Annotated in this window: 39 protein-coding genes and 1 pseudogene (2 of these 40 cut by a window edge); 9 read left to right on the plus strand and 31 right to left on the minus strand. The window is 38.1% G+C overall.

Translation table 11 applies throughout. The annotated features are described in order from the left end of the window. Positions 1 to 700: the end of a sulfatase gene (locus DXA05_RS08655; RefSeq protein ID WP_072067613.1), read on the plus strand. It extends 782 nt beyond the left edge of the window; the window shows 700 of its 1,482 coding nt (coding positions 783-1,482); its start codon lies off the left edge, out of view; the stop codon is at positions 698 to 700. Between the two features lie 66 nt (positions 701 to 766). On the opposite strand, the gene DXA05_RS08660 is transcribed toward DXA05_RS08655, so the two are convergent. The 13 genes and pseudogenes from DXA05_RS08660 to DXA05_RS28330 form a co-directional block, all read right to left on the minus strand. Further along, entirely contained in the window at positions 767 to 3,481 is a 2,715-nt protein-coding gene (locus DXA05_RS08660) for a hypothetical protein (RefSeq protein ID WP_128859051.1), read from the minus strand. A 130-nt stretch (positions 3,482 to 3,611) separates the two neighbouring features. After that, complete coding sequence (locus DXA05_RS08665) at positions 3,612 to 5,480, minus strand: hypothetical protein (RefSeq protein WP_128859052.1); 1,869 nt, start codon at positions 5,478 to 5,480, stop codon at positions 3,612 to 3,614. 60 nt (positions 5,481 to 5,540) lie between these two features. Then, complete coding sequence (locus DXA05_RS08670) at positions 5,541 to 6,503, minus strand: PQQ-binding-like beta-propeller repeat protein (RefSeq protein ID WP_128859053.1); 963 nt, start codon at positions 6,501 to 6,503, stop codon at positions 5,541 to 5,543. Continuing rightward, positions 6,464 to 7,825, minus strand: coding sequence for a hypothetical protein (locus DXA05_RS08675; RefSeq protein ID WP_128859054.1), 1,362 nt, complete (start codon positions 7,823 to 7,825; stop codon positions 6,464 to 6,466). Before DXA05_RS08675 ends, DXA05_RS08670 begins: the two co-directional genes overlap by 40 nt. A 19-nt stretch (positions 7,826 to 7,844) precedes the next feature. Next, positions 7,845 to 8,750 carry a hypothetical protein gene (locus tag DXA05_RS08680; RefSeq protein ID WP_072067762.1) on the minus strand — a complete coding sequence of 302 codons (906 nt, stop codon included), beginning with the start codon at positions 8,748 to 8,750 and terminating at the stop codon, positions 7,845 to 7,847. A gap of 121 nt (positions 8,751 to 8,871) precedes the next feature. Next, on the minus strand, positions 8,872 to 9,312 hold the full coding sequence (locus DXA05_RS08685) for a GLUG motif-containing protein (protein ID WP_128859055.1): 441 nt from the start codon (positions 9,310 to 9,312) through the stop codon (positions 8,872 to 8,874). Next, on the minus strand, positions 9,288 to 10,877 hold the full coding sequence (locus tag DXA05_RS08690; RefSeq protein WP_128859056.1) for a fimbrillin family protein: 1,590 nt from the start codon (positions 10,875 to 10,877) through the stop codon (positions 9,288 to 9,290). Before DXA05_RS08690 ends, DXA05_RS08685 begins: the two co-directional genes overlap by 25 nt. A gap of 26 nt (positions 10,878 to 10,903) precedes the next feature. Then, positions 10,904 to 11,794 (minus strand): fimbrillin family protein, encoded by an 891-nt coding sequence (locus tag DXA05_RS08695; RefSeq protein ID WP_072067764.1) that lies wholly within the window; start codon positions 11,792 to 11,794, stop codon positions 10,904 to 10,906. 13 nt (positions 11,795 to 11,807) lie between these two features. Beyond that, complete coding sequence (locus DXA05_RS08700) at positions 11,808 to 13,880, minus strand: fimbrillin family protein (RefSeq protein ID WP_072067765.1); 2,073 nt, start codon at positions 13,878 to 13,880, stop codon at positions 11,808 to 11,810. 25 nt (positions 13,881 to 13,905) lie between these two features. Beyond that, positions 13,906 to 14,850, minus strand: a complete 945-nt coding sequence (locus tag DXA05_RS08705; RefSeq protein ID WP_080974085.1) for a fimbrillin family protein — start codon at positions 14,848 to 14,850, stop codon at positions 13,906 to 13,908. Positions 14,851 to 14,865: 15 nt separating this feature from the next. Then, positions 14,866 to 15,732, minus strand: a complete 867-nt coding sequence (locus DXA05_RS08710) for a hypothetical protein (RefSeq protein ID WP_128859057.1) — start codon at positions 15,730 to 15,732, stop codon at positions 14,866 to 14,868. A 105-nt stretch (positions 15,733 to 15,837) separates the two neighbouring features. Further along, entirely contained in the window at positions 15,838 to 16,956 is a 1,119-nt protein-coding gene (locus DXA05_RS08715; protein ID WP_347812593.1) for a sulfatase-like hydrolase/transferase, read from the minus strand. A 98-nt stretch (positions 16,957 to 17,054) separates the two neighbouring features. Continuing rightward, positions 17,055 to 17,282, minus strand: a pseudogene (locus tag DXA05_RS28330) (sulfatase-like hydrolase/transferase); the annotation flags it as partial. Between the two features lie 236 nt (positions 17,283 to 17,518). Here DXA05_RS28330 and DXA05_RS08720 point away from each other — a divergent pair. The 8 genes from DXA05_RS08720 to DXA05_RS08750 all read left to right on the plus strand — a co-directional run bounded on the left by DXA05_RS08720 (position 17,519) and on the right by DXA05_RS08750 (position 30,884). Beyond that, complete coding sequence (locus DXA05_RS08720) at positions 17,519 to 19,015, plus strand: arylsulfatase (protein WP_165861495.1); 1,497 nt, start codon at positions 17,519 to 17,521, stop codon at positions 19,013 to 19,015. Positions 19,016 to 19,147: 132 nt separating this feature from the next. Further along, positions 19,148 to 19,990 (plus strand): hypothetical protein, encoded by an 843-nt coding sequence (locus tag DXA05_RS27300; protein WP_284515480.1) that lies wholly within the window; start codon positions 19,148 to 19,150, stop codon positions 19,988 to 19,990. Continuing rightward, complete coding sequence (locus tag DXA05_RS27305) at positions 19,909 to 22,305, plus strand: sulfatase-like hydrolase/transferase (protein WP_284515481.1); 2,397 nt, start codon at positions 19,909 to 19,911, stop codon at positions 22,303 to 22,305. Before DXA05_RS27300 ends, DXA05_RS27305 begins: the two co-directional genes overlap by 82 nt. Before the next feature lie 118 nt (positions 22,306 to 22,423). Further along, entirely contained in the window at positions 22,424 to 25,390 is a 2,967-nt protein-coding gene (locus tag DXA05_RS08735) for a glycoside hydrolase family 2 TIM barrel-domain containing protein (RefSeq protein WP_128859058.1), read from the plus strand. 95 nt (positions 25,391 to 25,485) lie between these two features. Continuing rightward, on the plus strand, positions 25,486 to 26,619 hold the full coding sequence (locus DXA05_RS08740; protein ID WP_128859059.1) for a sulfatase-like hydrolase/transferase: 1,134 nt from the start codon (positions 25,486 to 25,488) through the stop codon (positions 26,617 to 26,619). 164 nt (positions 26,620 to 26,783) lie between these two features. Next, positions 26,784 to 26,933, plus strand: coding sequence for a hypothetical protein (locus DXA05_RS28335; RefSeq protein ID WP_165861496.1), 150 nt, complete (start codon positions 26,784 to 26,786; stop codon positions 26,931 to 26,933). Between the two features lie 6 nt (positions 26,934 to 26,939). Further along, on the plus strand, positions 26,940 to 28,412 hold the full coding sequence (locus DXA05_RS08745) for a sulfatase (RefSeq protein WP_072066936.1): 1,473 nt from the start codon (positions 26,940 to 26,942) through the stop codon (positions 28,410 to 28,412). 21 nt (positions 28,413 to 28,433) lie between these two features. Further along, positions 28,434 to 30,884 carry a glycoside hydrolase family 2 TIM barrel-domain containing protein gene (locus DXA05_RS08750; RefSeq protein WP_128859060.1) on the plus strand — a complete coding sequence of 817 codons (2,451 nt, stop codon included), beginning with the start codon at positions 28,434 to 28,436 and terminating at the stop codon, positions 30,882 to 30,884. Between the two features lie 77 nt (positions 30,885 to 30,961). On the opposite strand, the gene DXA05_RS08755 is transcribed toward DXA05_RS08750, so the two are convergent. From DXA05_RS08755 to DXA05_RS08840, 18 genes are all read right to left on the minus strand, one after another. Next, positions 30,962 to 32,182, minus strand: coding sequence for a sialate O-acetylesterase (locus DXA05_RS08755; RefSeq protein ID WP_128859061.1), 1,221 nt, complete (start codon positions 32,180 to 32,182; stop codon positions 30,962 to 30,964). Between the two features lie 187 nt (positions 32,183 to 32,369). Beyond that, complete coding sequence (locus tag DXA05_RS08760; protein ID WP_128859062.1) at positions 32,370 to 34,166, minus strand: glycoside hydrolase family 2 TIM barrel-domain containing protein; 1,797 nt, start codon at positions 34,164 to 34,166, stop codon at positions 32,370 to 32,372. Positions 34,167 to 34,380: 214 nt separating this feature from the next. Then, positions 34,381 to 35,550, minus strand: coding sequence for a family 43 glycosylhydrolase (locus tag DXA05_RS08765; protein WP_165861499.1), 1,170 nt, complete (start codon positions 35,548 to 35,550; stop codon positions 34,381 to 34,383). 37 nt (positions 35,551 to 35,587) lie between these two features. After that, the gene (locus DXA05_RS08770) at positions 35,588 to 37,228 is read right to left on the minus strand and encodes a sulfatase-like hydrolase/transferase (RefSeq protein WP_072066931.1); all 1,641 of its coding nucleotides are present in this window, start codon (positions 37,226 to 37,228) and stop codon (positions 35,588 to 35,590) included. 56 nt (positions 37,229 to 37,284) lie between these two features. Continuing rightward, positions 37,285 to 39,075: a family 43 glycosylhydrolase gene (locus tag DXA05_RS08775; protein ID WP_225449559.1), complete on the minus strand. Its 1,791-nt coding sequence runs from the start codon at positions 39,073 to 39,075 to the stop codon at positions 37,285 to 37,287. Positions 39,076 to 39,087: 12 nt separating this feature from the next. After that, the gene (locus tag DXA05_RS08780; RefSeq protein WP_128859063.1) at positions 39,088 to 39,852 is read right to left on the minus strand and encodes a hypothetical protein; all 765 of its coding nucleotides are present in this window, start codon (positions 39,850 to 39,852) and stop codon (positions 39,088 to 39,090) included. After that, the gene (locus DXA05_RS08785; RefSeq protein ID WP_128859064.1) at positions 39,834 to 40,487 is read right to left on the minus strand and encodes a putative Ig domain-containing protein; all 654 of its coding nucleotides are present in this window, start codon (positions 40,485 to 40,487) and stop codon (positions 39,834 to 39,836) included. Before DXA05_RS08785 ends, DXA05_RS08780 begins: the two co-directional genes overlap by 19 nt. Positions 40,488 to 40,686: 199 nt before the next feature. Next, the gene (locus DXA05_RS08790; RefSeq protein ID WP_165861500.1) at positions 40,687 to 40,965 is read right to left on the minus strand and encodes a hypothetical protein; all 279 of its coding nucleotides are present in this window, start codon (positions 40,963 to 40,965) and stop codon (positions 40,687 to 40,689) included. Further along, on the minus strand, positions 40,950 to 43,415 hold the full coding sequence (locus DXA05_RS08795) for a sugar-binding domain-containing protein (protein ID WP_128859066.1): 2,466 nt from the start codon (positions 43,413 to 43,415) through the stop codon (positions 40,950 to 40,952). The genes DXA05_RS08790 and DXA05_RS08795 overlap by 16 nt, the downstream gene beginning before the upstream one ends. Continuing rightward, the gene (locus tag DXA05_RS08800; protein WP_072066928.1) at positions 43,348 to 44,481 is read right to left on the minus strand and encodes a glycoside hydrolase family 88 protein; all 1,134 of its coding nucleotides are present in this window, start codon (positions 44,479 to 44,481) and stop codon (positions 43,348 to 43,350) included. The genes DXA05_RS08795 and DXA05_RS08800 overlap by 68 nt, the downstream gene beginning before the upstream one ends. Positions 44,482 to 44,514: 33 nt before the next feature. Next, positions 44,515 to 45,720 carry a DUF2264 domain-containing protein gene (locus tag DXA05_RS08805; RefSeq protein ID WP_072066927.1) on the minus strand — a complete coding sequence of 402 codons (1,206 nt, stop codon included), beginning with the start codon at positions 45,718 to 45,720 and terminating at the stop codon, positions 44,515 to 44,517. Positions 45,721 to 45,722: 2 nt separating this feature from the next. Then, positions 45,723 to 47,510 carry a heparinase II/III family protein gene (locus DXA05_RS08810; RefSeq protein ID WP_128859067.1) on the minus strand — a complete coding sequence of 596 codons (1,788 nt, stop codon included), beginning with the start codon at positions 47,508 to 47,510 and terminating at the stop codon, positions 45,723 to 45,725. 1 nt (position 47,511) lies between these two features. Continuing rightward, positions 47,512 to 48,939: a sulfatase gene (locus DXA05_RS08815; RefSeq protein WP_072066925.1), complete on the minus strand. Its 1,428-nt coding sequence runs from the start codon at positions 48,937 to 48,939 to the stop codon at positions 47,512 to 47,514. A 735-nt stretch (positions 48,940 to 49,674) separates the two neighbouring features. Next, the gene (locus DXA05_RS08820; protein WP_128859068.1) at positions 49,675 to 51,123 is read right to left on the minus strand and encodes a RagB/SusD family nutrient uptake outer membrane protein; all 1,449 of its coding nucleotides are present in this window, start codon (positions 51,121 to 51,123) and stop codon (positions 49,675 to 49,677) included. Positions 51,124 to 51,356: 233 nt separating this feature from the next. Beyond that, a complete protein-coding gene (locus DXA05_RS08825) occupies positions 51,357 to 54,725 on the minus strand; it encodes a TonB-dependent receptor (RefSeq protein ID WP_128859069.1) in 3,369 nt (1,122 codons plus the stop codon). Between the two features lie 46 nt (positions 54,726 to 54,771). Continuing rightward, positions 54,772 to 55,752, minus strand: coding sequence for a FecR family protein (locus tag DXA05_RS08830; protein WP_072066923.1), 981 nt, complete (start codon positions 55,750 to 55,752; stop codon positions 54,772 to 54,774). Between the two features lie 73 nt (positions 55,753 to 55,825). After that, a complete protein-coding gene (locus DXA05_RS08835; RefSeq protein WP_044917864.1) occupies positions 55,826 to 56,446 on the minus strand; it encodes an RNA polymerase sigma-70 factor in 621 nt (206 codons plus the stop codon). A gap of 305 nt (positions 56,447 to 56,751) precedes the next feature. Continuing rightward, positions 56,752 to 57,671 carry the 3' portion of a RagB/SusD family nutrient uptake outer membrane protein gene (locus DXA05_RS08840; protein ID WP_080973944.1) on the minus strand. Its footprint extends 862 nt past the window's final position, so the window shows 920 of its 1,782 coding nt (coding positions 863-1,782); its start codon lies beyond the right edge, outside the window; its stop codon occupies positions 56,752 to 56,754.

Genomic DNA, 57,671 nt, shown 5'->3' on the forward strand with positions numbered 1-57,671 from the left:
TCCACGTATCAAAGGTCAGATATACGAAGAAGGGTTCCATGTACCGTTTATAGTGTACTGGAAAGGTAAGGTTATGGCCGGGCGCACTGTGGATGACTTCATAGGATTCCACGACATAGCTCCTACCTTGCTCGAAGCAGCCCAAGTAGACGGTGACTTCGGTATGTCAGGAAAAAGTTTTCTGAATCTTATAACATCAAAAAAGAACGGACGTATAGACAAAAAGCGTGACCATATGATTCTGATTAAGGAGAGACACGACGTTGGACGTGCAAATGAAGATGGTATTAATTTAGGATATCCCGTGAGAGCTATTAGAACGGATGAATATCTGTATGTGGTGAACTATAAACCAGAAAGATGGCCGGTTGGCAATCCGGAATATGACTACAAAAACTGTGACAACTCGCCTACAAAATCTTATCTTACAGGGCTTAAACCAGGAGACAAAGATTATCACTACTATGAAATGTCTTTCGCGAAACGTCCTGGAGAAGAGTTTTATCTTATCAAGGAAGATCCACACTGTATGAAAAACCAGGCGTGGAATCCTGAATACAGAAAAATAATGGACAAGCTGAGAAAGCAAATGGAAAAAGAACTGAAAAAAAACGGGGATCCAAGAATGAATGGCAATGGGGATATTTTCGACAAATATCAGTATATGGGCAAAGCTATGGACTATAATAAGAAAAATTAAGATACTTGTTTAAAATAAATTGACCTGGTGATCAAGATTGGGATACCACCAGGTCAATTATTATCGTTAATACTCAAAATCTATAAATCTCATAGAACCGGCAGGAACATCTATAGTTACATTGTTTTGGTCGATTTTTATCTTTTCTCCGGTGAGGACATCTATAGCCTTACGAGGTTTAGTATTCTGAAGCGTTACTTTTGCTTTTACCTTTGAAGGCGAAACATAACCCGGATCTATCAGCAAAAGCCTTGAGTGGGTGGCGTCTATTTTATACAAACTCCACGAAGCACCTTCTACAGTAATTGGAAGTTTTTTAGCACATTCTTTAACTGTAGCCAACATAATATCTCCGAACTCTCTTGCAGGGATTTTCTTTCCATTCACTATTCCATGATGCAAGTCGCTTACTACATATTTTTCATCTGATTTCTTTATTTTATCCTCATAATCATACGAAGTAATGGGAACTATACCGTAAGGCATTGGTGGAATGAAATTCAACCATCTATAATCTACTCCTAACGATAATTTAGAATAGTCGTAGTCAGTTACAGATGTTCCACACCAGTGTACTCCGGCTTTTCCTACAACCGCATCATCGTCAGAAGTTCTGTAAAGAGTAAGATTGTGTCCCGAATTGTTGACTCTCTCAAGATATTCCACATCTATATCTTTTACCAGATGCCATGAATTGACAGACAGTATTTCATCGCGGTTTAACATTGGAATAAGACCGGATTTTATAAGTGCAAAAAAGATGTTATACCCAGGCCATTCGAGATACTGAATTGGGAACAGCACACCATGACTACAGCCATAAGCCGCCATGAGCGCCGCATTACGCAAATATGGTGATACAGATGTCTGTCCTCCAGGAGACAATGGACGCCAAGAGGTGGGATTGTCATCTACAAGACGCATGGAGTAGTCGCCTACATATCCGCTAAGATACATACCGACTCTTCCTGTAAAGTTCAAATCCTGAAGACGGTTGTTGGTATCTTCGGCAGATGGAACGATTATATCACTATATTTGCCTGAAAAGAATACTCTACTCCATAGTTCTTCGTGAGCATCACCTGCCCAGAACATATTTTTATATCTGAAATAAACTTTTGTAGGCGAGTTATTCTTGCGTATGGCAGTTGCAATCCTCGGAATATATTCATCTACAAAATATTTTATTCTCGGGTCACTGGTGCCGTTCATCTCGGCGTAGATAAATCCATAACAGGTTTTAGGCGCAACCTCAAGTATCTTTTCAAGTGTGTTTATCCTTACATAGAAAGGGTCATTGCCATGTCCTACCCACATTTGGAAAGGTTCCCCTTTCTCTTCTTGACGGCGTGCCCATTCCACTATTTCGTCAGGAGTCATATTGTATTTCATCCTTTTATCCTTTTTCAAGGCATCTTTTCCTATAGCAGCTACAAGGTCGTCCCTTGATGTAGACTCACTGAAAGTTACTCCCGTAGATACCATGAGAAGATTTCCACCATTAAGTTTTTCAAGTTCTTCATCCAAAACGAAACCTTTGAGCCATACATCTTTTCTGCCTGCTTTATTACCGTCAAGTCCAAGCGAAATAAAAGGTTTTTCCTTCTTTTTCTGATAGGCTGGAAGTTTGAAATTAAGAGCCTGATGATATAGTTTGTTAAGATTATCCCTTACTTCGGCATAAAGGCCGTCATACTCATGACTTGCAGACATCCATCCCGATTTTCCGAGATTAAAAACATAAAGGGTATTGTCACCACTCACTTGACCGGCACCAAGCAACATTTTACTGTCTGGCATAAATACCAAATTATTGAAAATAACACCTTTATTTCTCTCTCCGTATTTTTCCAACAGTTTTCCTTTGAAGTCGATAAGATATCTGATACCTCCATACTGAAAAACTATTTCGTTCGTTAGTGGAGACAATACAGTTCCTTTGGTATGAGCATATCTCTGCTTGTCTTTACTACCTGAGAATTTTAGTAGTTTTCTGAAATCGGCATTAAAAGCCACAACCTCTGCTGTTTCAGACGCACCGAACAGTATAACATCATCTTTTCCATCGTTGTCAATATCCGCCACGGTATTGTCGGTTATCATCGTACTGTTCTTCACAAATTTGGATATCGAAGAACTGCGGTACTCTTTTTTTGTTACAGAATCTATAAACCCCATATATTCAGACCTGAATTTGTCATGACTGTATGTAAGAACGAACAAATCTTTCTTACCATTCTGAACAAAGTATCCTGCATCAAGAATACGGACTGTTCCTTTAATAGGGATAAAAGACAAGAGATTTCCGTTTGAATCCAACTCATATATTTTGAAATTATTACCTCCTGCAAAAATTCTCGTTTCATCGTCTTCGCCTACTACGGCTATTTCCGAAAGACGGGATATCTCAGGGGTGGTAAACTTCCATAAAAGTTTACCGTCAGACTTCCATGCATATACAGAACCATTTCCACTTACACCTAACAAATCATCCTGTTTATCTCCGTCTAAGTCATGTGCTATGATTTCAAACATTACAGCAGGATTGTCCGACATATTTCGCCACAAAGTCTTGCCGGCAAGATTGTTCAATGAAACTGTTCCGTTTTCTTCTGATATATATACCATTTCTTCTCCGCTAACTACGGCACGCACGCAGTTACGTATTGCTCCTGTCTGTGGCACTATATTTTTGGGAGCACCACTTAATGGAATTACCACAGACACAGACAACACCAGACATAATGCTATTTGTTTTGACTTATTGTTTAACCAAACCATAAATAAAGATTTTAAAGATTATAATGCCGTTTACTAAACGTTCACCAAGTGTTCATCGGCTGTTTGCTATGAGACAAACTTTGTAGCGCAAAGTTTGAAAATATATGAATTGAATTAGCTACACTAAAGTTTACATAAATGGCTTTTGCAGCTCGATATCTATAAATCTGAACATTCCGCACGGAACAGTCACATCAAATGAATTATCTGTAATGTTATACGAAATCCCATCAAGTATGTCACAGACTTTCTTCACCGAGAGATTGTTCAACATCACTTTAACCTTTCTGTCCATCGGTGCCAGGTAGCCTCCGTCAACCAAGGTCAGTCGTAAATGCGTAGGTGAAACCTGAGCTACTACCCAACCGGTCTTCTCTCCTTTTACCAATACCGGAAGTTTCTTCGCACCTTCTTCTATATCTTTTTTTATTTGTTTATAAAATTCGTCAGCCTTGTAACGCTGTTTGCCGTCCGCTGAAAGATAATCCACTCCGTCTGTTATATACTCCTTCAATATGGATTTGTAGAAAGGATGCAAATTGTCGGCCAGATTGCCTCTAACTGAATTATTCTCTCTCAAAGCATTATTCTGAACCGGAGTTATGAGTACCATACCATTAGGATATGGTGGAATTATATTCTGTCGTCTGTCAATTACGCCTGAAGCATAAGTTGAAAAATCCCAAGGAGTAAGAGTACCACCAAGCCATGAAGCATTCATATGGCTGAATACCTTAGGTTGCGTTTCTTCTCTGTTTTTGTCAAAATATATCCACCATTTATGGTCTTCCCCTTCTTGCAGATAGATTTCTTGAGGTTTATACATGCTTAAATGAACTGGAGAGAAACTTAGTATTTCATTTCTTTTAGGGACATACAAAGCTTCTTTTGCAAGCAATTCGTATGCAAGGCTCGCATGATATTCCAGTTCTTCTGTATCTGATTCAGCCGAATTATGAATATAATTTGCACCACACGCAAGACTGTAGACCGTCTTCCTCAGTACATGATTAGAAAGCTTTTGTGACGAGAATTGTCGCGAACGGTCGAAACTTGGATCATCGCGCGAACAGCGTACCCCCCATCCGTCAACACTTCCGGCTGTCCATAGCCCCATACGTCCGGCTATACTCAAATCCTGCGTCTTGTCAGTTGTTTCTTCCAGGATAGGAATGACTTCGGCTGCATATTTACCTGAAACGACCGGCTCCCAATCTTTAGTATAAACCTGTCCTTGCCAGAATACATTCTTTGCACGGAAAGCCACGTTAGACTTTATGGTACCCATAAATTCCACCAGCGGATAAACCTGATTTTTCATTACGAACCCAAAATCCTTATCTGTATGGTTCATTTCCGGATATATGTATATGGTCTTTTTCCCATCATGCTCATATCCATACGATGCAATTTCCTTAAGCACGTCAAGAGAATAATACAACGGATCATTCCCATGGCCTGCCCACGTTGAAATACCTTTCACTCCATCATACGACGGAGTGAAATAATCAACTATTTCCTTTGCTGAACGGTCATACTTGTTTCTTCTGTCCCTTGAATTAAGATATCTGTTTCCTTCATAAAGTGGTAATCTCCACGAAGGTTCCTGATTATGTCCCCTATTCCATGGCGAGCCTAAAAGGACGAGGGATTTAGAATCATCAAGTTCTTGGAATATAGGATCTTTTGTACCTTCAAATCCGGTCACACAAACAGGTTCTCGCAGCCAATCAGGTTTCTTAAAGTTCTTCAAATTCTTTCTTATCAATTTAGTGTAGTCCATAATCCGTTGTATATTTCCCTGAGGCATCAATTCCTCATAGTCATATTTCCATGAAGATTTTCCGGTATTGATAATATGGATGCAACTACCACCGTCCTGACAACTTGCAAGAATGATATTGCCTTTATCATCCTGCCACATATCATTGTATGCAAAAGTTGTGAGGAGTTTATCCTTTACTTGTTTCGAGTACCCTTCAGAAGAGAAAAAAACCATTGCATTAGACGACAATACCCCATAATCGTATCCCGAATTTTCATATAATATAAAGTTGGTTCACCCTATAAGATACTTTCCCAACATTTTTTTGTTGAATAGGATATGAAACAGTTTTGCTTCAGTATAAGAATTTGAGAATTCAATTCTTCCAAACTCATTACCATTTAATACAGATGAACCAAATATCACTTCATAAGTACCATCACCGTCCGGATCTACCACACGGACATCGCCAATAGTCCCCCTCTGTTTCAATGGTTTTACGACATGAGATAGAACTTTATTTTTCAGAGGTTCAATTACATAAAACTCTCCAGAAGACTGCATATGATTATTCGACCCATGCATTAACAATAAATCATTCCCTTTATCCAAAGGAATCGGCCTAAGAAAATTTGCTATATGCTGAAAGTTGTATTTCTTGTCTATCTTAAAGACTTTTGCTTTTGAATAATTCTTGCTTGGCAGTTTTTGAACAAGTTTTCCAGTCAAAGCGTCAAGATAATAACAGTCTGTAGAGAAATCACCACATACGACATATGGTTTATTGTTGCTTTTAACCACACAAACAGAATACATAGGAGTGCGGTGCACACCATCATATGGGGTAAATGTCCATCTTATATTACCTTTTAAATCAAGACAAACTATACTACCGTTTGCATTAGCCGCAAAAACCTCCTGTTTACCATCTGCATCAATATCATCACACCATAAATCATGGTTCATAGTTCCGTTTCCAACGTCAGTCCTCCATAAGATATTACCGCTATAATCGGAAGCAAGAACAACTCCGTTATAATCCGAACCGATAATTATATTATCATTCCCTTGTTTGGCCACACGGACTTTCATCACAGTATTGACCTTTGTGTCTATCGAACTAATATTGCCAGCCAATACAGACAAAGGCATAGCGCTCACAAACAGCGTCATAAATAAAAACTTCTTTCTCATTATCTCTTCCACATTAAATTGTTTTATTTTTGGAATGCAGGAATACCCTCTGCTATCTTCCATGTATCTTTTGGATTTCTTTTAATATCTTCTTTATAAAGAATTTTATTCTCATGATAAGGAAAGCCCTCTGACTTTAATTCAGATATCGAAACATCATAATAATCACCTGTAGAATCTAAAACCGGCGCAAACGACGGTCCCTCTACCTGCGAATAAGCTTCATCCTTCTGAATTCTCAAAATATACTGATACATATCAGGTTCGTAAATCCACACATCTTTTGCTTCTATCTGTGCCTCTTTTCCATATTTACAAGCCACATTATGCACCTTACTATCCGAACTGTATGTACCTATTTCTGCATAAGGATTATTTTGCGAATCTTTATCTATAAAGCCGCTCCTGATATCTACAGCTGATGCCGAACTCAAAGCTGTAACATTCTCTACAAGGACCTTACCGTTGTGCGATGTATGAGGGGAAAACAGGACAGCAGCTCTTCCATACTCATTATGTATATTATATCCGTAAATGTCATATACACCAACATTATTACCCGCATGCGACTCAAGACGAAGAGTAACACCTCCCTTGGCTTTCAAGTCGCGAAACAAGATATTTCGTGCGGCATGGAGCTGGCACAACCCATATCCCTGACTGGCATTTTCAATTGTACAATTATTTATCAAACCGTTTGTGGGACGCGAGATGTGCCATGAATGTACATCCTCTGCGTCGGCTCCTACGAAAATAATTCCACAATATTTTGTATAGTGGTCAAGAATATGTGCATCAGCAATCTTAAAATTCTTCACCATCCTGCATAATGCAAATCGCACAGGCATTGTTGGCGGAAAATCATCACCAGGATCAGGAGTAAAATGAGAGTAATCTACTGTATATTGTTCACCGTTAAGTCCGCTGATGCTGCAGTCGTGTATAAATGAGTTTTCAGAATCATTCTTCGAGGTAAAATACAACATGATAACATTTTTCGTTTTCTCTCCCCAATATGGTTTGAGTACAGCATCCTTATGTACCAGAATATGTACCCCCGATTTCATATAAACTTCGGCAAAGCAGTACGTCCCGGCAGGAATGAGCAGATTGCCGCCCCCCTGTCCGGCCATATCGTCGATAGCCTTCTGCAGCAGAGCCGACTGGTCCTTATTCTCGTCGCTCACCATGCAGTAGCTGTCCGTCACACTGCGTAGCAGAGCCGCATTGTCTATCTCCGTACCAATGATGTCCGGTATTCCCAAAACCGATTGCAGAGATTCCTGCTTCGTTCCGTCCGCATCTTCTTCCCACGAAGGGGAGTATCTGTTGCATGCAGACATCCCCATCATAAGTAATGTTGCTAATATAAGATGTGATTTCATGTATAGATATCAATAAGGATTAATAATTTAGAGTGAATTTGCTTTCCACATTCCTTTTAATCACTACCGTACCGAGCGAAGCCGAGTATATCTCCTCGCTTACGTCCGTTCCGTCCGAAACAGTCAGTTCGGAAGCCGAAACAGTCATCTCCACTACAGCATTCTCTATCGTCTGAGGATGAAGATAAAAAGATTTGCTTTCAATATTCAAATCCACCTCCACAGCTTCATCGCTCAGAACAAATTCGTTCACTGAAGGCTTCCATGACTGAATAACCTTTGCGGACGACAATGACAGAGCGGTGATACTATTCTCCTCCGGCAATCCCGGACACTCTACTGAAAATTTACCTAAGAGATGCTCCATGCTGATGGTAATCACACCTTCGGCACTAATCGTTATTATTCCGCTGTTATCAGCCGGCGTGCCTGTTTCATCCCCCACGTTTCCATCCTGCTGTACGTCCACTTCAGATGTGGAAGCATAGATGATATCCTTATTAAAAGCATTGTCCGGAGAAACAGAAGACTCTCTCGAAAGAGGAACTGAAGACAAGCATTGCTCCTTTGTCACAACCATATCCTCGATATCGAATGCCACAGCCTTTATATTGGCCACATCATCCGTCAGTAAAACAGTCTGTTCCGTAGTTGTTATATTTCCACTTACGTCACACTGATATGCCTTCCATTCGCTACCATCACCTTTGCTTAACACTACATAATAGTCTGTTCCCACCGGCTGGTCTATATATAAATAGAAGTCAGACAGTTCCGAAGCGTCCGCGCGACTTTCAATATTATTTATATCAAATGATGCAACTATGGCGCAGTCCGCATTGTCCTGCTTTACAGTTTCCTTCTGACACGATACAAAAGCCACCGAAAGCACAGCAGCTGAATATATAATCGATTTTGTTTTCATACTCTCTGAATTTATGTTTATTATTCTATCTCTGACACTTCCTTCTTACTTATTATATATGGGAAGACTGGATTGTCTTCTGATTTCACATACTCATAACCAGACTCTGCAATTGCTGCATTCATGGCGGTAATCTTTTCGTCTGTAACTCCGTTATGGCAGATACTTCCTCTCCCAACTGCAATTCACTTTCAGTTATAGGTGACGTATTGGCTTTAGTGGAATGCAAAGCTATGCAGCCTATATCTCCAGTCCCATCAGGATTATAATAATAGGAAAAACTGTTTTCTGATACATACTTGTCTCCGGTCTTATTCTCTATAATATACCTTCCTATCAAAGTTCCGACACTATTATTTTTATCAGAAGACAGTTGCTCGATACCGGCAGAATAGCATCCGATCATTTTACCTCTTGCCACACCGGAAATTCCACCGGCATAAGTCGAGGCAGATATCTTGCCTGATGCATAACAACCTATTATCTCAGAATCAGATTTATATGCTTGTCCCGATATTCCACCGGCATTTGTTCCATTTACTTCGATCGAAGAGCACTGCAAGCAATCAACTTTCCGTTTTCCAAAGACCCCACTATTCCACCGCTGTGTTTAGCACTTGTAATCTTACAATTTTCTACATGACAGTTTTCAAGAGTAAGTAAGCCGCTGTTGATAGAAAGGCTGCCGATAAGACCACCGCTGGACCCAGTACTCCCATTGTGACACATGACAGTACAGTTTCTTGCAATACAGTTGCTGATACGTCCGTTCCCATAATAGCCGGCCAAAGTTCCGGCATGAAATACCTTACCATTGTTATCAGGTGAAGAATATATTATGGCGTTTTCTATTATCAGATTAGAAACTAAGGCTCTCTCATTCTGCACTCCGAAAAACAATCCACCATGATATTCTCCGTTTCCACTTACCTTAAAATTCTTTACAGTATGGTTTCCACCATCAAATGTAAAGCTAAAGCCATTTTCTGATGTACCTATAGGAATCCATTCATGGCCTCCCAAATCGATATCTTTCTTCAGGCGGATAAATTTATTCCACAAATTAACCCCATCCGGTTTTTTTTCGTTAATAGCTTTTCTCACAAAAGCCAAATCCGCCCCCGACTTTATCAGATACGGCTCACTCTCCGTCCCGTTTCCTTCCAGACTTGCAGAAACCGTTACTCCGTCCCACACATTAATCAGGTTCGCACTGCCGCCGTTCTCCGTTGTCCAGTCCTTTACGGTGATTTCGCCGGTAAACGAAGCCGTCATTTGAGAGAAAGAGAGATTGTAGATATATTCCTTTCCCGAAACCAAATCCTTGGAAGATGAGCTTTTTGCCGATACTTCCGAGCCATCCGAAAGCGTCAGTACGACACTGTTCTGATAACTCGCTTGCGGGATGACATAAGCAGTGACAGTCGACTTTTCAGAATCATAATAAGCGTTGATATCAATGTTCTCTCCTGTTGCCGACCAATCTTCATTCCAACCAGTGCGCGTCATTCCCGACTTTGATTTCAGTACAGCCTTAGTGATTGTATTTCCCTCCGTATTGCCTATCTTTATAATAATCTTCGAGAGAGCATGATCGAGGTTTACTTTCAGCACGTCGTTCACCACCTCCGCTGTCTTATTGTCAGAATATAAGAAATCGAACGAATACAGTTTCTCGGCAGAAGACATATCCACTTCTTCAGGTGTTTCACCGTCACTAATACCGTCAGCACCACTGTTCCCGTCAGGAGTACCATCACCAATAGCACCACCGTCAGTACCACCGCCAGAAGCTGCACCCTCACCGGTCAGTGAAATACCCGTAGCCGTATTCTTTCCATCGGGATTTACAATATATGCAGAATACGTTTCTTCATTATCAATACTTAGTTTCTTGTCAGGATCCGTTGCGCTCCACAAACTCTTATACTCATATCCGTATGTTTCAGTCCCGTGATGGATAAAAAGCTTCGTGCCCTCTGCCCACTCTCCATTCTCTCCATTTCGTGACACGGCAATCTGCCTGATTTCCCCAGATGTTTCGTCTATAAATCTTTCGTTATTGCAAGAGTAAAGCACAGACAGTACCGACAACCCCAATGCCACACTTATATTTCCTGTTTTCATAAAACTCATATTTTAAAAGTTAACCATTACTCGCCAGGGACAGCAGAAATCTCAGTCTCACCCCCGGACGCACTTCCATGATTCTTAAGCATTACGTTCACAGCCTTGCCGGACTCGAGTTTCAGACCATTCAGATAGCTGCTCGAAGCCACTCCCAGCTCCAGTTTCACAGTTTCCACTTCTTGCGGAACAGCAAAACAGGTGTACTTTCCTTCTGCATCCTTCAGAATCGTAATCACTGCATCCCCCTCCTCGTAGGACAGCACAGCCGTAGAGAAATCCCCTGTCGATGCAGTCCATGTGAATTTATTACTGATGCCTGAAGCTACAATACTCTCCGGCAATGTTCCTTCCGAAATTCCTCCTTCAGAAGTCTCTCCGCCACCTGCAGAGCCTTCCTTCTCAAAAGAGAAACTCAACTTGCTGAACAGATGAGAGAACGAAATCTTCAACCTGCCTTCATTATCGATACTGCAGCCATCATCCCCACTCTTTGCATAAAGAATATCCTTGCCGCCCAAGTACACATGTTCCGCACTGCAATATTCATCTAACGTAATCGCAGTCCCATCATCCTGAAAACACATAGCCGAGAATCTGAAGTTTTCGGGACTGTCTATCAGCAGTAGCTCCTGCTCATTTCCATCAACTGTCCATCCACCACCCACTTCAGTATTATACTTCATCTTCACAAAATAGTCATTCTCCGTGCCCGTCTGGTCGATATAGAGATAGAAACTGTTGCTAAAAGGCTCGCCTGTCTCAGTTCTCGACATACCCTTTGTCAAGACAGACACCTGAATATTTCTTGCAGACGCCCCATATTCTTGCGCATTGTCCGTTTCCGTCACGTTGTCAGTACACGCTGCCATACCCAGCCCCAACAATGCAACTATTGTGTATCTTAAGTTGTCCATATTATTTCATTTTTTATTCTTCTACATTTCTTATATTACTAATAACATAAGGGAAAAACCCGTCTTCCGAAGCCACATACTCCAGACCGTCCTCCTCCAAAGCCGCATTCATCATATTCACCTCTTCCTCGCCAATGGCATCCACTTTCATAAGAACCGGCACTTCACTATCGTCCATATTCAGATTTTCAGGCTCGGAGACATTATTCCCAATTGCATTCAGTTCCGACACAGAGAAAGATTTGATAATAGAGCTTGAGATATTCGAAGCACCATCCTGCATCGTACTCTTTGTAAACTCTCCTATTATGCCTCCCAAGACAGATTTTGTATCCGCCACACCTATATTCCGCAACACAGAATAACAGCCCCGGATATTGGCGAATTTATTTGTACCTACTATGCCACCAAATTTAGCTGGTCCGCTTACATCATAATCCACATTAGAATAACAGCCCAATATATTCTGAAATATTACGGAATTGGATTTATTGTTTGTCGCACCAACAATCCCTCCCAAAATGCCTGACGAACCGGATATTTTACCATCAAAACTGCAGGCAATAACCTTGAGATTGTTATTTATAAGCCCAACTATTCCACCTGTATTTGCACCTATATTTGCACCTGTTCTTACTTCCATATCAGTCACCTCGCAATTCTTTATGACAATATTCGCCACCTGACCGTTTCCCATTATCGCCCCGGCATTCTTTCCTCCTTCTATTTTACCGCCAATAACCTTACAATTTTCAATTGTCAGATTCTGATGAGCATATCCTACCACAGCCGATACATTCGAAGCAGTTGTATTATTTGAATATAAATCAGGATTCACTATTGTCAGATTCTTGATGTAAGTTTCTGCAGATGGCCTGCTGTCGCCGAACAAGCCGATATACATCTTGCCAGACTCGTCATGCACCTTCAGATTATAAATCCGATGACCATCGCCATCGAAACTTCCGGCAAACTTCCCTTTAGAAATTCCGTTCCCTATAGGCATCCATTCCTTATTATCAAGGTCGATATCAGAGGTAAGCCTGAAGAATATTCCATTATATTCCAAAACATTAGAGCCGGAATTCGGGTGTTTGTTCACCTCCTGAGCCATCAGCGCCAGCTGCTCCCCATTACTTATCAGATACGGGTTCTCCTCTGTACCGGAGCCACCGGCAAAAGATTCAGCCACCTTTCCGCTCCACTTCGGAATGACCACAGCCTCCTGTTGCGTTTCGCCACCCCATTCCTTCACATCCACACTACTGTCGAAACTGATGCTCAGGTCGCCCGTATTCAGGTCTATCGAAAGCGAATACTCCTTACCGACCTCCAGCACGATATCATTCCTATACTTCGCCAACTTAGGTTCATCCGTTTCACCGACCATATACAGCGACACCTCCGGACGCACCCACACGTGCGGAACGACATAAGCCACAAAGCTACTGCTGCCTTCGTACGGCAACCTTATATCCACCTTATCCTCTACGTCCGGCGTCCACTGTTCACCATCGAATGTCATCACTCGAGGCGACTTTAACATGACGTGCTCAACCGATGACAAGTCCCTGCCTTTCACATTAATCACTATCTTCGACATCACATGGCCGAACTCCAACGACAGCTTTCCGTCCGCCGGCTTCTCCAGACCATAGTTTATGGAGTACAGATAATCAAAACCATCAAGATTGTTCGCTTTCTGCTCTACAGCGTCATCATCACCTGCCTGCAATTCCACCTTGTCAAATCCGGTTCCCGTCTTCTCGATATAAGCCACAAGGTCTATCGTGGAGTTCCCGTTCCACTCCAGCACCCTTTCATATTTCCCCGGCTTACCTGGTGTCCAGCTGCCACCACCGAAAGTGAACACATCCTCTCTTGCTTCACCATTATCGTCCGTCACCGTATAGTTTCTCACCTTCATACTGGTGTCATCCTCCCATACCGAAGCATCCACTCCTGCTCTCGAAGCAAGGACACACACAGAGTCGCCTATTTCCGCTGCCCTCTCCATTCCGTCTTCGCATCCAGAAAGAGCCAAAACTGACAATATAGAAAGCCATGATATATATTTCATTTTCATATTATTTCAATTTTAAGTTAATATTTCAATCCTTGCCGTCTATCACCATATCCCCTGCCTCTTCCACAGTCCATTCAGAGGAAGAGATATCCACAGTTTCAAACTCGAAGTCATAGTTGCCATCCTCTTCCCAGGGCTTTATAGTCACATCACCTGTCAGAGTAATCTTCTCTCCGAGATTGTTCACTCTCAGATTGACCTCTGTAACCTTCGCCGCTTCCACGTTTATACGATCTCCGCTGTAAGTATACTTCTTTCCGTTCATCGTCAGACTAATGCGCACATCTTCCTGCGGAATAAGAACCGTTTCGCAAGTGTTCTCCGTCAGTCCCTCTTCAGGCAGCAGCGACAAAGTGGCGATATCCTCCTTCACGTCCAGTCTCGGTTCTGCTCCGTAACAGTCAAGCACAGCCATCGACTTCACACCCTCCAGCTCCAAAGCCGAAATCTCAAGAATCTCACCATCGAAACCTTTAAACTCGAAGTTGAATACCACCTTGCCAAGCACATGTTCGAAAGAAAGACTCACCGGGTCCATCGTCCTCTTCACACCCTTCTTCACAGCCAGGAGCAAATCCTTGGAATTATCCACCGGCAGAGCTTGCAAATCCTCGAAAGTCAGATACCTGTCATAAGGGAACACACCCACAAAGTGATGCAGAACACCCTCCTTTTCGCTCCAGAACATATTCTTCGCCGTCACCCATACATCGTGATTGAGATACACCGGATTATTCTCCGCAATATATTCCTTCACCGACGGCATCACATCGCCATTATCCGAAGCCCAGAAGAACAAGCTTATCGAATCCTCATGCCCGAAATCATTCTTTGCCGCCGCACGACTGTCCGCCATAGCCGCACTTATACGCACACATCTGTCGTCCGTACCCACATCTTCCACATTGCCGCATGCCATCACAGCCCCCGCCATGAATGCCGCACATATCATATAGCTAATCTTTTTCATATTCAGTCATTGTTTTTAGTCAAGTTCACCCTCCACCGTTCCGTTATCATCAAAATCCTTTATGTCGAAATCCTCCTTATCGAGGACAGTCACTATACCCTTATCCTCCGTTTCACCCGGAATGACCTTAAAGTTAAGCAGCAACACCTCGCCCGAGTCTACAGCCACATCCTCACCATCGTAGGTATAGCTGATGCCCGACACCATAAACGTCGTACCGCTGAGCAAAGTCTGCGGAACAATCTGTGCAGCAAACAGCGATTTCACCTTCGTACTCTTCTCCAGCGTCACCTTCTCCCTCACATCTTCCGTCCTCACTTCGCCCGTCAGAACATTCAGGAAAGCCTGATCATACATTTCGAGAGTAAACGACCCAACAGTAGGAGCAACATCTCCATCGAAAGAAACCGCCAAAGCCGCAAACACACTCTTAAGCCTGATTTTTTCGGTCGGCAGCCCATTATCGGCTGAAACCCGTGCATACAGCAAGTCAGTTTCACGGTTGAGAGGCACAGACTTGAGATATTCCAGGTCATAATCACCGTTCAGATGAGGATACAGAGCCACAATACTCTCAGCCCCCTCTGCCGTCTCCACATTAAGTTCTTCAGCCGGAAGCCATTCGCCGCCATTATATCCCCACCTGATATTATTGATAACCAATCCCGACAAATCCACAATCTCAGCATTCTTTTTCCACGCAAGGAGCGAAACACTGTCGCCGGCCACAAAACTCTGTTTCCTATGTTGCAACTCCGTCAGCGATTCAAACCCGAAACTCAGGTCATAAGTCCTTTCCTTCACCGTATCATCTTCCGTACACGATGGGAGAAATCCCACCATACACATAAGCAATAACAATATGTTCGTAATATTCCTCATATATAAATAATTTTACATTAAACGTTATAAACTACCTGCCATATGGCAAGTAGTAATGTTATCCAAATCTTTTTACCTTAAAAGCCGCTAAACCTTAATATAACATTATTTCTTTCTCTCCGAAGCATAAAGCGGATAATCATGATTCACAGTATGTTCCCTTTTCATAATCTCCATCGCCTTGGCTGCAATTTCCGGATTGAGAGCAGCCACATCATTCACCTCAGCCACATCGCTACTGATATTGTAAAGCTTCAGAGGTGCATCCTTGTCCTTAAGCAGCCCTGTACGTATAGCCTTCCAGTCGCCCATCCTTACCGCCACATTTCCCTGATGCTCCCAGTAGAGGAATTCGTGAGCTTTCTGCTCTCCATCCCCCGTAATAACAGGCAAGAAAGATATACCATCCGTTTCGTCTACATCCACTCCAAGCAGCTCCGCAAATGTAGGCATGAAATCATAGAATGCACCTATATGTTTTGAAATGCTGCCGGCTTTTATTTTATTTCCCCATTTTATTATCATAGGAATCCTGATACCCCCATCAGTCATACTTCTTTTATATCCGCTAAAATCACCATTGCTATTCCAAAAATCCGGATCGGCTCCGCCCTCAAGGTGAGGCCCGTTGTCGCTGCTGAATATCACTATCGTATTATCGTCTATTCCGAGTTCTTTGAGCAAAACTACCACATCGCCAACATACTTGTCCACCCTTGACACCATAGCAGCAAAAGTGGCATGAGGTTCCGGCTGCGAGCAGTAAGCTTTCACATCAAAGGCCGGATCTCCATATTCCGCACCTTTCTTTTCTGCCACAAAAGGAGTTTCCGGATACTTTCCTCTATACTTTCCAATAATACTATCCTCGGGAGCCAGAAGTTCCGCATGAGGCTGTATCACGGGAATAAAAGCAAAAAACGGCTTATCTTTATTAGCTCTGATAAAATCCAGAGCCTTTTCATGTATCACGTCCGGAGCATAAACAGCCTTGGTTTTCGTATCATTTCCCTCTAAAAGGACTTTTTCCTGATTATGCCATAAATGAGACGGATAATACCTATGCGCCTGCCTTTGGCAGTTATACCCGAAAAATTCATCAAATCCCTGATTGTTCGGGTCCCCTTCCGAACCAGGAAAGCCAAGTCCCCATTTACCAAATGCACCTGTAACATATCCGTTATCCTTAAACATACGCGCAATAGTAAATGTCCCCTCCGCCATCGGCAACTGGCCTCACCTTTCAGTTCTCTGTTACCTCTAACTTGAGCATGGCCTGTATGAAATCCTGTCATCAGAGAACATCTTGACGGTGCAGACACCGTACATCCGGCATAAAATTGGGTAAACTTCATCCCCTGCGAAGCAAGGGCATCTATGTTAGGAGTATTGAACCTCTCCTGTCCATAACAACTCACATCGCCATATCCCAAATCATCAGCCAGGATAAATACTACATTAGGGCGACTCTCTAATTTGTTCTTTTCGGATGCAGAACAAGATGCCAACATACAAAGAACAAATAATGATGTAAGATTTTCTGTTTTCATAATTTTTAAAGGTTATTATTTTTCTTCGAGTACAAAAATACAATTACTAATATGTTAATATGTATTTATAGGTATATTTATCGTATCTGCAGGTACAGGAATGTATCTTTAAGCAATTGAGAAACATAATAATACCTACAGATACATCTATTATACAACAAGATACCCACAGTATGGATTTACAATTTATATTTGCAGATATAAAAAAGGAAACAAATTCTTTAAAATATTTTATCATGAAAAATTATTTATTATTCAGTTCTGTTTTGGCTCCTTTAGCCATAAGTTCGACTGCATGTTCTTCAACAGAGAAAACAGAGAAAACAAGCAAACCAAATGTAATAGTAATCCTTGCGGACGATTTGGGGTACGGTGACGTAAGCGCATATGGAAGTAAAACCATTTCTACACCAAATATTGACAAACTGGCGAATGGAGGTGTTTGCTTTACTGATGGGCATGCCACTTCTGCTACATCAACACCTAGTCGCTATGCGATGTTTACAGGTTCATACCCATGGAAAAACAAGAATGCCAAGATTCTTCCTGGCGACGCTCCCCTTCTGATTGACACAGCACAGTTTACAATGCCGAAAATGTTCAGAAATGCAGGATATACTACAGCGGCAATTGGCAAATGGCATCTTGGAATGGGTTCGGGAAATCCGGACTGGAACGAGAGAGTAACTCCTGGGGCAAATGAAATAGGTTTCGATTATTCATGTCTTATAGCAGCGACAAACGACCGTGTACCTACAGTCTATGTTGAAAATGGTACAGTAGTCGGACTTGACCCTGAAGACCCTATTCAGGTAAGCTATAAAACAAATTTTGAAGGAGAACCAACAGCCATAGACCATCCGGAAATGCTGAAAATGCACTGGGCGCACGGACATAACAACTCAATAGTAAACGGCATTCCACGTATAGGATATATGAAAGGTGGAGAGAAAGCCAAATGGGTGGATGAAGATATGGCTGATTATTTCGTAGGTAAAGTAATGAACTTCATTGACGAAAACAAAGATAAGCCATTCTTCCTTTATTATGGACTTCACCAGCCACATGTGCCACGCGCTCCGCACCAGAGATTCGTGGGTAGAACTACAATGGGACCTCGCGGAGATGCTATTGTAGAGGCAGACTGGTGTGTTGGCCAACTGATAGAGAAACTTGAGAAAGAAGGTCTGTTGGAAAATTCTTTGATAGTATTCTCGAGCGACAACGGTCCGGTACTTAACGACGGTTACAAAGACCAGTCGCCGGAACTTGTTGGCGACCACAAACCGGCAGGCGGATTAAGAGGAGGTAAATACAGTCTGTTCGAAGCAGGAACAAGGGTTCCATTCTTTGTCTACTGGAAGGGGCATATCAAGCCGGTCAAATCGGATGCCCTTATTTCGCATATGGATATGCTTGCATCATTTGCCGAGCTGATAGATGAAGAAATTCCTGAAGGACTTGACAGCCAGAACTTCTTACCGGTGTTCATGGGAGAATCTACTGATGGTAGAGAATCATTTATAACTGAAGCAATGGGCCGCCTTGCATACAGAAAAGGCGACTATGCACTTATACCTCCATACAAAGGTGAAAAGGTAAACAAAACAGGAAATGAACTCGGAACTGTCGAAGATTTTGCTTTATATAACCTGAAAAATGATTTTGCCCAGAATGAAGATTTGGCTGCTAAAGAAGGCAAAATGCTTGAAGAAATGAGGCCGAATTCTTGAATTCTGTAGGAAAATACTACAATCCGAATAAAAAAGGAGAAACTCTAAAATAAATCTATTACTGCCGGATAGTGGAGATAATCTTTACACTCCACTGTCCGGATATTTATCCTTAAACTAATTCAATAATTTATGACTATACCCAAAATCTGGAAAAGAATTACATTTCTGTCTGTATTAACACTGATAACAAATTCATATACAGCCGCAAAAGAAATCATCAACATTCCGCTACAGAATGGCGATGTAACTATGAATATAAGAAAGGCTATAGAAAGTGCCAAGACAGACGATATAAAAATAATACTTGAAAAAGGAACATATTTCTGCAAGCCGGACTATGCTACAGAAAAATACTGTGCAATAACAAATCACGGCAATGGCTCAAAGAAAATCATATTCCCTATCAAAGGCTTCAAGAAAGTGGAAATAGAAGGCAACGGAGCTACCATCTTATGCCACGGTCAGTTATTCCCTTTCCTGATAGAGGAATGTAACGAAGTGAAGATATCAGGCATAACGATAAACTGGGACATACCTTTTACTTTTTTGGCTGAAGTCATAGACATCAATCCAAAAGAAGGATGGAGAGAAGTTAAACCTTTCAGGGATGGTTTCTCATGGAAAATAGAGAAGAACAAGATAAAGTTCCCGAACATTGACGGATTTAACTATTCGATATTAGGCAGCACATTGCCTTTCGACAAGGGCAAGAAGAAAGTAGTGACCGGCGCACAGGATATGCACAGCGACCCGTCAAAGGTGGTGGAACTCCCTAACGGCAACCTGCGTATATACGAGAAACAAAAATACTACCCACCAATCGGTTCACTGCTTAGCTCTAAAGGCGACAGAGAAAAGGACAGATATGCTCCTGCATTCGATTTCAAGGAGTGTCAGAACATCACTCTGAACAACGTAACGGTACATCATGCCCTCGGAATGGCGTATCTTTCGAACGTTCTGAAAATATAAAAATAACAGACTGTAAAGTGGTTCTTCCTCCTAATTCAAACAGAGTAATCTCATCTACTGCAGACGCCACACACTTTGCCAACTGTAAGGGGGATATTCTGATTGAAGGATGCACATTCGAGAATATGCTTGATGACGGAACCAACGTCCATGGTACATACGTAGAAATAAACAAGATTATCGACTCGAAAACAATACGTGTGGCATTAAAACACTTCGAACAGACAGGTTTTAAATTTGCAGCACCAGGCGACGAAGTGTGGTTCATCAAACATCCGTCACCTGCAAGAGCAGAAACCAATACAGTATCCAATGTCAAGGTATTAAACGAGACATACATGGATCTCACTTTCGAAAATGCCATCCCTTCCGATTTGAAAAAAGGAGATGTGGTAGAAAACAAGACATGGAATCCTACATTTACTGTAAGAGGATGTACCATAAGAAACCATAGAGCAAGAAACCTCATAATCAAGACACCACTGAAGACGGTAATAGAAAACAATAACCTCTCGTCTATGATGTCGGCCATTCTTTTCAGAGGTGAGACATTTTTCTGGTTCGAATCGGGAGCCGTCAATGATGTTACCATCAGGAACAACAAGTTCAAGAACTATGCCGACTGCGGAAAGCCTCATGCAGCAATATATATAACCCCTCGATTAGGCAAGGATTTCGACCAGACCGAATGTTACGACAAGAACATCAAAATCATAAACAATGAGATAGACGGATTCAACCCGAGAGTGGTATGGGCAGACAGAGCGGAAAACCTTGTCATTAAGGGAAACAGGATTAATCTCAACAATGAAGAAAAAGCTCCTTTCCCGGATGCTCCGGTATTCCAGTTGGAAAATTGCAAAAATGTCACAATCGAAGATAATATACACACAGGACTGAAACCGGCTAAAGTTCTGGAGGCCGACAAGAAGTCAAGAGAAACTTTGAAAATTAAAGGAAGCAAAAATCTAAAAATTCGAATAATTATGAAGAATCTAATCACAGTCTCCACCCTACTGTTAGGAAGCCAGGCAACGGCATTCGCACAGGAGCAGCCCAACATAGTAATGCTGTTTGTAGATGATCTTGGATGGGCTGATTTGGGATATAACAACCCTGTATTCGACACTCCAAACATCAACAAACTAAAGTCCGACGGACTGTATTTTTCAAGAGCCTATGTAGCCAGTGCTACTTCAAGCCCGAGCAGAGCATCGCTTCTGACAGGCAAAGAATCGTTAAGATGCGGATTCGTAAGACATATATATGGTAAAGATACAAGTCTGGAGTTCGAGACATTCGATAAAGATCCAGGAAAAATGAAATCCAGGGCATATCTTCCATTAGAAGAAATTACTTACGCTGAACGTCTTAAAGAATTTGGTTACTACAATATGTTTGTCGGCAAATGGCATCTCGGCACAGAACCATATTCCCCTACAAAACAAGGATTCGATGCCATGTATGGCACATGCGAGCATGGGCATCCTAACAGCTATTACCAACCTTTTTTTAAGACAAACAATCCTTTTCCAAAAGCTGACAAGAATGCTTACCTGACAAACCTCATAGGCGATGGAGCTGTAGATTTCATTAATAAATACGACAAAAAGACACCGTTCCTGCTCAACGTGTGGTATTATGGAGTACATGGCCCGCAGATAGGAAGAAAAGACTTGGTGGCAAAATATGAAAAGAAAGGGCTTACCGGAAAATACGCACAGTATGCAGCAATGATAGAGGCGCTTGACGAAACTGTAGGAGAAATCAGGAGTTCGCTCAAGAAAAAAGGAATTGCTGACAATACGGTTATAATCTTCTCCGCCGACCAGGGAGGGGCATTCAAGAACGGTCATTTAAGAGGTGGCAAGATAGGTGGCGATGCACTGGCCGAAGGCGGCTCGCGCGTGCCTTTTATAATATACGACCCTACTCATAAGAAAATGATGGGCAAGACTATAACTCAGCCGATAGAAACAATCGATGTATACCCTACTCTTGTAGAATTGGCCTCAGGCAAACCATGTAAGGACAAACAGGTGGTAGGTAAGAGCCTCGTTCCTGCTCTAAACGGTAAGAAGCTAAAGGACAGAGACCTGTTTATGTTCCGAAGCTACGAAGACCAAAATGCGGCTATAATAAACGGTGACTGGAAACTGATTAAATACAGAAGCGGAAAAGTACAGCTCTATAACATCGAGTATGATGAAAGCGAGACTACTAATCTTATCAACGTATATCCGGAAAGGGCGAAAGATATGCTTGAAAGGCTGAATAAGTGGATAGAAGAGGCTACGCCTAAAGAACTATTATAATTTTACTGCAAGTTCCGCATACGGAACTTGCAGGATAAATATTTTAAAGCAATCCGACTTTGCAGAAACATCGCTTTAGCAACGTTTCAGATTTAAACAATTTAATCTTACAACCAACATGAGAAATACAATCTTATTAACAATACTATTCTTGTTTGAAATATTTAATATATCAGCAAAAGAGAATTGCCTAAGTAAAAACTGGAAATTCTTTTTGGGAGATATACCAGAAGCAAAATACGTGGATTATGATGATTCTGAATGGGAAAATATTAACATACCTCACGATTGGGCTTTTGAAAAAGGTTATTCAGCAAATGCCCAACAAAAAGACAAAGGAGGGTACCTCGGTGGAGGAATAGGATGGTATAGAAAAGAAATATTTCTCACTGAAAAAGAACTGGCCAATGATTTTGTTTTCATTGATTTCGAGGCTTCATACATGAACAATCAGGTATGGATAAACGGAAATTTTGCCGGTGAAAGACCATATGGTTACATTCCTTTCTCTTTCGACATAAAAAAACACCTTGTTAAAGGCAGAAATATCATCTCAGTAAGAGTAGACAATAGTATGGAACCCAGCGCCCGCTGGTATCATGGCTGCGGAATATATGGAAATGTATCATTAAGAAGCCACAAAAATGCTTTCTTTGAAAAAGATGGAATTTTTATCACTACCCCCTCGAAAGACAAAGTCTGTGTAAACGCAAAAGTTATTTCAGCCGAAAAATCTGCCAACTATTTAGCCAAACTGGAAATTTTTGACAAAGCAGGTAAATGCAAAGCACAATCGGAAACATTAGAGTTTTCCACTAACAACAACAATGCAGAAATCAACTTCAACCTAAAAATCAAAAAGGCCGAGTTGTGGTCTCCTGAAAATCCTAACCTATATACATCAAGAATAACACTTACCGACAGAAATAACAATATAATCGAAACGAAAAGTATCGATTTCGGATTCAGATATATAGAATGGAGTCCAAATAAAGGATTTATACTGAACGGAAAACAGTATAAACTTAGAGGCGTATGCGAACATATGGAAGGAGGTCCTACTGGAGCCATTACAACAGAACAACTCATCAGATGGAAAGTTAAACTTCTTAAAGATATGGGATGTAATGCCATCAGAACGGCTCACAACCCTCATCTGCCTATTTTCTATAAAGTTTGCGATGAGCTTGGAATGTTCGTTATGGACGAAATATTCGACGGATGGCACAAAAAAGCAGACTTTGACTATGGATTCCAGGCTTTCGACAATTGGTATGAGAGAGACTTAAGAGATTTCATCAGAAGGGACAGGAATCATCCCTCAGTGTTCCTATATAGTATAGGGAATGAAACTAAAGGCGACGTTGCCAAAAGAATGGTAAAAATATGCCATGAGGAAGATCATACGAGATTAGTCACTTCAGGAGACTCAAACTCTGAAGATATGGATGTATATGGCGTGAACGGATGGAGCGAAAAGAAAACTTTTCTTGAAACATATAAGCCAGGAAATAGAGCATTCATAGGAACAGAAAACCCTCATACATGGCAAGTTAGAGGATATTATAGAACACAGACGTGGTATAGAGACAAGTACCCCAATAAGAAACAAGATCCGATGTTCATACCCAACCTTACGGATAAAGAGATTTTCTCATATGACTGGACATCACCAGACAGAAGAAAGAGTGCAAAACAGATATTCAACTCTTCGTATGATAATGCCACCGTGCGAGTTACAGCCAGACATATCATAGAATCGTTAAGAGACAAAGACTGGTTCTCCGGAAGTTTTAGATGGACTGGTTTTGATTACCTTGGCGAAGCAGGATATGTACATGGAGGATGGCCGTTCAGAGCTTTCCAATCTGGTGCACTTGATTTGGCAGGTTTTCCAAAAGACTTGTACTTTCTCTACCAAAGTGAATGGACAACAAAGGATATGGTTCATATTCTGCCACATTGGACACATCCTAAAATGAAAGAAGGAACAGAAATACCTGTATGGGTGTATACAACAGGCGATGAAGTTGAACTTTTACTCAATGGGAATTCTCTTGGGAAAATAAAAAAAGGGAAAAAATGGAATGAAATGCAATGTGAATTCAGAGTCCCATGGACACCAGGAAAGATTGAAGCAATAGCATACAGAAAGGGAAAAGAAATAGCCAGGACATCGCAAGCCACAGCGGGCACACCTGCTAAAATTGATATTGACATCGAAAACAAGAATCTGAAAGCAGACTGTCAAGATATCAGCATTATATCCATAAGTCAAAAAGACAACAACGGAATATTATACCCGTATGGAGAAAACAGAATACATGCCAATATAAAAGGTGATGCAAGAATCCTATCATTTGAAAGCGGTAACCCTGTTGATACAGAAACAAACTTCATTGCAAAATCAAAAAGATGTTTCTTTGGACTTAACAGGATTTTCATCCAGTCTACAGGTTATAATGAAAATTCGCCCGTTACATTATATCTTGGATGTATATCAGGCGATAAGAAATTATGGGCTTCAGACAAAGTTTCAATTTTATATGAAAGCATCTCATTAAGAGGAAAGAGTCCCCAAGATAATGTTGAGATATATTATACTACAGATGGTAGGAAACCTGACAAGAATTGTAAAAAATACAATGCCCCATTTTCGCTAAAAGAGGCGGCTACAGTTAAAGCTGTTATATATATAAATGGTAAAGATGAAATTTACATGCAGGAAAGTTTTGGTCCAAACGAAGGCTTATATTGGGGAAAGCCAGGAGAACCGGCATGCGAGTTCAATGGAGAACAGGCTGAAACAGCCAGTCTCACTAACTGTGTCAAAACTAAAAAAGATGGCGAAGGGTATTTCGGCGACGGATTTGTTATACCGAAAGCAGGTAAAGGTTCTATCACATGGTATCAGGAAAATGATGGTGGAAAATTCAATGCCAAAATTTCTATAAGATACTCACAGAAAAGTAGCAGCACATATTCATATATGGAGCTGTATAATAACGACAAGCTGTTGGAAAGAATTAAATTTACCGATACAGGAAGTGTAGGTCCCACTGGCGTGAAATGTCAGTTCCTATAACCATATATTCCGGAGCAAACAATATAACCTTAAAAAGTGTAAGCAATGATGCTACACCAAGTATTGATCAAATAACAATTTTACAATAACAAGCGATGAATAAATTTACATTAATGGTGTTAACAGGCTGCGCACCAATTACAGGAATATCAGCTGCCGAAAAACCAAACCTGGTCATAATCCATACAGACGAGCACAGTTTCAGAACCTTAAGCTGCTATCAGAATCTTATGCCTGAACAAGAAGCCTTTGTTTGGGGAAAAGGATGCAATTCAACAACCCCCAATATAGACAGAATAGCTAATGAAGGGGCTATATGTATGAAATACTACTGTAGTTCGCCGGTATCGACACCTTCAAGAGCTTCAATGATTACAGGCCTCTACCCCCAAGCCACAGGAGCACCCAAGAACGGAATGTTCCTAAGTGATAAAATACCTACATTTGCATCCATATTAAGCGAAAACGGCTATGCCACATCGTATGTAGGCAAATGGCATCTTGCAGGAGATGAGAATAAATACACGTTCGGCATAAAATATAATGGAGGATTCCAAGACAATACATACATGATGACAGGAGGACACGCTCCTTACTTTCATATAAAAAACGGTAAAGTAGTGGCAGGTATCGGGGATAAAGCTGCCGCAAAACTTCCTGCGAATGAAATAATCCATCTTACAGACTTCTTTACCGACAAGGCACTCGATATACTGGAAAGGGACAAAAACAAACCATTCTGCCTCATGCTGTCCATTCCGGATCCGCATACACCGGACTATGCACGCCCACCATATCACGATATGTACAAAAATCTGAAGCCGGAAATGCCGTTTACGATGAAACCTGAATATGCATCACAAAGACCAAGCTGGGGAAAAGGCAGCGAAAAAGACAAGAACGAGGCAAAGACATTCGATACAAAGGCCCTGAAACAGTATTTTGGTATGGTAAAACACATAGACGACAGTGTAGGCAGGATTCTTAAATTCCTTGAAGACAACGGCTTACTGGACAATACAATAGTGGTATTTACATCCGACCACGGAGATATGTTCTTTGAACATAAAAGAAGGAACAAAGGAGTTCCATACGAAGCCTCGTCTCGCATACCGTTTGTAATAAGATACCCTGGAAAAATCAAGGCGGGAAAAGTCATAAACAAAGCATATGTGAATACAGACTTTGCTCCTACCATACTTTCACTTATGGGTATAAAACTGACGTAAAATTCCATGGTAAGGATACTTCTGCCGACTTCACAAACAAAGATAAAATTGTAAATGGCAACAGAATAGTACATTTTGCACAATGCGATGGCTGGTGGGCTGCTGCAACAGACGGCAGATACAAACTGGTAATAGACAAAAAAGAATCGCCATGGCTAATCGACATGAAAGAAGATCCGTTTGAACTTAAGAACTGCTATAATGATGCAGACAAGAAAGCAATAGCACAAAAGATGCAAACAGAGCTGATGAAACAACTTCAAGAGTTTAAAGGCACGGGACTTAACAAAAAACAAGGATATATACTAAAATAATATGTCATGAACAATAATATAATAAATTTAGGTTATGCACTGACATTCGTACCTGTACTTTACGGATGCAGTGACAGCACCGGAAAAATTAAAGAAAACACCTCTACAAAACGCCCTAATATCATACTGTTTGTGACAGACGACCATGGTATGGATGCATTGGGATGCTACGGAAACAACATTATCAAAACTCCTAATATGGACTCGCTTGCCGCTAATGGAGTAAGGTTCACTCAGGCATATTGCACTAGTGCAAGTTCAGCAGCAAGCCGTTCCGTCCTGCTAACAGGTAAATACGGACATGCCATCGGAGCATATGGCCATACACATGATTACCATCATTTCAGTACTTTTAAGGATGTGCGTTCCCTTCCCGTAATCCTTTCGGAAAACGGATATTTTACAGGCAGAATAGGCAAATATCATGTAGCCCCTGAATCCGTATATCATTTCGACAAAGTATATAAAGCCAATCCTAGAAATACTGTAGAAATGGCAGAAAACTGTAAAGAGATTTTCAATTCTGAAAAACCATTTTTCCTCTATTTCTGCACTGACGACCCACATCGTAGCGGATTTACAGAAAAAGTCGACAACTGGAGTTCGCCCAATCCATTCGGTAACAGAAAAGACGGATACAAAGGATGTTCCAATATAGTATATTCGCCGGACAGTGTCATTGTTCCTTCATTCCTCCCTGACAACAAAGAAACGAGAGAAGAAATTGCACAATATTATCAATCAGTTTCCAGAGTTGACCAGGGAATGGGTAAACTTCTCTCATATCTGAAAGAATCCGGAAAAGCCAACAATACCATAATCATCTATATATCTGACAATGGCATGGCATTTCCCGGAGCAAAAACAAATGTATATGAACCTGGATTAAAGTTACCATGTATAATCAGTTCACCATTCATTAAACACCGTGGAACAACTAACGATGCCATGATTTCATGGGTAGATATGACCCCTACTATTCTCGATATGGCCGGAGTGGACATAAGCAAGGAAGATTTTATGGGACGTTCTTTCCTGCCCATACTTGATGGAGAAATAACCAAAGGATGGGATAAGATGTATGCATCGCATACATTCCATGAAATAACTATGTATTATCCTATGAGGGCTATGAGAAAAGGAGACTACAAAATAATATGGAACATTGCCTATCAGTTAGAATATCCGTTCGCATCAGATTTGTGGGTTTCATCAACATGGCAGAGTGTCCTCAGAAACAATAAAAAATATTTCGGGAAACGTACCGCCGAGGCTTATCTTCACAGGCCCGAATTTGAACTTTACAATCTGAAAGAAGATCCTGATGAAATAAACAATCTGGCGACAAAAAAGGAATATGCAGATATACTTGAAGAAATGAAGAATTATATCAAGAAATGGCAACTTAAGACCAAAGACCCATGGTACATCATGTGGAACCATGATGCTTCACTTCAAGGCGCAGGAGAAAAATTATAAATAATCAAACCTATTTTTTACATGAAACAACTATTCTCATTTATACTATTGTTCATGGGTGTGCTTGGATATGCAACGCCCTCAGTCGGGACTCAGGTAAGAGTTACAGAAGATTTTAATGCCAATTGGAAATTCTCCCTGGGAGACAGTCCTGACAGAAGGGAAATCCAATATGACGATTCCAGGTGGAGAAAACTGAATCTCCCTCACGATTGGAGTATCGAAGGCGACTACACACCGGACTTCCCTGCCGGAAAGAACAACGGCTTCTTCCCTGAAGGGTTAGGCTGGTACAGAAAAACATTCACAGTTCCAAAAGAAGATGCCAACAAACAGTTTGTAATACAATTCGATGGTGTATTCATGAACTCAGAGGTATGGATTAATGGCAGATACCTTGGAAGACGACCATACGGATACTCAACATTCAGATATGACCTTACCGATAAACTCAAGTTCGGAGGAGAAAACGTAATAGCAGTAAGAGTTGACAACAGTAATCCTGGAGCCGACAGATGGTATCACGGATCAGGTATATACAGAAATGTACATCTGATAAAAACAAACTATGTACATTTCCGCCATAATGGAGGTATTCATATCACCACACCTGTAGCAGAAAAACATTCTGCAACCATAAAAGCCGATTATGAAATAATGGGAACTTTTTTTGATGATAGCGAAATCAAACTCTTTAAGAAAAACAGATGGCTGCGCGAAAAAAACGAGTGGAAAAATAAACCTCAAAAACATAATTGTATTATACGTACAATAATTTATGACCATAAAGGGAGAGAGATAGCAAGAACAGAAAAAAATCATATCATCGAGAACTACGAAGTAAACTATAAAGCAACCCAAACAGTTTCTTTCAAAAATCCAATTCTGTGGAGTGATAAGAGACCATACCTATACACTCTGAAAAGTGAAATAGAATACAATGGCAAAATACTGGATGACGCAGTTACAGAAATAGGTATCCGGAAAATCGATTTCGTACCTGGAGCAGGACTCTTTGTCAACGGCGTTGAAACAAAGTTGAAAGGCGTTTGCCTCCATCATGAAGCCGGTAGTCTCGGTGCCGCAGTACCGAGAAAAGTCTGGATATACCGTCTGAGTAAATTAAAGGAAATGGGGTGCAATGCTTTAAGAACATCACATAACCCTTTCGAACCGGCCTTCTATGAGGTATGCGACAGTATGGGGTTTTATGTAATGGACGAAGCCTTCGACGAATGGACCAGCGGATGGCAAGTAAACTGGACAGAAAATCCTACCGGTAAAGCTATGAACGGCTACAACCATCTCTACAACGAATGGTGGCGTACCGATTTGGCAGATATGATAAAAAGAGACAGAAATCACCCATCAGTAATAATATGGGGAATAGGAAATGAGATTCCAAACTATAGACATTATAAGAATGCAGGCGAGACTATTGCCCCTATGCTGGTACTATGCAAAGAACTTGATCCGACCCGACCTGCTTGTGTAGGTGACAACAATTGTAAACTGACAGACAAGAATGGAGTAACAGAACAATTGCCAATTATGGGATTCAATTACATAGAACGCGATTTTGGCAGCAAGGACATGTATAGACCCATGCACGAAAAATACCCAGAGAAACTGTGCTTTGGAAGCGAAGTCAACAAAGAACTCTGTTACCATATAGCAATGAGGGACAACCCCTACGTAATAGGAGGGTTCATCTGGACAGGTATAGATTACCTAGGAGAAACCAAAGAACTTGGAAGAAGAGGATGGAACTCATCACTACTGGATCTTACATTAAACAAGAAATACGAAGGAGCTCTGTACGAAGCTTGTTGGACTGAAGAACCAAGGATTTTCATCACTTCTTGCGATGTCTCAGCATCAGGACCTATGGAATACACTACATACGGACAGGCTGGCGAACGTGTCGTATTAAGCAAAGAAAGGTTGTTTAGCTGGAATAAAAGAGAAGGCGAGAAAACTTTTGCCACAGTATACAACAACTGTGATGAAATAGAACTCAAGCTAAACGGCAAGTCTTTAGGAAGAAAGGAAACAGGAAAGGACACTTATTATGCAGAGTTTGAGGTCTCATACAAACCCGGCAAACTTGAAGCTATAGGCTACCGCAACGGAAAGAAAGTCGGTACATGCAAACTTGAAACAACAGGATCTGTTTCTAAGATTCAGGCCAATCCGGTATGGAAAGAAATGTCAAGAGACGGAAAAGATATTAATATAATAGAGGTAAGACTAACAGACGATAAAGGCAGGACTGTCCCAGAGGCTGAAAATGAGATCATCGTTTCCGTAACGGGTGGAGCAAAACTTATTGGTATAGACTCGCCTAATTTGTATTATACAGGAAATTTCAAGACAGACCGTCGAAAGGCACAAAACGTACATTGCTTGTCACTGTGCAGTCAAACGGCAAAAACGAAAAAACCGTCATTAATCTATCATCAAAGGGAATAAAAGATACCACAATCAGTTTCTAAGCTGACCATAATAAGAGTGTCATGAATCATTAAATCATGACACTCTTATTATGGTTATCTGTCAGTTCTGAAAGATGATACTGGCATCCCATTTCCTCCAAACAAATCGCCGATTACAAAATCCCTGAAAGCATATCTTGCATGTACCGGCTCTTTTACATCATCATTCCATAACACAACTTTTTCACGATCAACAATTTTCGCTTCAGCCGGTAAAAATACACCATCCGAACCTGCAACTTCAAAATTCCTCAATACGTTCCCAAATGAAGTAATACCTAATGGTATTCTATCAAAAGATAGAACCAATTTATTGCCTTCTCTTCTTTTTAATGCATATCTAGGTGAATCTGATAAGATAGAACTTATACCATACGTATGACTTAGAGCTTTATATGCCAAACGCTTACCTACAATATCCTTTTTTGACGGATGAATAGTCGATGAATCACCAGAATCCATAAGAACAGCCATACCGACATTATTTATTATACTTTCACACTCCATCTGCACTTCACGCAACAATGCAGCCTGAATATTGCTCTTATTTTTAAAATACATATAAGGAGCTATTTGTACATAATAAAAAGGCATAGTATCATTACAGAACAACCTTCTCCAATCTTTCACAAAAGACTGAAACAATAATTTATATTCTTCAGGATTAGCCCTGTTAGCCTCACCTTGATACCATATAACACCTTTGAAATTAAAATCCTTTATTGGATTTACCATTCCATTAAATAACGTAACAGGTTGAGGTTTTTGCGATATTTCATCAGTGGCTAAATACCCCTGAGAGATATCTGGAAACTTTTTCAGAGCATCGGAAGACATCCAGCAAGTAATATTAGTACCACCCCAGCTTGAATTAACCAATCCAATAGGAACTTTTAGTGTATTATAAAGCTGCTTACCAAAAAAATATGCAACCGCACTAAAATCTGCGACATATTCCGGAGAGTTAACGTTCCATGTACCGTTACAATCTTCTTGTGGCATTTTCGACATACATCTTTCCACTTTAAAAAGTCTAATCGGAATATTTTTGTCTGCATTAGCAATAGTCTCAACAGAGTTGATAACCGGTTGACCATAGAATCCTTTAACAGGCATTTCCATGTTTGATTGTCCGGAACAAAACCACACTTCTCCCAGATAAACATCATCAATGCTAAGTCTATCCCCATCATCAAAAATTATATTATAAGTCCTCCGGCCGATGAGTCGAAATATCAACCGTCCATTTCCCCGTTTCTGAGATATTTGCCACATATAGTTTAGCGCTCCATGAAGTTTTGATTTTCACTACTCCTGATTTATCACTCCATCCCCATAGTTTCACGACCGAATTTTGTTGGAGAACCATATGTGAAGCTAATATTGAAGGTAGTTTAACTTTAGCATTTATATGCGATAAAGCTAATAACAAAACGGGGATTACCAATAACTGCTTTTTCATTTATTTACTTTTTTTATCATAATAATCTTTCATCACAAACCATGCCCTTTTCTTTCTATATTCCGGTGATATTAACCCTTTCCTGTTCCACCCTTTTTGAAATAAAGCATGCGAACGACGAGGGACTCTAAAATCAAATAAAATCCAAGGTGAAAGTCCTACTATATCTTCTGAGTTATCGAAAGATATTAAATCCTTCTTATAAACATTCTCCATATAAGTTTCGCTCCACGAGTTCAGATTAGTAGTATCTCCTAAATCATTACCTTGTACACACTCAGCCCCAAACTCACTTATTATAAGAGGTTTTCCATACGCTTCCCATTTCAGATTTTCCGGCTCGCAAGGGAATTTCTGATACCAACCAAGATATTTATTATATCCCACTACATCCAAGAACTCAATTAAAGGGTCTTCAAGTTTCATTACTGTCCATTCTCCTTCTTTCACAGCTTGTGACTGGTGGAGAGCAGAAGATACCAGTCTCGTATTATCCAAGCTCTTTACCCTAGTAACCAATTCAGCCAGGAATTTGTTTCTTGGCTTGCTAAATTTTGAAGTCTCATTACTGATACTCCATATAATCACACCACATCTGTTTTTATCCCTTTCAATCATCTCATCGGCCATAGTCTCCGCAAGTTTACAGACATCCTCTGAAGCAAAATTAATTTTTTGCCACAATGGTATCTCTTCCCACATTAAGATACCCTTCTCTTCTGCAAGCCTTACAGTATATTCGCTTTGAGGATAATGAGCCAGGCGAATAAAATTACAATTCATTTCTAATGCGCTGTTTACAAGAAACTCTGCATCAGCTTTAGAATACCCTCTCCGTTTCTCGTTGGCTATCTCTTCATGAAAGTTAATTCCTCGTAAATATATAGGTTCCCCATTTAATAAGAGCTTATTGCCATCAACCTTTATGCTTCTGAATCCTATTCTGTCTGTTATTTTGTCATTACCGGATGTAATCGCAACATCATACAACTTAGGTTTCTCAGGTGACCACAGTTCTAATGAAATCTTTTTTGATGAATGAGCAATACCATTTTCGTCTGTCTTTAAAGTGATTTTCTTATTTATTTCGTTCAGTTCAACAACTATCTCCTTTCCGGACACATTTTCACCATTTAATTCGACTGTGATGTCCAACTTCCCGGTATCATCATTGTCTAGACGTATGAAATAATCTTGGATATAATTTTCAGGAACATACACTAAATCAACATTCCTTGTTATTCCACCATAATTCCACCAATCAAAACTAAGAGCCGGAATAGAGTTTTCACCTCTTATATTATCTACTCGTAATATAATATAATTATCTTTTTCCTTTAATTTTCCGGTTACTTCAAACTGAAAAGGAGTAAACCCTCCCTTATGTTCACCTATCTTTTCACCGTTAAGAAAGACAATACAGTTATTACTTACAGCTCCAAAATGTAAAAACATTCTTTTATTTGGAAGGATTTTAGAGTCAAACCTACGCTGATACCAAATATGTCCTTCATATAAATCCAATTCAGGCAACTGATGGTTCCAGTCGCCCGGAACTCTCAATGTAAGATTTCCCTCGTAGCAAAGCTCATTAAGTCCACCATTATTTGAATCTCTAAGGATATACCATTTTTTTTTCAACCCCTCGTCATATGCATCGATAAGAATATTCCATACACCATTCAAACTCTGTTTCTCCCTACCTGACACATTCTGCATGGAAATATCTGCATATAAAATACCGGGAGCGCTAATTATAATCAAAATTAGAAACAACTTAATTTTTTTGTAATTCATAATGTATAAATTTTTAATTTATTGTAATACTTTCTATCTGCCATTCAGCATCAATCATATCTGGTACCGGCATTATAGCAACCTGATGAACAAATTTACCTATAGTTTTAAATTCATTCAAATTGATTGTCACCTCCTGATATAAATCATCACGTAATAACAATTCTTTTTCAACCCACTCCTGAACATTCCAGTCTACATATTTGGGAGCCAGTTAAAAAAAGCCCTTGTCAAAGTTATAGCTGCATACAGCAACTTTTATTGTCTTGGATTTACTGACATTTTTAAGTCTTATTTTTAATTTCGAATTATCTGTTACCTGGAAATGTAAGAATTTGGTAGAAGATATGATTGCATTCTTTGCTGTAGTATGTCCATAAATATTATAAGGACAATCACGTTTTACTTCAGTTCCGGTTTCTCCCGACCATCCTTGTGTAGAGTACTTGAAATTATAAGCTTTCACATGTGACGAATCATTTTCTTCTTGGGACAAAATTATTGTTCCATCTTGATTAAAAGATAGCACTCTGATTTGAGTTCCTCTATAAAAAATATTAGTTTCACTCTTTTCCTGGATAGCGTACCATTTACCTTTAAACTCAAAGACGCTGGCATGTCCCCCTGCAGGGAATTCACCAATAAATCGATAAGGTCCCTTAAGTCTTCTCGACATAGCATATTTATTCCCCCATGAAAGATAGTACCATCCATTCCTAAAAAACACGCACGATTTATCGGCTGTAGGAACCTGATTACCTGAGTCGTCATTAATAACAACCATTTCAGGATTAGTTCTTAATGAAACCATATCATCATCCAATTCTGCAATATAATATGTTCCGGCTCCCCACATGATATAATATCTATCACCCTCCTTGATGATTTCAGGATCATAAGACTTAGTCTTGGCTAAACCTTTAGGTAATAAAGGTTTTCCTAAAGAGTCGCTCCATGGACCATACATTGACGAAGCAACCATAACACCAGTATCTATATCTTTGTTGGAAAAATACCAATAAAACTTACCATCCCTTTCTGCAAAATCACCGGCCCAACAATTTGGTTTATCCCCTAAATAAGTCGAAGTCGGAGAGATATCTAATATGTGAGTCCATTCCGTCAAGTCTGTAGTTGCCCACAACTCCCATCTATCCATCACCCAAGTGTCAACCGTGTGCCATGATTTATCGTGACCAAACATGCAATATAAAGTGTCATTAACAATAATTACATGTGGATCCACAACACCCCTATCTGGAATTATCGATTTTACAATAATTTCACTACCATTATTGCATCTGACGACATTGAAAGCCATCAAAAATATAATAATAAACAAAGTTTTGTATATATTGTTATTACTAAGAATAAAGCATTTCATATTCATATAAGCAAACTAGTATATCAAAATTAGTATATCAAGCGACAGCAATTCTTGGCATTACCACGGGTTCTGTTTTCATGGACTTTTGTATAAACTCCAACAACAATTCACGTTTTATGTCTTTATAATTTGGATTATCCCAAAGATTTTCCATTTCATTGGGATCGTTTTCCAAATCAAAAAGTTCTCCCTCATTACTGTTCATATCAACAGATAATTTATATCTCCCATTAACATAGGTTTTAAAATAAAACTTAGTCATCTGAAAATGGTTCTCTATAAAAACATGTTCCCTAACCTTGTCTGCTGTTCCTTTCATGACATTAAGCTGACTTACCCCTGTCATCGTTGACGGTATTTTTATTTTCAGGAAATCTAAAACCGTAGGAGCTATATCAGCTAATGAAACAAGAGCATTTGTACGCCTACCTTCAGGTATGACTCCAGGACATGAAGCTATGAATGGAATTTTAACACCATCTTCATAATCGAAAACACCCTTTGCCCCCAATCCATGCTCACCTATAAAATTCCCATGATCGGTAGTAAATATAATTAGCGTTTTGTTCAAGAGATTCTCTTGCTCCAGTTTATCCAATATTTTTCCTATATAATAGTCCATCATAGAAATCATACCATAATAGTAAGCTTTGGAAACCTTCACCCTATCTTTGTGTATTACGCGTGATCCTACCCCATGCACATGAAATGATTGAGCTCCCTCATCGTAGATATGTTTATCTAATTTGGAATCTCTGGTCATTCTGTATTGTAAAGGCATATCAGATACATCATCGCCATATGATTCAGGAATATCCATATCATCGGGATTGTACATTGAAGCCCATGGTTCAGGCAACAAATAAGGTGGGTGTGGATCAAAAAAACTTGCCCAAATAAAAAACCTCTTATCTTCCTTAATATAATCATCTATTAATGAATTGCAACGTTCTGTAATCCATGCATTCATATGATACCTCTCAGGTATACTCCACTCTCCAAACTCTTTTTTATCCTTTTTGCCCAAAGGCTTACAAAACCATTCCTTCCATTTATCGCCCACTTTATCTTCAAGCCATAGAGCATAATGTTGCCCCACATGTCCCTCATCTCCATGATTTCTTGTTAGTTCAACATGATTAAAACCATAAAAAGGACCATTAAACTTTTCCCAAAATTCTAAATCATGAACTAAAGGATAAGCCTCAGCTGAAGGATACTCAGCAGTAGCTTTTAATGGTTGGAAGTGAGCCTTTCCAACTAAAGCCGTTTGATATCCCTCATCGTTAAGATAATCTCCTAAACAAGGAACATTCTCCATTAATTTAGTACCCAAGGCATAGGCTCCATGTTGACTTGGATACATTCCCGTTATTATAGATGCACGAGCAGGAGTACTTGTTGGATTAGTGGTATATGCCCTGTCAAAAACAACTCCATACTTTGCAAGTCGGTCCAAATTAGGAGTCTTGCATTTAGGATCATTATACCCCACCGCCATCCAATGATGTTGATCACTCGTTATAAGTAAAACATTCATTGAATCTGCAGACTCCTTAGATTCAGGTTTTGCTCCAAACAGCTTATTGTATTCATTTTGCAAACAAATATCTTGAGATATCAGTAATTTGGGAATTGTTAAAAATGTACTGATAAAATAAAATTTACTATCCATAATTTTCAATTTTTATCTTTTTCATACAATATATTTAGGGTTATAAATTAAATTCACTAATACTTATCCACCTGTTCAAGCCAATATTTTAATTTTATAGGATTACCATTCTCATCGCCTCTTTCTCCATCCAAATCAGCACACAAATAATACACTAAACCTGCATCAGAAAAATCCGGACCTGCCGGTTTTTTACGGGTCTGTTCGTAAACCCATCTTACATCAGAGTCACTACTTTCCTTCATCCACTCCCAGCTAATCCATGAAGGTGCCTTGAATTTATTTTTTGACTTATAGGCATTTTCACTTATACCCGTTCCATTTTGGTCGGAAATTAAATTAAAATTCACTCTCTGTCCAAATGATTTTTCCATTTTATTCCATGTCCATCCTGAATGAGGTTTTTCATTTGCATGAGGCTTATCAGCATGTTCATTATTCCACTCGGAATGAGAAATAACTGTGACATAGCTTAAAGATGCCGGTTCTTTCCTGAAGGCTCTGTTCAAAGCTTCTCCAACTACTTGCATCGGACCTGCAGCCACTATAAAAAGAGGATTTTCGGCTGTTGATTTTAAGATTTCATTACACATAGCTTCATATGCCTGTTCAGGGTTTTCCACTGCCGCTATGAACCTTGTGTTGTCAAAAGAGAATCTCTTTCCACACTCTTCAGCACTATGACGCATAATTTCCAAATCATTTTTCTCACTTCCCCATACATGATCAGCATAGACGTACAGCGATGTCTTATCCTGAAGTCCGGCTTTAGCGAGAATCATAAGGCTCATCATTGTAGCCTGCATATCATCATTATCATGCATATTTCCATCGGAACTTAAAGCTATACGTCCTTTGCCGGTATAATAATCTTTACCGGAAACCAAAGACGAAGTGGTCTTTACGGCAGGAACGATATTGCCGTTCTTGTCAAAAGAAATCAAGTCAAAGCATACTGAACGTCGGTTATTATGTCCGGATAAATCCCTTGTGTGATAAAACAAATAATATTTATTCTTAAATTCCACAATAGAGCCATGAGAAGTAGAGCAACCTACATTTTTTATGACCTCACCTTTATATTCAAAAGGTCCTTCAACAGACTTTGATGTTGCATATACAATAGTAGACTGATTACCCCATCCATTGGAATAAATTATATAGAACAGACCATCCTTTTTAAAGATGAACGGACCTTCACCATAATAACCTCCAAATCCTTCCTTATCTCCTTCATTTCCTATCAGCTTAACTTTATTGATTTTCCCTTTAATGCTTACCATATCATCATTAAGTTTAGCCCATCTGAATTCTCTGCATCCGAAAAAAATATAAGCCTGGCCATTGTCTATGATAACGGAAGGATCTATAGGTTCGGGTCCAATCAGTTTAACATTACTAGTATTATCTATCAAAGGTTTTCCGGAATCTTTAAATCCGGAAACCGGATTTGAGGAAACAGCAACTCCAATTTTTGTACGCTCAACCGGATAGTAGAAATAATATTTATCACCACGCTTTACACAATCTGGAGCCCAAGCCATACTTTTAGCCCAAGGTATATCATCCAATCCAAAGAAATCACCATAATCTATCCAGTCTTCCATGTTGTCAGTACTAAATACACGCCAATCTTTCATTGTATAATAATCAGCATCTTTCAAATCATGAGAAGTATATACATAAAGTTTACCGTCAAAAACACGAGCGGTTGGATCTGCTGTAAAGATATGACGGACAAGCGGATTGCCTGTATATTTGAACTCAGTCTGTGAGTACAAAGACGTGGGAGTAATAAATACATACAACAATAATAACTTTATTAAATCTAATTTATTTATTCTCATAAAATGCATATTTTATTTGTCAATTATTTTAACCACCACACATCCATGAGGTCTTACCATGGTCTTAAACGCATTCTTATATGTACCAATATTTTTCTGACGCCAAACGTCACGAATATTTTTTTTACCTGAAATGCCTATTTCACTCCATGGAACTTCTACTGAAGTTTCCTCATTGTTGAAGTTGAAGATTCCCAACGCTATGCTACCATCAGAAAGATCCTTAACCAGCAATTCTATTCCATTACCATGGTCGTAATGCTTGGCCGGTTTAGAAAGTCTGTCCTGGTTGATATCCAGCATTTCTACATTAGTCAAGAGACTCATCTCAAACTCACTTAGAGCGTTTAAATCACAACTCAGCAGCAGAGGTGTTCCCCACAACATGAATGATGATACGTGATGATATAGTTCGTCAACAGTCAGACTGTCATCACTTCCATATTTCTGTAGACCAACCATCAGAAAATCTGCATCAGGCGTATGTCCCGGGCCACCTTCATAACCTTCTCTCAACCATTTGTTATGATTCTTCCAGTTGTCGAGCAAATTCAAGTGTTCCCTATCCTTCGACCATCTGGCTCTGATATCCCCCCCGGTTCTGAATACCTGCACATATTCCTTACATCTTACAGCCTCGGACAATGGACACGAGTTTGAAATAGAATATACAATATCACGTCCTGATTCCTTTAACGCAATAGCCATCCTGACAATACTTGCAGAATCATTGGGATTCCAATCATATTTCATATAGTCTATTTTCCAATCAGCCACTGTCTGGCGTCATTAGCATCCATTTTAAATTTACCATGACGCGATGCTCTGCCTTCTATTTCCTTTTTCTTAAAGTTTATAAGCATCGATTTGTCCCATTTCCCATCCTCATTATTACTGCTTCCTCCTATGTAACCAGCATATGAAGAAATCCAAGGGGTAGAATAGATACCAAATTTAAGTCCCATATCATGAATATTTTCACTCAATTCCACAATATCAGGAAACTTTTCACTATCAGGCATTATGGCATTATATTTACCACCTCGCAAATTCCCCTGCCACCCGTCGTCTATATTTACATAAGAGTAACCATACCTGTCCAGTCCGACTGATTTTAAAGCCTTGGCCTGCTTTAAGACACCATCCTGAGTAACATTCTTTTTATAACAAATCCAGCTACTCCACCCCATTGGTGGAGTAAGAGCTATTTCATCACCTACTACAATATCGAATTTGCGTTCTGCACTTCCAAGAGAATTCACAGCCTTAAAATTCACCGTATAGGTTTTATTTATAGTATCTTTTAGAATACCTGATATAATATTCTTTTTCATGTCATACGAAAGCCCCTCAGGCAAACCCGTCACAAATATATCCATTGGTCTCTGTCCTGTCACAGGTATTGAATACATAAACTCATGTTTAGGACGTACCCATATACTTCAGGACCATTGATTCTCGGCTTATTACCTACTTTGGGAGTTAATATATAATAACCTTCTCCATACTGAGGATTATAAACTTTATCTTCTGTTTCGCAAGAAGATAAAAGACCAATTATAGAAAATAATAAAATCTTGTTTTTCATGATATATTTAATTTTAAAATTTATTATTCTTTGACTTTACTCCTTAGCTCCATGAGTTCTTGCTCGTATCCCACAATCTGTTGATGCAGATGCTTGATTTCATCATTATATTTTTTAGCATCAGTATTTTGTGAAGTGTTGCCGGAGTCAATATTAACCACATTCATTTTGACATTCTTTTTCGAAAGATTCAAATAGTCCTTATTATAAACAGCAGCTGTTTTCATTGGTCTTGAATGTAATATAATCTCAGCACCTTTCAATCCATTTGAATAAGCCTTTACTTTTATTTCACCAGACACAATATCTGAACGAACAAGGGCTGTGACCACACCAAATCAGATTTCACAGGCATCGGATTAATTATACTACCCGGTCCTTCTATCTCAAAATGAATCTTTTCAGATGACAAGACCTTGACCGTACCATTATCATCGACCACATAAGCTCTTATCGGAACGAAATCCGAGCCATCAGCAACAAGTTCCATATTCTCATCATCAACTTCCAATTTCAATGCCGAAGATCTTAATGGATAAAGTTTAGCATGCTCAGCTACCACCTCACCGTCAATTATTCCCTCCACCTTCACTTCATATTTGAAAGCCCTGTTACGACCAATACTTTTCAACGACATGAAATTAAACGTATTTCTAAAAATAAAAGGCGGATGTGGCAAATGTCCATAAGATTTTTCTGGTTTCTGCACCCCTACTACTTTCCCGTTTACATACAATCTTACTTCATCACAATTGCTATATACATATATATCTTCAGAAGATAATTGAGTAAGTTCATTCATAATCCTTACCATAGGTCCGCTTTCTATGTTTTCTATTTTCACATCAGGAGATATCTGACTCTTCATAAGGTAGTACGAATATTTTGGTATTCTGTGCATATCCATTAGACCTCCCAAAAACGGATCAGGATGGTAACCTCTATAATGCTCTATTCCAGCCCAAAGAGCCCCACCTAATTTCACGGGAGGCAAACCATACAAGTTAGAAAATGTCTTTGAGATATTCTCTGCCTGATCAAGCAAAGCCTTTTCACCCCATGCACGTTTAACTCTTGTCACTGCATTCTGTGAATACCAGTTATCTACCTCATTTCCATCTCCACATTCTCTGATAAATGAGTTGACATTTTCATCATCCCCATGATAATAAATATCGAAGCCACCCTTTTTTGCTTCCTGAATATCAGTAACTGTATAAAAGCCAGGATACGGATACTCATCATGTGCTGCCAGATGCATATTATGCATAACATGACCTGGCTGTTGTGGAGTTTCATTCAATGCTGTTTCCCACATTATTATAGAACAGTGATTTCTGTCCTTACGTACAAGATTCCTTGTATCTTCATACAATCGTTTTTCAAACAGCTCATTCTTAAAATTAAAGAAATGCCACCCCGGATTAGCTGAAGTAGTAAGAACCCCAAACTCATCACAAGCATCATAAAAAGCATCATCCATAGGATAATGTGCAACTCTTATGATATTGCAACCTGCTTCGCGTAACTTCTTGACATCTCTCCACTGACCGGAATTTGGCAATGCATTGCCCACATGTACATAATCCTGATGACGGTTAGCTCCGATAAGCTTTTCATTGAAAGGTTCGCCATTTATATAAAGCCCTTTAGGGCCGTTCATCTTTACACTCCTTACTCCGAAACGTGTTTTTATAGCATCTACCATGATTCCATCAACCCATACTTCAGTCTTTATGAAATTCAGATTAGGATTGTTAGGATGCCACAATTTTATACCTGAAACATTTATTCTTTGATTAAATGAATAGGTTTCAGCAGGTTTGATTACTTTTGATTCGGATACTTGCTCAAGTGTATAACCATCAGTATCTTCTATTGTAGTTACAAGCTTAGTTCTTTTAGGCTCTGCCTCAGAATTGCAGATTTCAGTTTTAACTGCGATATCAGCCTTATTCACCTTAGCACTCAAAGTAGCAGCAAAAACCCCTCCACCAGCTACTGTTTTTGAGAGTTGAGGTAAAGTTATATATACAGATTGAGTTGAAATGAGATATACATCCCTGTAAATTCCGCCGAAATAAGAAAAATCCAATCCGGACTGTTGTTTTCCAGGAGGGTATGAGGTATCATCTGAATTGTCAGCAAGAACTGCTATTGTATTATCATTATTACCATGTCTCACAACGTCGGTTATATCAGCAGCAAACGGAAGATAACCTCCATAATGACTAACTATTTCCTTACCGTTAATCCAAACTTTAGACTTCCCCATAATACCTTCAAAATAGATAAACAATCTTGCATTTCTTTCGGATTCAGAGATTTTAAATTTCTTTCTATACCAGGCTTCTCCCTGATAATTTCTACCACCACTTGCATTATCACCTAATATTTCAAGACCATGAGGCAAATTAACTCCCTCCCAGGAATTATCATCAAAATCTTCTTTATAAGCACCTTCAACGCTGCCCTTGAAAAAGCGCCAACCGATATTGAAATTTAAAGTTTTTCTAGGAGAGTTCTCAACAGAAAAATATCCGGCATTTGAAAAATGTTCATTCTGTTTTAGAAGAGTGTCCTTTGTATTTTGTGAATAAGATGTTTTTACATCACAAAAGAAATAAAGAAATACGAAGAAAGTAATAAAATATTTAAACATAGGAATTATAATTATTACACTATTATAAAGCAAATCCATCACTAAATTTAAGAATTTCCATTGCTGCAAGCATAACAGCAGCCGGTCCATATACTTCTGTCATTTCGGCAGTTACTTTCTTCGGGTCTTGACCCACAGGCTGTACCCAACCGAGCATACCATCTTTCTGCACACTACCTACTATTGCATTCCACCCATTGATTGCACTTTTTAAGTATATTTCTTCATCTAACACTCCGTTATTTATTCCCCACCACAAAGCATAAGTAAAGAATGCAGTACAACTCATTTCAGGATCTGGGTAAGAAATTGGATCTAACATGCTGGCATGCCAGTGACCACGCTTATCCTGAAGTGAAACAATTCTTGAAGCCATTTCTTTAAAAAGAGAAATATATTTACTCCTTGACGGATAATCAGAAGGCAGATAAGTGATAATTCTTGACAACCCAGCTAGAACCCAAGCATTTCCTCTTCCCCAAAACACTTTCTCACCATTTTTCTCTGTACGTTTAAAATACTTGGCGTCACGGAAAAATAATGATTCGGACTCATCATAGAGAAATTTATGAGTATCCCAAAATTCCTTATCCATAAAATCTCTCATCTTATTATTACCAGTTATATTTGCAAACCTGGCGAAGACTGGAGGTGCCATATAAAGAGCGTCACACCAACACCATCTGTCATTTACATGCTTACTTTTTTCCCCGAAAACAGCTTTTGAGGGATGATTCATTATAAACTCAAGCCGTGATAATGTATGATGAATAACCTCATCTTTACCAGTTTTATCATAAAGAGTTGCGTACATAAGACAAACAGCTAAATCATCAGCATGGTATATTCTGTGATTAGCAGTAGAAAGACTATATCTGTTACGCTCACAGATATTTCTATACCATGATATCAAACTGCTGTCATTTCTGAATTCTGCCCATTCGCTTAAGGCAGACAAGAATACACCATTCTCCCAACTCAAATCACCAAATGACTTATAAATACGATTCTTGTTCATATCAGAATAATGTTCTATCTGCCAGTCTACCACTTTATTAACTGTATTCAAAACAGCAGATGAATCCAGAATCATAGCGTTCAAGAATGTAATAGGAAATAAGAGTACCTCTATTACAAGTAATTTTACTTTTTCCATTGTATATTAATTTATAATATAAAAATTGAATTTCTAATTTATTGAATGATCTGCTTGTACTTTCTCTCCACTCCAAGCCTTAAGTGATGTCCATTTACTATATGGTGAGCTCCAGAACTCATCTTCCGCTGGTAAACCAAGAGGCAAAAACACAGCAGAGCATAAATACAGACTCCCTGTATTAATATAAGTCTCGGAAATGTCTATTTGTCTGCCTGTAAATCCAACAACCAACCATCCTTTATTATCAAAATTTTCATTTGACTCAAATTGCCTCTTAATAACAGCAGTAAGCCCAGACCTCACCTGCCCAGGAGTTACGCTTTTGGGTAGATTATGAATTAGAGCAGCTTGTGCCAAAGCATGAAATGCACCAAATCTATATGCAATAGACCTTCCTACTACTGGATATGTACCTTCCGGAGATATAAAACGTTCCTGTATTTCAGCATATCTTTTAAGATAGGATAATTCTTTATCTAAATATTCACCTTCAGATATTCCATGCTTCTTTAATATAAATAAAACATCAGTTAACATAGGGTGGATAACATAACTATTATAATAATCCATATGAAAATAAAAACCATCACCATAATTACCGTCACCTTTATAATAACCATTGTCTTTAAAATAATTGATTCCTGTGAGCAGTCTTTTCATATCACATTCCCCTGTAAACTCAAGCATTGCAGCTTCAATAATTGCTGGGAACAAACTCCAATTATTCTTTGCTATTCCACATTGTCTTGTTAATTTTAATGCTTTTATAAGATTTTCCCTATCTTTTTTCTCCAAATTTCCCCACAACTGTTTTGGGGCTCGCAATAGTCCTTGGCATAAAAATGCTGCATCAACAAGAGTCTGTCCTCTTTTCTGAAAAGCCATATAATCCGGGGATTCTGGATTTACTGCATTTTTTATGCATTTCAAGCTCATCTTTATATATTTCTCACGTAATTTACCCTCTGATGTTTTGTCTGGACCTAATTCAAGCCATGGTGAAATTCCACACATCACTCTTCCGAAAGCCTCAAGATAAGAATATTCTCTCCTATCAGGTGACTTTGACTCATATGGCATATCTTTTTTTAAATTAGAATTACTCAAACTTTCCAAAACAGGATTTACAATTTGAATCATTGTTTCAATCCAATAATCACGATCTGGAACTTCTTTTGAAGTTCCGGATATTGATTGCAAAATAAGAAACAAAATAATACAACAGGTTTTATTCATAGTTATTTGATTAGTTTAAATATCGTGTTAAAAGTATTTTTACTATTAGCCATTAAATTTGAATTAAAACTCAGAATATTATATCCTTCATTATTGCTTTCAAAGTCATTTTTTGGTTTTGCCTCAGCAACATTAAATGAAATCTTATTATCTGTATCTACATGAAGCATCATTGTTCTTCCATCCTTATGCAAGTATACTGTATAATCATCAATTATGTTGACTTTTGCAGATGTAATAATTCTCCACGACATAATTGTTCCCTTTTCTGTCGTTTTTACTTCATCACATAATTCAAAATACTTGTTTCCCACTAAGTGATAACTTCGTTTTACTACCATCTGGTTGTATAATGGAGAAAGATCAACAGAAGCTACAATATCTTGATTCGACACAGAATCAACATTTATATCACAATACTTATTAATCAATAAAGGTTTATCATCAAAAGATAAAGTATTATGAGAAGTAAAACCATATCTGAATAAGTTCCATCTGTCGCAGTCTTGTGTTTTCATATTCCACAAATCAATACCTTTACTCTCAATATTATTATATGGTTCAGGACCAAGATCAGAGACCCATCTTACTCCTCCGGCATCCAAAACAAAAGATCCTACATCCATATGTCCATGAGGAGAATTAACCTTTCCACCTTTTGCACCTATAAACCAACAGTTGTTGTCACTCCAGGAAGAACGAATAGTAAAGACAGGGGTAAATCCATTATCAACGTAATATAGAGGTGGATTATATTGAAAATCAATGCTATTATCTATCTGTGCAGACCAAATCAATCCTAATGGCATAAGTCTGTGATTAATTGACTTATTATTCAACATAGAATATTCATACTCTGCAACACAAGTTTTGTTCAACTTTAAAGCAAACCAAAACAAACAAGGACTATACATAAAATCTTCAGAATTATCAGCATAATTAAAAGCCTTAAAAATTGGTCCTCTCATGTTGGCAATATAAAATGGACTTTGCATAAATTTCTTATTGTAATCTATCTTAATCGTGCCTTTAAAAGCTGTTTCAATAGCAGAATATAGAAGAACATTATAGCCAGTACCAAATTCCCAATATACATGTCCCTCGGGATAAGCTCCATTTACTCCATATTCCATTTGACTCCGAAGAACATTCATAAGAGATTTATTTATTATAGATACATAATCATTAATTACATCATCAGCCAAAGCAATAGCAGCGATAGTAACACCGGAATTACATACCTGATTCCAATTATCTTTACGATTCATAGAAGAAGGACGCTTGTTTACGACATAATGCCCCCCCAATCTATACAATCTTTCAGAAATATATTTTTTACTTTTTTCATCCAGCCAATTATACAACCAATCATAACCTACGGATACAGCTATACACATCTCAGCAACATCCAAGAAATGCGAAGGGTTCCAATCAGAAAATGAACAAACATTTATAAGTTCTGATTTAGCCCTCTCAGCATAACGTTCATCACCTGTTAATCTCCACATAAAAGATAGCATTATTATTCTTCTTTCTGCTTCTCTTGAAACAGAAAGAAGTCTTTTCCCTATTTTTTTTCTTTCCAGAAGAGGAGTATTGATTAATGTATCACATTGAAAACTCAAATTCTTTAAACGTTCTGCATAAACACTACTCTTAAGGCTATGCCTTACCACACTGTCATTTTGCGATGTCCAGAAAAGTCTGGGATGCTCTAACACTGAAATTTGATCAGAAGAAAAAGTATTAACTAAAACAAACAAAAAAATCAATAATGTATAAAATCTCATATCACTTCAAATAATCTTTTCCAATATGTTTTCTTAAAAATTCACTCAACTCGTTTACAATACTGCTATATTCTTCTTTCTGTACGACATTGTAATTCTCACTACTATCATTTTTATGATCAAAAAGTAGAGAATCGACAAGCAAGTTTTTCTTATCTCTCCATTCAGTATAGAAATAGTTATCCTTAATCAACGTAAATCCATTGTTCCATCGGGAAACACAATATCCCTTACTCCTTGCATTCTCAGACTTTACCAAGGGGAATATACTCTCACCTTCCATAGATGATGCATACTCTACTCCTGCCATATCGCACATAGTTGGATATAAGTCAATAAATTCAACGATTTCATTACATTTCCTACCTTTTCTATATTCCGGATGACTAATCATTAATGTAGAATGTAAGCTTGAATTTAGAATAGTATTCTTACACCACAAACCATGTTCTCCTAAATTCCAACCATGATCACCTATGAAAACAATTATTGTATTTTTATCCAAACCCATCTTTTTCAAAGCATCAAGTACACGTCCAACTTGTACATCAACACATGATACAGATGCATAATAACCATGTATCATTTTTTTTGCATCAGATATATCAAGATGCCGTTTTTTTATTCCAGAATACTGGCTCAACTCTCCTCCATTTAAAAGTGCTGCTTTAGGTATAAGATTTCCTTCTTTAAGTATATAATTATCAGGAATACTGATACTATCTTCATCATAGAGTTTCCAATATTCCTCAGATACAATAAATGGTAGATGAGGTCTTATAAATCCTATAGACATAAAAAAAGGCTTACCATTTTTTTTTAACTCTTTCAAATCTGATATACTTTTTTCTGCAATAATCCAATCCACAAAAAGTGAATCAGGGTTATCAGAATATTCATAATATAATCCACGCTTAAGCTTAGGATTATTTTCCTTTTGTATCATAAGATTTTTGTTATAATCTGTCTGATACCACAGATGAGGGGCCCCTTCAGGGTAAAATACTTTATCCCAATACTTTTTGGGAGCCTCATCCTGGTTATGATAAACTTTACCATTTGCTATTGTAACATATCCTGCATCTTTAAATCTTTTCTGCAATGTTACTGCATTAGGAGCATCCTTATCAACTCTTGCATTCCATGAAACAAATCTAGACTTAGTTGGGCGTAACCCGGTAAAGATGCTTGCTCTTGACGCGCCCGAAACAGGAATATTACAATAAGCCCTGTTAAAAACTACGCTATTATTTGCCAATTCATCAATATTCGGTGACACTATCATTGAATTTCCATAACAATTGAGTTCTGGTCGCAGATCATCGCATATTATAAAAAGTATGTTTTTAGAAGCTACATAATTAATATTAGCCACAATTGAATTGCTATATAATGCAGAAACTGTCAATAGGAATATATTCTTATTCATAAATTTATTAAAAAGTTAAGGTGTCCAGTTCGACGTTCAAATTTATTGATTAAAAGTTCAATTGTATATTCTTCAAGTTGTTGATATACATATAGTTTATGATACATACTACAAGGGAAAAATACAACGCATTATTTAGAATCAAAATCAAGGTATAGAATCTTATTATTCTAATTGAAAATCAATAAATTAAGAAGTATAATACACCTCAAAAACGAGAACATTAAACTAGACACTATATTAAAATGATTATTAGCGTCATAATGTCCACAAGATTCAATAATATACATTGAAAGATTGTCATATTTAAGTCAAACGACATAACCAAAACTGATAGATTCAGCTGCTAAACAATCATTATAGTTGACCACTTTAAAAAGTACATTATTTCATACTACCTCCTCTCAGAAGTATTTGTTGGGTGCTAATTTAAGTCAATAAAGAAGTATCCATAAAAAGGCACATCGTATTGTTTCATCATTTCTCAACTTTCGGATTTAACCCAGGCTTGATAGTATATTGCTGATTTTCTTATATTTAAAGTTCCTAAAGCATTAGAATGATATAACAATATTGTTCACCGACAGTTCATTAGCTATTCAGCAAATGGTCGGTGAACAATAAATGTACACGATGTGGACATGCAGAATCGGCCTAGTTCTCAAGTCCTAATCAAAGGTCAACGAAGCAAAACTTAAATAAATTATACGGAATCATATAATACCTCGGACAAAACTATTCTCCAACATAAAAAGCATCATTAGTATCCCATCCTGGATTCTGTTTTAAAACTCCATTAGATAATAATATCTCACTATTAGGTATAGCTAAAAAGCCGCCTGTCTCTGTCCTAAATTTTACAGTTACTGATGTCTCTTTTCCCAAAGTTATAACGGGTATATCCTTCATATTCTCATTTATTACTCTTTCAGCATCATGCCAACGCAATAAATCCCAATAACGAATACCCTCGAATGCCAGTTCAAAACGTCTCTCTTCTTTTATATTATCCAAAGAAACAGGTTTAGGCTGCAAACCAACCCTACCACGAACCCTATCATAATAATCTTGAGCTTTAGGACATTCCAACTCAGCAGCCATCAACAATACATCCGAGAAGCGCATAAGAATTAAATCCTGACAATTATTCAAGTTAAAATTATCAATAGCCCCATATAACACATGGGCATAGTTTTTAATCTGACCTTTACTATTTTTTACGGTAATAGGCATATATTTTTTATTATAATAGTTTGTCTCCTGCATAGTATTACCATTATTCAATTTATAGCCAACAACTCCCTCATTTTGGTCTAATACATTCCATATTGATGCTCTTTTTCTTAAATCGTTATCAGGCCAGTCATTCCATATTTTAGGATTTACAGTTCCATACATCCACCCTTTCCCATAAGGAAGTAATGTCTGATTACTTAATCCGTATGCCAAAACAACCATATTACTTGTCGATCTAAAACCTGCATAAGAATATTTAAGTGCAAAAACCACTTCCTTATTCTCATCACCTGCATATTCTAAACCAATTGCATACGGATAATCCTTATTAGAAATTGAATATGGCCATAAAGTTCGAAAATCATCAATCAACCCATGCCCACTATTATCTATACAATCTATTAAATATTTCTGTACATGAGATTTTGTCAATTCTGAACCATCAACAAGATTTATACTCTCTTTGTTATAATATCCAGTATAAAATAAAAAAACTCTTGCCAAATAAGCCTCTGCAGCCCACTTTGTAGCCATACCATTATCAGAAATTGGGATTTTTTCAAACTTAACCGATGGTAATATCTCTATAGCCTCTACTAAATCACTCATTATCAAAGAATAGATTTCATCAGGTTTAGCCTGCGGTGTAGATTTATCTACATCAGTAGTTAATATTTTAGGAACATTGGCACCAAAAAGTCGTGCTAAATCAAAATAAAATAAAGCACGTAGAAAATAGGCTTGACCCAGTATTTTTTTTCTGTTCTCCTCGGTTGAATAAGTAACCTTGTCAATATTCTCAAATAAGAAGTTTGTTTTATAAATACCCTCATAAGATCTCTTCCAAGCATCTAAATGCATATCAGTATCTGTCTGTTGAAAGTTCATAATAGCTCTACCATCAATAGCAGAAACACGTCCACCTCCTAATCTGTCATCACTCATCATCTCTGATAAAAAAAATACATTTTCTCTCCATCTTTGATTTATTTCAGCATTATTATTTTCAAAGTTAGATGCATCAGAAAAGCAGATGTTACTACCGACATTAAATCTGTTTCACTCACTGGGAAGTTAGAAGAATCTTTTTGTGTCAAGTTTTCTGTATCAAGAAAATCTGAACAAGATGTAAAAAACAATGATATTACTATATAATATATCTTTCTCATGATTGACAAATATTAATAAGTTAATGAAATTCCAAACATATAGGTTCGCGGAGTTGGATAAAAACCTACATCTATACCTCCAGCCCAGTTTACCTCACCATTTTTTGAATCTCCACCGTAACCAACTTCAGGATCTAAGCCTTTATATCCAGTAAATGTATATAAATTTTGTACGCTTACATATATTCTCGCTTTTTGTAATGGAATATTCTCTATCAGTTTTTTAAAATCATATCCTAAAGTTATATTACTGATTCTCAAATAATCACCGTCTTCAATATATCTATCAGATATGTATTTATCATTAATATGATTTGCCGCTGTAACACGAGGTATATCATTTGATGTACCTTCCCCATGCCACCTGCCTAGAATTTCAGAAGTATAATTTTCAAATGGTTTTTGACTGAATGAGCGATAAGATCTTGCTATCTGATTTCCAGTTACTCCATTAGCAGTTAAAGAGAAATCAAGACCTTTATATTGACAATTAAATCCAAAATTAAAGTTTAAATCAGGATTTGGATCACCAAGTACAGTCTTATCGTCCTCATTAATAACATTATCATCATTCATATTAACAAAAATCAAGTCTCCAGGAACAGCATTAGGCATTATCTTTTCTCCTTTACTGTTCACATAATTATCTATCTGTTCTTGATTTTGAAAGACACCAGCTGTTTTATATCCATAAAAATATCCTATAGGCAGTCCTTCTGCTGCTGCATAAAACCAGTCTGTGTTATGTGATAATATACTGAGTGGTCCTCTTATTATTCCTTCGCTATTGGCTATTTCAAGAACTTTATTCTTATTTCTTGAAATATTGACACTCACGCCATAAGAAAATTCATTATGAGTATCATTCCATGATATACCAAACTCCCAACCTTTATTCTGTATTTTGCCACCATTAATAAAAGGAGCTCCAGTCCCTTGAATAGCTGCAACAGGAGCCTGTACCAACCAATCTTTGGTCGTTTTATTATACCAATCAAAAACAACTCCCAACCGGCCTCTAAAGAAACGTGCATCAACTCCAAGGTCTAACTGTTCGGATGTTTCCCATGTAACATCCTTATTTGGTAAAATACTAGGGTATGCTCCTTGAGAATATGGAGTATCATTTGCTCCAAATGAATAGTATTTGTCAAAAGAAATAACAGATAGGTATTGGAATGGATCTATAGACTGATTACCGTTCTGTCCCCAACTTGCTCTGATTTTAAGGAATTCTAACCATTTGGAAGTTTTCTCCATAAATTTTTCATTAGTAACAACCCATCCTGCTGATACTGAAGGGAAATATCCCCATCTTTTATCAGGAGCAAAATTAGAAGAGCCATCTGCACGCAATACCAATGTTGCCATATATGTATTTTTATAGTCATAATTAATTCGACCAAAATATGACAAGAGACGTTGTGGAGTAAAAGGAGAACCACTTATTGTAGTATTAGCCTTATCAATAAAATTTGCATTATCTATATAAGCATGTTCAAAATCATCGAAAATAGAATTCTTATTTGATACATTAAGTTTTTCTCCAATACCTGACTTTTCTGCAGACATACCTAATAATACGTCAAAATTGTGTTTATCCTTTATATCAAACTTATAGGATACTGTATTTTCAAAAACCCAATTATAACCTGAACTCATATTTTGTCTGACAATGTCCAGAGGGTTAAACTTAGTTTCTCCCAAATCATATACTGGTACATAAGATCTTCCTGAAGAAGATTGATAATTTATACCAAAAGAACTACGATAAATCAAATTCCTTATAGGTTGAAGGGTTAAAAAAATATTCCCGTTAAGTCTTGTATTTTTATTTTTATTTCCACTTTTAGTATAATCCAGAAGCCCAATAGGATTGGTAAACTCTACTTCAGGTACCTCATAAGTATAATTCCCGTCTTGATCATATACAGAAAAAAGAGGACATGCCGATAACATCGGTCTTACATCATTCCCAAACTTATCTCCTACCGCAATTGTATTTCGTTCAGTATATGAGAAATTCAAATTCTCTCCAACTTTTAGTATATCAAAGGAATTATTCTTTATCAAGACATGTTCTGTATTTATTCTCGCATTATATCTCTCCATCTTAGGAACTGCAGGTTTTCCATATACTCCTTCATGTGATGTATAAGCCAAACCTATTGAATAACGAGACATTTCTGTTCCACCTTGTATTCCTAATGAATGATTCTTTACTGGTGCATTATTATTTGTTGCCTCTTCAAACCAATTTGTACCTTTCCATGTTCCATCTTGTATTGCATCCCAATTAGGAACAAAATCTTCAAAATTCAATGTACCCTCAGTTGCTTCATTCATTATTTCTACATATTCTTGAGCATTCAAAGGACGCACAGTGTTCACCATACGCTGTATTCCAATATAACCATCGTAGTTTATAGTTGCTTTACCTTTAGCCCCTTGTTTAGTTGTAACTAGAACTACGCCATTGGCAGCTCTTGCGCCATATATTGCTGCTGATGCAGCGTCCTTTAAAATATCAATAGATTGAATATCTGCCGGATTTAAGTTATCAATATTCCCTACAGTAACTCCATCTACAACATATAAAGGGGATGAATTACCTATTGTTCCGATTCCACGAACAGAAACTTTATAACCCTCACCCGGCATACCTGATGTTTTTACAATATTAACACCGGGAGTCTGACTCTGTAATGCTCCCATAGGACTTACTGTATTTAATTTTTGGAGGTCCTCACCCTTAACCTGTACAGTAGCACCCGTAAGAAGCTTTTTCTTTTGGACACCATATCCAACAACAACCACTTCATCAAGAACCTCTGTATCTTCCTTGAGTACAATTGACAACTCTTTACCTCCAACTACAGCCAACTGTTGAGACTTGTAGCCCACATAAGAGACCTCCAATACTGAGTTTTCAGATGCAGTAAAAGTAAAATTTCCATCAAAATCTGTTATTGTTCCGTTAGAAGTTCCTTTTTCTATTACAGAAGCTCCTATAACAGGCATGTTTTGAGAATCAAGGATTTTTCCTTTTACAGTAACTTTCTTTGCTGACGAAGACTGATTTTTTCTGGATATGACAATCATCTTATCACGAATCTCCCATGTGAGATTTGAGCCCAGAACTTTTGACAAGGCATCTGTAACAGAAGCATTGGTCAAGGTAATTGTCACCTTCTTACTTTTATTTACTTCGTCCGTTTTGTAAATGACAGACATTCCTGTTTGAGTTTCAATTTCCTTTAAAACAGTCTTAAGAGACTGATTTGTAAAGGTCTTACTTACTGTTTGCGCATCAATACTAAGAGTTGCACAACCTATGGATGCTCCTAACAGTAATCTTAAAAGACATGTTCGGTTAAACATAGTGATTAAATTTTAGAATTTAGAAAAATATATTACATATCTCTAGCTATTTAATTATTATTCTATCTTTATCAATAGTATACTCAAACGGTATAATTAATTGCAAACCATCCAGAACTTGCACTAGTGTTTCATTATTTTTCAAAGAAATTCTGAACGTATGACATTTTATTTCATTGTTTTCAATACACACCTCTACACCATACTTTCTTGAAAGCTTCGCAGCAAAGTCCGCTAAAGTAATTTTTTCATATTCTATCCTGCCATCAATCCAGGCATTTGAATCATCAACATCCGACCTAAAACTTTCAACAGTTCCTTTATTCTTATTTATACATACACCTTCTCCAGGTGATACTTCATACAACTCATCTTTATAATCTATTTCAATCTTACCTTCAATAAGACTTGTCAAGGAAGTTGCATCAATATCGTACGCACATACATTAAATTTAGTTCCCTTTACTATTATATCGTATGCCGACGTTGAAACTGTAAATGGTACACCATTTCTGGATGTAACCTCAAAATACCCCTCGCCATCCAACACAACATTACGCTTTTTATCAGAGAAATTATTCGGGTATTTCAAAGTTGACCCACCATTCAACCACACCATAGTTCCGTCCGGTAGAACCAACTTCGACTTTTGACCTGAAGGTACTTCACTTACAAAATATAAGTCATTGCTTTTTCCGGTAAATCTATCATACAAGTAAACAGACAATGATATTATAATCATGATAGAAGCTGCTACCGACAACCATCCCGAATTCAACTTTCTATTCCTGTCATGAGATAAAGATATTCTAGAAGTATTCATCCGCGTTTGTAGTCTCGCCCATTTATCTGCCATCTCATATTCATTAATATATCCACTTATCCATTCACTTTCCCATTGACGGAACAGTTTCATATTCTCATTACTATCATTTATAAAATCAAACAAGACCTTTTCATCTTCAAGAGAAATTTTACCTTGAAAATACAAAAAAGCTGTTGATTTTATCTCTTCCATATTTTTCATATCATTAGTCTTTCTACTGATAAAACAATTCTATCCATTCTTACCCTACCTATTTTTATAAGTTTTTTTTCTTTTAGGATAAGAAAAACAGAGATACTATTATAAAATACTTAGTATCAAGAGATTGGTTCTCTAAGTAAGATGAAATTATTTTCAAAGATTTTGTAATATGTTTCTCTACTGCTTTAGTAGTAATATTAAGTCTATCAGCGATTTCATTATTTTTAAGTCCTCTAAACCTGCTTAAAACAAACACCTGCCTAGTTCTATCTGACAATAATGATATAGCTTTTGATATTTGTATCTTAAGCTCTTTTTGGAAAAGTATCTCATCCGGCGAAAGTTGCATATCCAATGAATACAGTTTCTCCTCTCCTCCTATATCAAATACATAATCAACAGAAATATTCTCAATCAAAGAGTTATGTTTTATATAGTTCAAACAAGCATTTCTAACCATACAAAACAATAAAGAAGATAACGAAATATATCTGATACTACTCTTTCTTTCCCAAAAAGAGATAAAGCAATCCTGAAGGATATCTTCAGCTATATCCTCATCATTTACATACCTCACTGCATATCTGAGAAGTCTTGGATAGAACTTAAAGAAAAGTTGCCTGAAAGCCTCTTCATTACCTTCTTTTACCATTTTAAGAAGTTCATTATCTGAATAAGGAATTGTGTCAATCATAATATAATAAGGTTTATATATTTATTATCGTTGAAACGGGGAAGTAAGGTATATGGACAATATCAGACCAATCAACTCTATACACCACATTGACTATATTATAATATATTTCTCTATCAGTATTTGCAGCCTATGAAAGTCTAAGTCTTTCTTCTGGGATATTTACGTTATTCACAGTTACAAAACCGACTTACTATGATATGTATATATGTTAATATAATAATTTTATTAATTGATATTATCCCTACTATTAGACATATACTATTAGTAGGGATAAAATATAGATAATCAGAGTTTTACACTAATTACCATCCTGGGTTTTGGAAATCAATATTTAATCTTTCATATTTGAGTTCTTCTTCCAATGGAATAGGCCAAATACGATATTTGTCATCTACTACATCTCTCTTTTGAACAACAAATCTATTATAAGTTAGGTTTCCATCATCATTCTTTTCAATCTTCATACCTGTAACCACACCTTCATATTTATCGTTCAACTTCCAACGTCTGAGGTCGAAATAACGGTGTTCCTCAAAAGCAAATTCTACACGACGTTCATTACGTAATCTTAAACGCAGCTCATCTGTATCCATTGTACCTTTAACAAGGTTAGGCATTTTTGCACGAGTTCTGACAACGTTGATAGCATCATAGACTTCATCACATGCTCCCTTATATTCCAACATTGCTTCAGCATAATTTAAATACATTTCTGCAAGTCTATAATATGACCAATATCCGTTAAGATCCTGATTTTTATTGGTTTTCCAATGCATGAACTTTCTTAGATAATATCCTGTCCTTGTATATTGCTCGCTTACAGAGGAAATTCCACAATTACCATCAACAAAAGTTTCTACCACTTGAGTATTATTTTCCTGATTATGGAATATACCATTATAATATATGGTTGATTTTAATCTCAAATCTCTATTTTCGTAAGGATTATTCGGATCATATTTACCACCATTTTCCTTTAAAGCTTCAGGATTATAGTTAGGAATTAAATGATCTTCATCCAAATATGGCTTTTCAAGATTTAATATTGGAACGCCATCAATTGTTTCATATGCATCTACCAATTCCTGAGAAGGTGAAATACCACTATTTACAACACCTGCATCCTTAAAAATAGGCAATCCATATTGTGCCCAAAGAGTTTTTATATTATTCTTTGACACATAAATTCCCTCAGTATTAATAGGTTTAGTTCCTACACCAA

The sequence above is a fragment of the Bacteroides sp. AM54-2NS genome, assembly GCF_003602935.1.
In the GTDB taxonomy this organism is placed as follows: Bacteria; Bacteroidota; Bacteroidia; order Bacteroidales; family Bacteroidaceae; genus Bacteroides; species Bacteroides xylanisolvens.

Coding starts and splice junctions, on each gene's coding strand:
- DXA05_RS08705 (WP_080974085.1), bottom strand. CDS start 14,850: ATGAAAAAGATTAGCTATATGATATGTGCGGCATTCATGGCGGGGGCT.
- DXA05_RS08670 (WP_128859053.1), bottom strand. CDS start 6,503: ATGGAAGATAGCAGAGGGTATTCCTGCATTCCAAAAATAAAACAATTT.
- DXA05_RS08690 (WP_128859056.1), bottom strand. CDS start 10,877: ATGAAAACAGGAAATATAAGTGTGGCATTGGGGTTGTCGGTACTGTCT.
- DXA05_RS08835 (WP_044917864.1), bottom strand. CDS start 56,446: ATGATTGACACAATTCCTTATTCAGATAATGAACTTCTTAAAATGGTA.
- DXA05_RS08800 (WP_072066928.1), bottom strand. CDS start 44,481: ATGGAAAAAGTAAAATTACTTGTAATAGAGGTACTCTTATTTCCTATT.
- DXA05_RS08830 (WP_072066923.1), bottom strand. CDS start 55,752: ATGAAAAATATGGAAGAGATAAAATCAACAGCTTTTTTGTATTTTCAA.
- DXA05_RS08700 (WP_072067765.1), bottom strand. CDS start 13,880: ATGAAAATGAAATATATATCATGGCTTTCTATATTGTCAGTTTTGGCT.
- DXA05_RS08675 (WP_128859054.1), bottom strand. CDS start 7,825: ATGAAATCACATCTTATATTAGCAACATTACTTATGATGGGGATGTCT.
- DXA05_RS28335 (WP_165861496.1), top strand. CDS start 26,784: ATGAAAGAAGATCCGTTTGAACTTAAGAACTGCTATAATGATGCAGAC.
- DXA05_RS27300 (WP_284515480.1), top strand. CDS start 19,148: ATGACTATACCCAAAATCTGGAAAAGAATTACATTTCTGTCTGTATTA.
- DXA05_RS08795 (WP_128859066.1), bottom strand. CDS start 43,415: ATGGACCGGCTGCTGTTATGCTTGCAGCAATGGAAATTCTTAAATTTA.
- DXA05_RS08775 (WP_225449559.1), bottom strand. CDS start 39,075: ATGAGAATAAATAAATTAGATTTAATAAAGTTATTATTGTTGTATGTA.
- DXA05_RS08665 (WP_128859052.1), bottom strand. CDS start 5,480: ATGGTTTTTTTCTCTTCTGAAGGGTACTCGAAACAAGTAAAGGATAAA.
- DXA05_RS08695 (WP_072067764.1), bottom strand. CDS start 11,794: ATGGACAACTTAAGATACACAATAGTTGCATTGTTGGGGCTGGGTATG.
- DXA05_RS08735 (WP_128859058.1), top strand. CDS start 22,424: ATGAGAAATACAATCTTATTAACAATACTATTCTTGTTTGAAATATTT.
- DXA05_RS08720 (WP_165861495.1), top strand. CDS start 17,519: ATGAAAAATTATTTATTATTCAGTTCTGTTTTGGCTCCTTTAGCCATA.
- DXA05_RS08680 (WP_072067762.1), bottom strand. CDS start 8,750: ATGAAAACAAAATCGATTATATATTCAGCTGCTGTGCTTTCGGTGGCT.
- DXA05_RS08750 (WP_128859060.1), top strand. CDS start 28,434: ATGAAACAACTATTCTCATTTATACTATTGTTCATGGGTGTGCTTGGA.
- DXA05_RS08660 (WP_128859051.1), bottom strand. CDS start 3,481: ATGGTTTGGTTAAACAATAAGTCAAAACAAATAGCATTATGTCTGGTG.
- DXA05_RS08715 (WP_347812593.1), bottom strand. CDS start 16,956: ATGGCGGAGGGGACATTTACTATTGCGCGTATGTTTAAGGATAACGGA.
- DXA05_RS08805 (WP_072066927.1), bottom strand. CDS start 45,720: ATGAATAAAACCTGTTGTATTATTTTGTTTCTTATTTTGCAATCAATA.
- DXA05_RS08770 (WP_072066931.1), bottom strand. CDS start 37,228: ATGGATAGTAAATTTTATTTTATCAGTACATTTTTAACAATTCCCAAA.
- DXA05_RS08765 (WP_165861499.1), bottom strand. CDS start 35,550: ATGAAATGCTTTATTCTTAGTAATAACAATATATACAAAACTTTGTTT.
- DXA05_RS08710 (WP_128859057.1), bottom strand. CDS start 15,732: ATGAGGAATATTACGAACATATTGTTATTGCTTATGTGTATGGTGGGA.
- DXA05_RS08785 (WP_128859064.1), bottom strand. CDS start 40,487: ATGTATTCAATACCTGTGACAGGACAGAGACCAATGGATATATTTGTG.
- DXA05_RS08815 (WP_072066925.1), bottom strand. CDS start 48,939: ATGAATAAGAATATATTCCTATTGACAGTTTCTGCATTATATAGCAAT.
- DXA05_RS08820 (WP_128859068.1), bottom strand. CDS start 51,123: ATGATGAGTGATGACAGATTAGGAGGTGGACGTGTTTCTGCTATTGAT.
- DXA05_RS08745 (WP_072066936.1), top strand. CDS start 26,940: ATGAACAATAATATAATAAATTTAGGTTATGCACTGACATTCGTACCT.
- DXA05_RS08825 (WP_128859069.1), bottom strand. CDS start 54,725: ATGTTTAACCGAACATGTCTTTTAAGATTACTGTTAGGAGCATCCATA.
- DXA05_RS08755 (WP_128859061.1), bottom strand. CDS start 32,182: ATGTGGCAAATATCTCAGAAACGGGGAAATGGACGGTTGATATTTCGA.
- DXA05_RS08760 (WP_128859062.1), bottom strand. CDS start 34,166: ATGAATTACAAAAAAATTAAGTTGTTTCTAATTTTGATTATAATTAGC.
- DXA05_RS08740 (WP_128859059.1), top strand. CDS start 25,486: ATGAATAAATTTACATTAATGGTGTTAACAGGCTGCGCACCAATTACA.
- DXA05_RS08810 (WP_128859067.1), bottom strand. CDS start 47,510: ATGAGATTTTATACATTATTGATTTTTTTGTTTGTTTTAGTTAATACT.